Here is a 53,889-nt window from a genome sequence, read left to right as displayed (position 1 = left end):
CGCATCAGCCGGTCCGCCAGCTCGCGGTAGTCCCGCAGGGCCAGGCGGAGTTGCTCGGTGTCCGTGCTCGGCGCGTCCGCGTCCCCGCCGGCCTCGTGCCACGAGGTGCGCAGGGTCCGGCGGCGGTGCGCCACGGCGTCCGCGAAGCGGGCGGCGATCTCCTCCAGGACCCGGTCGGCCTCCTCCACGGAGGCCCGCGGCGCGTCGACGAACCCGGCCAGGGCGTGGTGCAGCCGCTGCCCGAGCCGGTCGGACTCCCCGGGCGGCAGAAGCGAGCGGGCGCCCGCCGAACTGCCCGACGGCGCGCCTGCCGCACCGGCCACCGGAGCCGCTCCGGCGGTGACACCGGACTCGGTCGCCGTACCGGACTCGGCCGCCGCGCCGGGCTCGGCCGCCGTGCCGGGCTCGGGGGTCGTACCGGGCTCGGGGGTCGTACCGGGCTCGGGGGTCGCGCGGAGACCGGCGGTGGTGGCGGGCTCGGCCTTTGTGCCAGGTCCGGCCGGGGTGCCAGCTCCGGCCGGGGTGCCGGGTCGGACCGTTGTGCCGGGTCCGGTGGGCGCGCCGGGCTCGGCCGCCGTGCCGGGCTCGGGGGCCGTGCCGGGCTCGGGGGCCGTGCCGGGCTCGGGGGCCGTGCCGGGCTCGGGGGTCGCGCGGAGACCGGCGGTGGTGGCGGGCTCGGCTGCCGTGCCGGGCTCGGCTGCCGTGACGGGTTCGGTGGGGGTGCTGCGGTTGCCTGTCGCGTCGGGCATTGCTCAGCTCTCCTTCGGCCGGCGCTTGCCGAGCGACCACGTGTGGGGCGCGCGGGCGGCGGGTGCGGGCGAGCCGTCGGCTTCGGTACCGGCCCGCTGCCGACCGCCGTCGTGGCGGTCCTGCCGTACCAGGGCCTCGAACAGCGCGCGGGCCTCGACGACGGCCTCGCGCATCTCCTCCGTGCCCGCACCGCCGTCCCGCGCGTCGTCCACGCGCGCGTGGGTCACGCGGTGCACGCGGCGGTAGCCCTCGACGTGGTGGGCGTGGTGCACGGACAGCGCCGTGAGCTGCTCCTCGTACTGGCCGCCGTCCGGGAAGCCCCGGGCGCCGGCGAGTTCCGCGAGCAGCCGGTCCGCCTCGCCGACCGCCTCGCGCGGGGAGTCGACGAAACGCTCCTGGGCCGCGGCCCAGCGCGCCTCGAAACGCTCGCGCTCGGCGGGTTCGAGGGGCCGCGTGTGCAACGACCCGTGCCGCCGCACCCGTTCGGCCAGTTCGCGTTCGGCCGCCTTGGTGTCGCCGTCGTGCCGGGCCACGGCCAGGTCGTACTCGGGCCCGAAGCGCCGCTTCAGGCTTCCGCCGTGCTGGGGGCCCCGTGCGCGCAGGGCAAGGACAGCCGCGACGACGAGCACGGCCGCCACGATCACGATCAAAGCGATGATCACGCCTGTGGACATGAGTGCCTTCCGGGTTTTCGGCCTGCCGGCTCTCCCAACGGGCCGGTTCGCGGTTCGGGTTGCCCCGCAGTCCGCGCTCAAACGGCGCTCGGCGTGCACCAAAGGCGCACCGGTGGGAAAATACGCTTGCCCGGGACACCGGCCCCCGGCCGACAATGCGGGGCATGACCTGGACCGTCGACCCGGAACCGTACGACTCCCCCGTCGCCGCCGCCCTCTGGCGCGCGTACTACACGGAGGTGAGCGACCGCTGGTACCAACTGCACGAGGGGCGCACCACCGACGCGGCCGAGCTGGAGCGGGAGATCGCCGCCTACCCCGGTGCCGACCTCGTACCGCCCCGTGGACGCCTGCTGGTCGCCCGCTACGGCGGTGAACCGGCCGGCACCTCGGGCGTCCGGCTGCTGGACGACACCACCGCCGAGCTGACCCGGGTGTTCCTGTACGGCCCGATGCGCGGCCGGGGCGGCGCCGCGCTGCTCGTACGGGCCGCCGAGGACGCGGCACGGGCGCTCGGGGCGGTGCGCATGGTCCTGGACACGCGGGGCGACCTCGTCGAGGCCCGCGCCCTGTACGCGCGCCTCGGCTACACCGAGACCGAGGCGTACAACGAGGGTCCGTACGCCGAGCACTGGTTCGCCAAGCGGCTGCGCTCCGGCCGCGACTCCTGACGGCGGCGCTCAGCCCGCCCGCGCGGGCGCACGCCCCTCGTGCGGACGCTCCCGCTCCGAGCCGCACAGTTCCCCGGTCAGCTCCCGCACCAGCCGCACCAGGTCGGTCGGGCGGTCCGGGCCCCACCAGTCGCCGAGCAGCTCGGCGAGCGAGTCCTCACGGGCCAGCGCCAGCTTTTCGGCGACCTCGCGGCCCCGGCGGGTGAGGACCAGGTCGGGGCCCTCGCGGACGGCGAGGTGCCGCTCCTCCACCTGCCGGGCCGCCGCCATGACGGTGGCCAGCGGGACCGGGCTGCGCTCCGCGAGCTGGGCCGGCTCGACCCGCCCGTGCTTCCTGACCCGCAGCAGCATCCAGCTGGACGCGGGCAGCAGGTCGTAGCCCGCCCGCGCGGTGATCCGGCGGTAGATCTCCCGGCGGCCCTCCCGGGTGCCGAGCACCGACAGGGCGCGGCACACCTCGTCGTGCGAGGAGCGCTCCACCGGGTTGCTGGCCAGGGTCTGGGTGGCGTCCGGCGCCGTGACCGAGCCGCGCAGCCGGTCCTCCTTGAGGAACCAGGCCAGCAGGAAGGCGAGCAGGGCGACGGGGGCGGCGTACAGGAAGACGTCGGTGATGGAGGAGGCGTAGGCGTGGATCGCCTCGGGACGCAGCGCGGGCGGCAGGGCGCCGATGCCGCGCGGGTCGGCCTTGAGGGTGTCCACGGAGACGCCGGGCGGCAGGGCGGCGCCCCGGAAGGCGTCCGTGAGCTGGTCGCCGAGGCGGCTCGCGAAGATCGTGCCGAAGATGGCCACGCCGAACGACGCGCCGATGGACCGGAAGAAGGTCGCGCCGGAGGTGGCGACGCCCAGGTCCTCGTAGGGGACGGCGTTCTGCACGATGAGGACGAGGACCTGCATGACCAGGCCGAGGCCCAGGCCGAAGACGAAGAAGTACGCGCTCACCTCGCCGGTGGCGCTGCGCTCGTCGAGCTGGTGCAGCAGGAGCAGGCCGAGGGTGGTGACGGCGGTGCCCGCGACGGGGAACACCTTCCAGCGGCCGGTACGGCTGACGATCTGCCCGGAGACGGTCGACGACAGCAGCAGGCCGAACACCATCGGCAGCATGTACACACCGGACACGGTGGGGGAGACACCGCGTACGACCTGCAAGAACGTCGGCAGGTACGTCATCGCGCCGAACATCGCGAAGCCGATGACGAAGCTGATGACGGCGGACAGCGTGAAGGTGCGGACGCGGAAGAGCTTGAGCGGCAGGACCGGCTCGGCCGCCCTGCGTTCCACGGCCACGAAGAGCACGGCCAGGACCACCGCCAGCACCGCGAGCCCGATGATCTGCGGGGAGCTCCAGGCCCAGGTCGTGCCGCCGAGCGAGGCCACGAGGACCAGGCAGGTGGCGACGGAGGCGATGAGCAGGGTGCCGAGGTAGTCGATGACGTGCCGGGCGGCGCGGCGCGGGATGTGCAGGACCGCGGCGATCACGGCGAGCGCGACGATACCGATGGGCAGGTTGATGTAGAAGACCCAGCGCCAGCTGAGGTGCTCGGTGAAGACCCCGCCGAGCAGCGGCCCGAGCACGCTGGTCGCGCCGAAGACGGCGCCGAACAGCCCTTGGTAGCGGCCTCGTTCACGGGGCGGCACCAGGTCGCCGACGATCGCCATCGAGAGCACCATCAACCCGCCGCCGCCCAGGCCCTGGAGGGCGCGGAAGGCGATCAGCTGGCCCATGCCCTGCGCGATGCCGCACAGCGCGGAACCGACCAGGAAGATCCCGATCGCCAGCTGGAACAGCTTCTTGCGCCCGTACTGGTCACCGAGCTTGCCCCACAGCGGCGTCGCGGCGGTCGCCGCCAGGAGGTAGGCGGTGACCACCCAGGACAGGTGCTCGAGGCCGCCCAGATCGCTGACGATGGTCGGCAGCGCCGTCGACACGATGGTCTGGTCGAGTGCGGCGAGCAGCATGCCGAGGAGCAGGGCTCCGATGGAGACGAGTACGCCGCTGGAGACCTGCTCCCGCTCCCCCGGTGCGGCGGGTTGCGCCGGGTCCGGCTCCGACTCCGTCGCCTCGCGTACGTCTCCGGCCATCCCGACCTCCACAGGTGTCACGGTCCATCCTGGTCGGTGTGACCAGTTATGGCCGTTTCAGTCCTTCTGGAAGCCGGTATTCCGGGGGCGTGTGCGCCGAAGTATGGAGAAGATCTGCATAATCTCTGGAGTTCGCGAGGGGAGTCGCGAGGTCGCGAGGGGAGGGACGAACGCGTGGAGCAGCAGAAGGAGCCGTCGCAGGACCGGCCGGCGGGGGCCGCCTGCCCGGAGTGCGGCACACCCAGGGCGGCGGACAACACCCCGTCCTGCGCCTGCGGAACCAGGGCGTCCGACGCCCTGCGCGACGCACGCACGGCCCAGGCGGCAGCGGCGGAGGACTTCGACCCGCTGCGCATACGGCCGTACGTCGAGCTGGACGGGGCCGGGGAGCCCTCCGGTGCGCCCGAGGGGTCCGGTGCGCCCGGTGCGCCCGAGGGGTCCGAGGCGTCCGGTGAGCGCCCCGTCGCGCCCGCGTCCGACCCGGACGCGACCATGACGCTGCGCGCGGTCGATGTCGGTGCCGGTTCGCTCGACGGGGGCGCGAAGGCGACGCCCGCGCTGCCGACGCCCCTCGCCCCGTCGGCCGGCTCGCCCAGCGCGCACGACCTGCGCCTGTTCGAGGCCTCCGCCACCGCGCCCCTCCCGCAGGTCTCACAGACGGGCCCGGGCACGGAGGGCACGGGTGGCGGTGGCGGTGATGGTGGCGGCGCCGGACGGCCCGCACGCAGGCGCCGCAAGGGCGTACTGCTGAGCGCGGCCGGAGCGGTCGTGGTCGTGGTCGGCGCGGCGGGATTCGCGAGCGGGCTGTTCTCGTACGACACCCCGTCGCGGGACGGGGCGCTGCCGGACGAGGTCCGGGCGAGCGTGCCGGACCCGTCGACCGGCGAGGCGTCACCGAGCGCCGGACCGAGCACGACCGCCGCCTCGCCGACGCCCTCCGCGTCCTCTTCCCCGTCCGAGTCCGCGTCCCCGTCGGCCGAACCGAGTGCTTCGGCCTCGCCGTCCCCGTCGGCGTCGAGCGCCTCGCCCACGGCGTCCCGGTCGGCCGAACCGACGCAGAGCACGACCGCACCGGCGGACGAGGCCTCGCAGGAGTCCGGGGAGGACGACCACGAGGCCGTCAGTGGTCGCACGCTGCGCCATGGCGACCGGGGCCCGGAGGTCGTAGAACTCCAGCAGCGCCTGGCCGGGTTGGACCCGAGGATGTACTGGGGCGACATCAACGGCAACTTCAACCGCCAGGTCGAGGACGCGGTCCGCCAGTACCAGTGGTACCGCGGCCTCTACTCCGACGGGATCGGCGTCTACGGCCCGGAGACCCGCCGCAGGCTGGAGTCGGAGCCGCCCCGGCGCTGAGATGGGCCCCCGGTGCCCGTCAGCCGATGTGCAGCCGCAGCCCGCCGTCCGCGTCGGCCTCGACACGCACCCGCGTCAGGTCCTCGACGACCACGTCCGGCCCGTGGAACCCGGCGCGCGGTCCGACCCCGACGACCCGCATCCCGGCGGCGCGCCCGGCCGCGACACCGGCGCCGGAGTCCTCGAAGACGATGCAGTCGGCGGGGGCGATGCCCAGTTCGGCGGCGCCCTTGAGGAAGCCCTCCGGGTCGGGCTTGCTCGCGCCGACCGACTCGGCGGTGACCCGCACGTCCGGCTGCGCGAGCCCGGCGGCGGCCATCCGCGCGGTGGACAGGGCCACGTCCGCCGAGGTCACCAGGGCGTGCGGCAGCCCGCGCAGCGAGGCGAGGAACTCCGCGGCGCCGGGGATCGCGACGACGCCCTCGGTGTCGGCGGTCTCCTCGGCGAGCATGCGCGCGTTGTCGGCGTGGTTGTGCTCCATGGGCCGGTCCGGCAGCAGCAGCGCCATCGAGGCGTAGCCCTGCCGTCCGTGGACGACCTTCATGACCTCGTCGCCGTCCAGCCCGTGCCGGTCGGCCCAGCGCCGCCAGACACGGTCCACGGCGGCGTCCGAGTTGACGAGGGTGCCGTCCATGTCGAGCAGCAGGGCACGGGCGGGCAGAACGGTGGTGGCGGTGGCCGTCATCGGCAGACTCCAAGGGGCGGGGAGGAAACAAGGCGGCCCCGCCCGCCGGTCAGGGAGAACGGGCGGGAACCACTTTGTTCATCCACGGTACAAAATAGACCGGGTTCGCGCCACCGGCACGCGCCGCCCGCAGACACCACCGGCCGCTCAGCCGGCGATCGCCTCCCACAGGCTCCACACGCCGAGACCCAGCATGAGCACGGCCGCGATCTTCGTGATCAGCCCCAGCGGCACCCGCTTCATCAGGGCCTTTCCACCGACGATGCCGAGCCCGGCCACCGCCCACAGCGCGAGCACCGCACCGAGGCCGACGGAGAGCGGATCGTCGTAACGGGCCGCGAGGTTGGCCGTCATGATCTGCGTCAGATCGCCGAACTCGGCGACCAGGATGAGCATGAAGCCCGCCCCGGCGACCTTCCAGAAGGACTGGTCCTGCGGCTTGCGGACCTCCTCGTCCTCGTCGTCCTTCTTCATCAGCAGCACGGCGGCACCGCCCAGGAACAGCACACCGGTGATCGCGTGCACGAGCTGCTGGGGCAGCAGGGTCAGCACGCTGCCGGCCGCGACCGCGAGCACGACGTGCAGCAGGAAGGCGGCGGCGACGCCCGCGAAGACGTACGAGGCGCGGTAGCGGGTGCCGAGGACGAGGCCGGCGAGGGCGGTCTTGTCCGGCAGTTCGGCGAGGAAGACGACACCGAAGACGAGCGCCGTCACGGTCAGGCTGATCAAGATTCCTCAATCGGTCGGGGCCACCCCACCGAGAGTGCTGATTACGCGGAATTCACGACCTCCGCGACGCGCGACACCTCGGCACGGCAGCACACGGATCCACCCCTGCCGTACGGCACGGGCGTGCACTGCTTGCCGAAGGTCTCGCTGGCCTGCCTCGCGTGCGAGGCCTGCCTCCGGGCGCCGGCTCAGGCGGGCTGAGCAGTATGTCGACGGTCCGGCGAAGAGCTACTCCCCTTCTGCGCCGTCCATAGTACGCGACCCCCCGGCCGGAACCGAGGGCCGAAGGTCCCGCCCCGAACTCTTGTCACGAGTCTCGTCGCACTCCTGGACGCGCCATGCACACGTCACTAACTTCTAACCGACCGCACACCTGTGCGCCATGCGGCGTCGCGAGCATTCCCCTGCCCGCGTCCCAACACCCCCACACCTCAAGGGAGTTCGCATGCCGAAGTTCTACGCGCGTCGACGGCTCGGTTTCCTCGCCGCGTTCACCGGGCTCATAGCCTCCGCCGGGCTCCTCAACGGCCCGGCCGCCTCCGCCGCCCTCCCCACCCCGGTCAGCGCCGCCACCGCCCGCACCTACCTCGCCTCCCTCACGGTGGCCACCGAGGACCGGACCGGCTACGACCGCGACCTCTTCCCGCACTGGATCACCCAGTCCGGCACCTGCAACACCCGCGAGACGATCCTCAAGCGCGACGGCACGAACGTCGTCACCGACTCCTCCTGCGCCGCCACCAGCGGCAGTTGGTACTCCCCCTACGACGGCGCCACCTGGTCCGCCTCCTCCGACGTCGACATCGACCACCTCGTGCCGCTCGCCGAGGCCTGGGACTCCGGCGCCGACTCCTGGACCACCTCGCGGCGGCAGTCCTTCGCCAACGACCTGACCCGGCCCCAGCTCCTCGCGGTCACCGACAACGTCAACCAGTCCAAGGGCGACCAGGACCCGGCCACCTGGATGCCCTCGCGCAGCGCCTACCGCTGCACGTACGTGCGCGCCTGGGTGCAGGTGAAGTACTACTACGACCTCTCGGTCGACTCGGCGGAGAAGTCCGCCCTGCAGGGCTACCTCGCCAACTGCTGACGCCCCGTACACCGTCCGTTCGGCGCGGAACCTCCCCGCCGGCCTCCGTCGTTCCGTACCGTACGGGGCGACGGAGGAGAGGATCATCATGGCGGAACTGCGCCTGGGCCCATTGCTGAGGTACACCGACGGTGCGTGCGCGACCGTCTGGGTCGAGACGGACCGCCCCTGCACGGCCGAGGTGCGCTGCGCCGACGGCGCCCGGGGCACGGCCCGCAGCTTCCAAATCGCGGACCACCACTACGCCCTGGTCCCGGTCGGCGGCCTGACCCCCGGCACGGCGACGGAGTACGAGGTGCTCCTCGACGGCACGGGCGTGTGGCCGCCGCCGGACTCCCGCTTCCCGCCCCCGGTGATCGCCACGCCCGGGGACGACGACGGCATGCGCGTCGCCTTCGGCTCCTGCCGCTGGGCGGCGCCGCCCAGCGGGGGCAAGGGCAGGGTGGGTCCCGACGCCCTGGACACCCTCTCCGCCCGCGTCGCGGCCGATCCCGCAGGCGCCCGCCCGGACGTGCTGCTGCTGCTCGGCGACCAGGTGTACGCCGACGAGATCTCCGACGCCACGCGCGACTGGATCGCCGGCCGCCGGGACGTGCAGGCGGGCCCCGGCGACCAGGTCGCCGACTACGAGGAGTACACCCACCTCTACTACGAGTCCTGGCTCGACCCCGAGGTGCGCTGGCTGCTGTCCACCGTGCCGAGCTGCATGATCTTCGACGACCACGACGTCATCGACGACTGGAACACCTCCGCCGCCTGGCTCGCCGACATGCGGGCCACCGACTGGTGGCAGGAGCGGGTGCTGAGCGGGCTGATGTCGTACTGGGTGTACCAGCAGCTGGGCAACCTCTCCCCGGACGAGCTGGCCGCCGACCCGCTCTACACGGCCGTCCGCGAGGCGTCCGACGGCACCGAGGCCCTGCGGGAGTTCGCCGCCCGGGCCGACGCCGATCCGGCCTCCGTCCGCTGGAGCTACCGGCGCGACTTCGGGCGCACGCGACTGCTGATGGTCGACTCACGCGCGGCCCGCGTCCTGGACGAGGACCGCCGCACGATGCTCGACCCGGGCGAGGCCGCCTGGCTGCGCGAGCAGGTCATGGAGGGACGGGGCGACGGCGACAGCGACAGCGACAGCGACAGCGACAGCGACGGTGCTTACGACCACCTGTTGATCGGTACCTCCCTGCCCTGGCTGCTGCCCCACCTGGTGCACGACGTGGAGGCGTGGAACGCCGCGATGTGCGGCGGCGAGCGGGGCCCCCGCTGGGCACGGATCGGGGAACGGATACGGCGCGGCGCCGACCTGGAGCACTGGTCCGCGTTCCCCTCGTCCTTCGACGCCCTCGGCGACCTGATCGCCGATGCCGGTACCGGGCCGGGGGCGCCCGCGACGGTGAGCGTGCTGTCGGGCGACGTCCACCACGCCTACGTGGCCGAGCCGTCGTGGCCGGGGCGTACGCCCGACGCGCGGATAGCCCAGCTGACCTGCTCCCCCGTCCACAACTCGGTGCCGCTCTCGATCCGCCTCGGCTTCCGCTTCGGCTGGAGCGCTCCGGCGCGGGCCCTCGGGCGGCGCATCGCCCGGCACGGACGCTGCGCGCCCCCGGCGGTGGGCTGGCGCAGGACCGGCGGGCCCTGGTTCGGCAACCAGATCATGACGCTGACCCTGCGGGGGCGGTCGGCCCGGCTGCGCCTGGAACAGGCCCGCGCGAACCGGGACGGGACGAACGTCCTGCGGACGGTCACGGACCGGGAGTTGACGTAGCCGTACGGAGCTGTACGGCGTTGTTCCGGCATGAGTCGGCGAGGGCGCGGCGGGGTATGAATTGAGTCACTTCGGCGGGCCGCGCCGCGGGTGTGGGAGCGCTCCCACCTGGATCGGCGGCGGCGTCGAGCAGGTGACTGCACGTCAGGTTATGGCGGAATGTTGAACTTGCAAGTACTCATTAGGCTCACCTAACGTGGGCAGCCCACTCGGTTCCGTCCCCCACCGGCCCGCCCCGGCCGGCCAACCGAAGGAGCACCCCCGCATGCCCGCACGCCTCAACAGCACCAGCGCCCAGCCGTACGTTCTCGGCCTGTTCCGCATAGTCGTCGGCCTGCTCTTCGCCTGCCACGGCGCCGCCTCCCTCTTCGGCGTCCTCGGCGGCGCCGCGATGACGGGCGGCACGATCGACGCGGGCACCTGGCCGGGCTGGTACGCGGCCGTGATCCAACTGGTCGGCGGCGGCCTCGTCCTGCTGGGCCTCGGCACCCGCCCGGCAGCGGTCATCTGCTCCGGCTCGATGGCCTACGCCTACTTCAAGGTGCACCAGCCGAACGCCCTGTGGCCCATGGAGAACGGCGGCGAGGCCCCCGCCATGTTCTGTTGGGCCTTCCTGCTGCTCGCCTTCACCGGTTCCGGCGCCTTCGGCCTGGACCGTCTCCTCGCCCGGCGCGTGTCCGAGCGGGACGAGTCCGCCCCCGAGCGGCAGACGCCGGTCGCCGCCTGAGCGGACCGCCGCGGGCCCCCTCCTCCGTGTGAACGCCCTGCGTCGATCACACAAGCCCCCTGTGAACCCTCTGTCACACCCCGGGCGTACGCTGTATGGCTGTCATTGGCCGCTCCTGCCGTCCCCGCGTCTCGCGGCATGGCCCGGCCCACGGGGGAGTACCGGGGAGTTGTCGTGGTCGAAGGTCTGGGAAGTATCGGGTCGCTGGTCAGCAGCCCATGGATTTACGTGCTGGTGGGCGCCTCGGTGCTCCTCGACATCTTCCTTCCGGTGCTGCCGAGCGGGGTCCTGGTGATCACTGCGGCGACGGCGGCGGCCGCGGGTTCGGGAGCGGCGGCTGCCGGACGGGTCCCGCAGGACGTCCCCGACATCCTCGTCCTCACGCTCTGCGCGGCGACCGCGTCCGTCGTCGGCGACCTGGCCGTCTACCGCCTCGCCTGGCGCGGCGGGGCACGGCTGGACCGCGCGATCGCCCGTTCCCGGCGGCTGACCACCGCGCAGGAACGTCTCGGCGGCGCCCTGGCCCGCGGCGGCGGTGCCCTCGTCGTCCTGGCCCGTTTCGCCCCGGCCGGCCGCTCGGTCGTCTCACTCGTCGCGGGCGCGGCCCATCGCCGGGTCCGGGAGTTCCTCCCCTGGTCGGCCCTGGCCGGCCTGGCCTGGGCCGCGTACAGCGTCGCCCTCGGTTACTTCGGCGGCCAGTGGCTGGGCGCCACCTGGCTGGCGACGGGAGTGTCGCTGGTGGCGCTCTTCGGCGCGGGCGCGGGCGCGGCATACCTGATGCGCCGCCAGCCACGTACGACGGAGGCCTCGTAGCGACGGAGGCTCGTAGCTGCGTGAACCTCGACAGAGAGGCTCTCGAAGCAGCGAGGTTCTCGTAGCGCCGGAGGCCGCGTGACGCCGGAGGCCGCGTGGGTGCCGGAAGCCGCGTGGGCGCCGGAGGCCGCGTGGCGCCGGGCATCGACCGACTAACTCACGAGGGCGCCACGAGTCGGCGTCAGGAGGCCTTTCGCGCTCCGGCGCCTCCCCGTATCTCCAGGTCGGCCAGCAGCTCGGCCGTGGCCTCGGTGACGGCCTCGACGGCGCGGTCGAAGACCTCCTGGTTGTGCGCGGCGGGCGCACGGAATCCGGAGACCTTGCGTACGTACTGAAGGGCGGCGGCCCTGATCTCGTCCTCGGTGGCCTCCTCGGCCAGCACGGGCGGACGCAGGGTCTTGATGCTGCGGCACATGACGTCAGTCTCCCCTCTCGAGATCCACCCGCCAGTCGTTCGACCGGATCCAGTGGCCCTTCGGATACTCGAAGTCGACCTGCCCGAGGAGCGTGAACCCGGCCCCTCGGCAGACCGCGTTGGAGGCGGCGTGGTCGACGCCCGGGAAGGCGTGCAGATACCGGTGGGTCCCGGTGGCGCGGGCGGCCTCCCGCACCGCGCGGGCCGCCCGCACGGCCAGCCCCCGTCCCTGGAACTCCGGCAGCACGCCCCACCCGGTCTCCCACACCTCGGCGTCCCGCCAGGTCCGCTGCCAGTACCCGACGGAGCCGACGGTCTCACCGCCGTCCGTCAGCGTCACCCGGTACATCTGCCCGGGTCCCGGCTCCACGTACCGCCGGTGCCGGGCCAGGAGCCGCTCCTCGCTCTCCGGGCCGCCGAGGTGTGCGGTCATCTCCGGGCTGTTGGTCCTGCGCAGCAGCCACAGGTCCCCCTCCGCCCAGGGGACCAGGCACACCCGCTCCCCGCCCGGCGCGATCCGCTCGTCCATGCCGTCCATGTCTTTCACGGTAGGGCAGACGTCTGACAGTCGGGCCGGGCCGCGGGGCCACCCTTTCGCATGAACCACCGAAGGGAACGCGCGCCTCAAAATCGAACAGGCGTATCATTGAGGCGTGGCTACGACCTATGATTTCCCCAGTGATCTCCTCGCCGGTCAGGAGGAACTGCATCAGGTCCGGGCCGAGCTGTCGGCCCTGCTCAAGAGACTTCCCTGGTCCGTCGAACCACTCGACGGCTTCAGCGACGACAACGGCTGGCGCAAGGTCGAACGCCCGGCCTCCCCCGGCTGGTCGGCGGACGAGCAGGCCGAGGTCGAGAAGCTCCGGCAGCGCGAGCGCGAGCTGGCCGTGTTCGTCAGCACCCATCGCTACTGGTCCGAGACGACCGGCCCCGACCAGGTGAGCGCCCGGTCGGAGCTGAAACACGCGCATGAGGGCCCGCACGCGTAAGGCCCCCGGAAGATCTCCGGGGGCCTTGGCGCCGACGACGGCGTCGGTCCTGGTGGGCGCGGACGGTTTCGAACCGCCGACATCCTGCTTGTAAGGCAGGCGCTCTACCCCTGAGCTACGCACCCAGGACGAGTCGACAGCCTACATGGCCCGGGGCGCTGCCCGGCAAACGCGTTCCCGCCGTGCTCAGACGGGGTCGGGGGGGTTAACCCCACCCTCGATCCGGTAGCGGCCCGGATCCCGGCGCGAGCGCCCGCTCCGTACGGTCGAAGAGCCTCACCGAGAAGGCCTCCGCCGGCGCGGAAGGCCCCCGGGTGCGGCACCTCGTCGTCCGTTCCAGGGGGAGACCGTCATGCCCGCCCGTACCGTTCCCGTCCGCGCGTTCGCCGCCGTCGGCGCCGTCGCCGTCCTCGTCGCGGGCCTCAGCGCCTGCGCCTCCGCCTCGGACGACAACGACCCCGAGCACCGGTCGTTCGCCCTCCAGGGCCGTACGCTCACCGTCGACTCCGACGACTCCGCCCTGGAGATCGTCGCCTCGGACGACCACGCGTCCGGGAAGATCCAGGTCACGCGGTGGTTCTCCGGGTCGGTCGCCATCGGCTCGGACCCCGAGGTGACCTGGAAGATGGACGGCGACCGGCTGGTGCTGCGGATGCACTGCTCCGGCGTCGTCGCCGACTGCGCGGCCAAGCACCGCATCGAGGTGCCGCGCGGCATCGCCGTCAAGGTGAAGGAAGGGGACGGCAGCGTGCGGGCCAGCGGCTTCGAGGACGCGCTGAACATCCGTACCGGCGACGGCTCCGTGCACGTCACCGACTCCTCCGGGCCGCTGGAAGTGCGGACCGACGACGGTTCCGTACGTGCCGCGGTCTCCTCCCGCCAGGTGCGGACGCACACCCGCGACGGCTCGGTCCGGCTGGACCTCGACACCGTCCCGGACCAGGTGGAGTCCCGCACCGACGACGGCTCCGCGACGATCTCGCTGCCCCGGGCCACGTACAAGGTGTCCACCGACACCGACGACGGCGCGGTCGACGTGTCCGTGCCCACCGACGACGCCGGCACGCACGTGGTCGACGCCCGGTCCGTCGACGGCAGAATCACCGTGCGAACCGCGAACTGACCGGCCCGTGTGTTCGTCCCTAACGGGTGGGAGAATGAACCCGGGCAGGACGGACGACACGGGAGAGTGATGTGACGGCGACGCCATCGCAGCCGTACTCGCCGATGGTGGCGCGCGCCCAGCGCCTGCCGCACCGCTTCCGCCGGCGCCGGGCCGGCGCGGTCACCGGCACGCTCACCCTGATGGGTCTGCCCCTGCTCGCGGTGTTGGCGCTCCCCGCGGCGTTCGCCGGGGGCGGTACGCGGCGCTGGTTCGGCGGGCGGGCCGAGAGCCAGCGGGCGGAGGCCCAGACCGCGAAGGACGACGCGGCCGCCGCGTTCTACGAACTGGACACCGCCCAGCGGGACCTGCGGATCTCGATAGAGACGATCGCGGCCGTCGACTCCTCCCCCGCCGCCCGGCGTGCGGTCACCGACTTCGATGCCCTGGGCCGGCGCATCGACGAGGTCAGCCACCAGTACATCAGCGCCGTCGACGCCCACGACCTGGACCGGGACGACCTGGAGGCGTCCGCCGCCTCCCGCGCCCGCACGGAACTGACCGCCGCCAAGACCGAGCTCGGCCGGGTCAAACAGGAACTCGACCGCTTCGCCGAGAGCCTCGGCCCCCTGCTCGGCAAGGCGGAGACCCAGTTGGCCCGGCTGGCGCCCGCCGTCGAACGGGCCCGGCAGGCCCTGCTCGCCGCCTCCAACGCCCTGGACGCCGCTCGCGGCTCCGGTCTGAAGGCGGACGACCTTGCCACCCGTCTCGCCACCCTCGGTCCGGAACTGACCCGGCTGAACCAGGGCGCGGGACAGCACGGGGTGCCCCAGACCCTGGAGCGGGCCGAACGGGTCACCCGTGAGGCCGAGGCGGTCCGCGCCGAGGCGGAACGACTGCCCGAGCGCGCCGCCGAGATCGGCCACCGCCTGGTCTCCCTGCGCACCCGCGCCCAGGCGCTGACCACCCGCACCGAACAGGTCGAGCCGGTGCTGAGCGAGCTGCGGCGCCGGTTCACCGCCGCCTGCTGGCAGGACCTCCAGCACGTGCCGGACCAGGCCACCGAATCGGTCCGGCAGGCCGAGCGGAAACTGGCCGAGGCGCAGGCCGCCCGCGACGACCAGCGCTGGCCCGACGCCACCGCCCTGCTGTCGACGGTACGAGCGCTGCTGAACTCGACCGACGAGGCCGTATCGGCGGCCGGCGACCGGCTGCGGCAGCTGAACGCCGTGCAGAAGGACCCGCAGCAGGAGATCGAGCGCACCCGCTTCGCGATCCGCGACGCCCAGCGCCTGGCCATGGCCGGTCGCAACACCCCCGAGCCCCGTCACGCGCGTCCCCTGGACGAGGCCGTGGCCCGGCTGGAACGGGCGATCACCACGCTGGAGGGGCGGCACCCCGACTACTGGCACTTCCTGACGGAGACGGAAGCGGTCCGGCAGACGGTGGCCGATGTGGTCGCCCAGATCCGCGAGGAGCGCGGGGCCGGTCACTGATCACCGGGATCGGCCGACCGGGACCTGTGGGCGGCCGTGCCGGTTAATCTGTGCCCATGCCTCGCTACGAGTACCGCTGCCGCAGCTGCGGCGACACCTTCGAACTGAGCCGTCCCATGGCCGAGTCCTCCGCTCCCGCCGCCTGCCCGGCGGGCCACGACGACACGGTGAAGCTGCTGTCGACGGTCGCGGTCGGCGGCTCGGCCTCCGCACCGGCGCCGTCGCCGGGCGGCGGTGGCGGTGGCGGTGGGGGTTGCTGCGGCGGCGGCTGCTGCGGCTGAGCCCGGCGCCCTTCCGCTCCTGCCGGACCGCCCCCGGCCCGTGTCAGCTGCCCAGGTAGCGCAGCACCGCGAGCACCCTGCGTGAATAGCCCTCCCCTCCGGTCAGCTCGAGTTTGTCGAAGATCGCGTTGGTGTGCTTCTCCACCGCGCTCTGCGAGATGTGCAGCCGATGCGCGATCGCCGCGTTGGTGTGGCCCTGCGCCATCTCGGCCAGCACGTCCCGCTCCCGCACGGTCAGTCGGGCGAGCAGGTCGGTGTGCGTCGTCCGGCCGAGCAGCTGACGGACGACCTCCGGGTCGAACGCGGCGCGTCCGGCGGCCACCCGCTCCAGCGCGTCGAGGAACTCGTCGACCTGGACCACCCGGTCCTTGAGCAGGTATCCGACTCCTTCCGTCTCCCCGGTGAGCAGCTCGGTCGCGTACCGCTTCTCGACGTACTGCGAGAGCACCAGCACTCCGACCCCTGGCCACCGTCCGCGTATCTCCAGGGCCGCGCGCAGGCCCTCGTCCGTGTGCGTGGGCGGCATCCGCACGTCGGCGACGACCACGTCCGGCTGGTCCTCGGCGACCGCCTTCAGCAGCAGCTCGGCGTTGCCGACAGCCGCGAGGACCTCGTGGCCCTCCTCCGCCAGCAGCCGCACCAGCCCCTCCCTCAGCAGGGTCGAGTCCTCGGCGAGGATCACCCGCATGGCAGCTCCGCGGCGACGAGGGTCGGCCCGCCGGGCGGGCTGACCACGCTGAGGCTGCCGTCGAGGGCGGCGACGCGCCGGGCGAGCCCGAACAGTCCGCTGCCCGCGGCGTTCGCCCCGCCGCAGCCGTCGTCCCGCACGCTCACGTACATCCGTTTCTCCTCCGCTCTGACAGCGACGCTTATACGGTTCGGCGCCGCGTGCTTGACCGCGTTCGTGACCGCCTCGCAGACCACGAAGTACGCGACGGTCGCCACGGCCTGCTCGGGCTCCTCGGCCAGGTCGTACTCCACCCCCACCGGTACGGACGCCCGCTCGGCGACCGTCTCCAGGGCCGCGCGCAGCCCCGCCTCGTCCAGCGTGGTCGGGTAGATCCGCCAGGCCACCTCGCGCAGCTCGTCCAGCGCGCGGCGGCTCTCGTCGTGGGCCTGGCCCAGCAGACGGTCCCGGCGGCCGGCGTCCTGGCTGCGGCGGGCCCGGCCGAGCAGCATGCCGAGGGCGACGAGGCGCTGCTGCACACCGTCGTGCAGGTCGCGCTCGATGCGGCGCCGTTCGTCGTTCACCGCGTCGACCACGGCGGCGCGGCTGGCGGACAGCTCGGCGATCCGCCGCTCCAGCTCCTCCTGGTGGCGCGGGCCGAGGAAGTGCCGGGCCAGCTGCCCCTCCAGTCCCACCACACCGAATATTCCCTGCACGGTGAGGAACACGAGGAAGAAGCCGCCCAGACTGCCGAGGACCAGCGAACCGGGGTTGCGTATGCCGTCCAGCAGGAGCCAGCCGTACAGCCCGAAGGTGCCGTACGCCAGGCCGATGGCGGCCGTCAGCATCACGACCCCGCCCAGGACGCCCAGGGCCCAGTGGCAGGCGACGTACCGCAGCGCCCGCACGTCCTCGTACGCGGGCGTGACGCGCAGGTCGAGCCACATCCGCAGCCGGCCCCGCTCCAGCTCCGCCAGAATCCGCGCGCCCGCGAGGACCGGGCGCAGTACGGCACGGCGGCCCTTCGGCCAGGCGGCCACCGGCAGCAGGGCCACACCGGCCAGCAGGGCGAAGAGCAGCTCGACGGCGGCCGCGGCGGTCCCCAGGATGAGGCCCGCCCCGCACCGCACTACACGTCGCGCCATGACTCGCATGATCGCGAGGCTAGTCGGGCGCGGTGGGCGGGCACACTGCGGAAAACCGCAATTCCCGCCTGCGGTACACCGCAATCGATCATGCGGTCTTCCTCAGGGTCTCTTCAGCCGCGATTTTCTAGCGTGGTCGTCATGACAGCCATCGCAGCGCAGCCGGCCGTGGACAGCGGTGCGGCACCGCAGTGGATCAACGACCTCATGGACGCCCTCGGCGCCCCCGGTGCCGGTCTCGCCATCGCTCTGGAGAATCTCTTTCCTCCGCTGCCGAGCGAGGTGATCCTGCCGCTGGCCGGGTTCGCGGCGAGCTCCGGCCGGATGAGCCTGATCGCCGTCCTGCTGTGGACGACGGCGGGTTCGGTGATCGGCGCGCTCGCCCTGTACGGGATCGGTGCCCTGCTCGGCCGGGACCGCACGGTGGCGATAGCGGGGAAGCTGCCGCTGGTGAAGGTGTCCGACATAGAGAAGACGGAGGCGTGGTTCCTCCGGCACGGGACCAAGGCGGTGTTCTTCGGCCGGATGATCCCCATCTTCCGCAGCCTGATCTCCGTGCCGGCGGGTGTGGAGCGGATGCGGCTGCCCGTCTTCCTCGCCCTGACGACGCTGGGCAGCGCGATCTGGAACACCGTGTTCGTCCTCGCGGGCTACGCACTGGGGGACAACTGGTCGGAGGTCTCGGGCATCGCCTCCACCTATTCGAAGGTGATCCTCGCGGCGGCCGCCCTGGCACTGCTGGTCTTCGTCGTCATGCGGCTGCTGCGGCCGGGCGCCGGTCACCGTCGGCGGGGCCGCGGCGACGACGGGCGGCCGGACATACGGCCGCCGGCCGACGACGACCGCCCCGGCACCGGGGGCGGTGCCGGGGACGGAGAGGGCGGGTTCAGCGAGTCGGACGCACCGCGCGCAGGAACTCGCGGAGGATCCGCTCACCGGCCAGGACGCCGCGCTCGGGCAAGGCGCTGATCGTCGGAGCCGTCCAGCCGGAGTCGGCCAGTTCGCCGTGGCCCGGGCGCCAGCCGCGGTCGGCGGCCAGGAGCAGGTCGGCGTCGAGGAGCGAGTCTCCGGCGGCGAGGGTGAGTTCGGCGCCGGTGCGGCGGGCGACCTCGTGCACGGCGGCGCTCTTGGTGAGCGGCTTGGGCACGGCGTAGATCTTGCGGCCCTGGAGGGACACGGTCCAGCCGCGGTTCTCGGCCCACACGGCGAGTTCCTTCACCCAGTCCTGGGGCAGCAGGTCGCGTTCGACGACCAGGTAGGCGAAGAGGTCCTCGGCGACCCGGTGCTTGCGCACCCACAGCGGGTCGGCGGTGTTCGCCAGGTGGTCGCGGACCTCGGCGAGCGAGGCGCATTCGTCGGCCAGCCGTGCGGTCACTCGGGCGTGCCAGCCGGGGTCGGAGACGCCGTCCACCAGCAGGTGGCCGCCGTTGGCACAGATCGCGTACTTCGGCGCGGGGCCCGGGAGGTTGATCCGCTGGTACTGCTTGCGGGTCCGGGTGGTGGTCGGGACGAAGAGGGCCGAGTCGCCGAGGTCGGTCAGCAGTTGGGCGGCCGTCTCGGTCAGGTAGGAGAGGGGTCTGCTCTCGTAGACCTCCACGCACAGCAGGCGGGGTGCCCTCAGGTCGGGCATGGTCAGGCCGAGGGCGGCCGCGGAGTAGATGAGTGTGCGGTCGAGGTCGCTGGCGACGAGTACGGGCATCAGAGCGTCACCGCCTTGCCGTCGGCGCCGGTGGCGCCCCGCGTGTACTGGGGGTGGATCAGCCCGACACAGGTGTACGGGAGGTCGGCGACCTCCTCCACGGGCACGCCCCGCTGTTCGGCCAGCAGGCGGACGTGGTCCAGGTCGGCGCCGGCTCCGGCGCGGGCCAGCACCTTCCACGGGACGCGGCGCAGCATCACCCGCGTGGTCTCGCCGACGCCGGGCTTGACGAGGTTCACGTCGTGGATGCCGTACTCCTCGCTGATGCGCTCGACGGCGGCCCAGCCCTCCCAGGTGGGGGTGCGGTCGGCGGAGAGGAGGTCCTTCACCTGGGCGTCGACCGTGTCCGTGACGTCGGAGAAGCGGGCGGCGACGGCGTCGAGGAAGTCCGGTGACAGGTCGGCTGCGGCGAGTTCGCGGTAGAACTTCGCGCCGTGGAAGTCGTGCGGGCCGACCAGGTCGGCGCGGAGCACGGTGCGGGATATCAGGCCGGAGACGGTGGAGTTGAGGCAGGCGGAGGGGATGAGGAAGTCGTCACGGGTGCCGTAGGTGCGTACGCAGGAGCCGGGATCGGCCAGTACGGCGATCTCCGGGTCGAAGCCGGTGATGCCGTCGGTGGCCTCGAATTCGCGCAGGGCGGCGGCGAGTTCGCGGGTGATGGCGCCCTTGCCGGTCCAGCCGTCGACGAAGACGACGTCGGCGGGGTCGTGGTGGTCGGCCAGCCAGCGCAGCGCGTTGGCGTCGATGCCGCGGCCCCGGACGATCGACACGGCGTAGTGGGGGAGGTCGAGACCATGACGGAACTGCGCCCAGCGGCGCATCAGAACGCCGACCGGGGTGCCCGCGCGGGCGAGGGAGACCAGGACGGGGCGGGGCGACCGTTCCGCGAGCACGATCTCGGTGACGGCGCCGACGGCGCGCGCCAACCGGGCCGCGGACGTCTCGAGCGCCGCGTGGAACAGGTCCTGGTACTGCTCGCTGGGCTGGTACTCCACGGGCAGCGACTCGGCGTAGTGCGCGCCGCCGCTCTGGATCGCTTCCTCGCGCTCCTCGGTCGGCGCCTCCAGCGTCACCTCCGAGAGGTCCTGGAGCAGCCAGCCGACCTCGTCGGGCGCGTACGAGGAGAAGTCGGGGCCGCGCAGGGGCTCGGGCAGCATGGAGGGCCTTTCGGGGTCGTGCGGGGGGCTCGGGACGTACGACGGGACGACCGCGAGCAGCACGCGGGGGACGTGGGCGGCGAGCCGGGCCGGCAAGCCGTCCGGGGCGTGCAGCGCGGGGGTGTCGGCGGCCGAGTCGACGACGGCGACGACGGCGTCGAAGCCGCCGCCCGCGACGTTGTAGGCGTAGCGCTCGCCGGGGCCGTCGGCCGGGTCGTCGTGCGCGGGGAAGACCAGGCGGGTGCGGATGGCGTAGCCGGGGTCGTCGACGGCGAGGACGGGAGAGCGGGTGGTGGTGGAGTAGCGCACGTCGAGGTCGCCGCCGACGCTCTGTTCCAGCGCGTGTGCCAGGCGGAGGGGGGCGTACATGAGCTCCTCGAAGCCGAGCACGAGCACGCGTCGGGCACCGGCGGGGAGCGCCTCGGCGATCCGTGCCGCCATGGCGGGCAGGGCGGCCTCCAGCCGGTCCCGGTGGGCGGCGGTGAATCCGTGCCGTCCGCCGTCGGGCACGTCGTGCGGCCAGCGCAGCCGGACGCGCTCGACGGATCCGGACGGTGGCGCGGCCGGAGCGGGGCCGGTCGGCTGCGTGGCCGTCGCCTCGTGCCGGGCGACCAGTTCCTGCCCCTTCTCCAGCACGCCCGGCGGCAGCCGGACCGTGCCGGAGGCGGTGGTCACCAGGTCCACGCGGGCACCGATCTCCCGGGCGAAGTCGTCCAGCCGGCCGGCGTCCGCGGGCGAGCGCATGTCGACCAGGGCGACCACGACGTACCGCTTGCGGGGATAGCGCTCGTGCAGGGCGCGGACGGTGTTGAGCACCGTGTTGCCGGTGGAGAACTCGTCGTCGACGAGGACCAGCGGGCCGTCTCCGGCGAGCAGCGCCGGGTCCTCGGGCAGCAGGAGGTGGGAGGTCGCGTGCGAGTGGGACTCCTCGAAGCCGCCCGCCCGGGCGACTCCGGCGACCGGACGGCGGGTGGAGTGCAGGTAGGGCGCGGGGCCCAGGCCGTCGGCGACGGAGTGGCCGAGTCCGGTGGCGGTCTCCGCGTAGCCGAGGACGACCGCGCGTGCGGCCTCCTCGGCGCCGAGCAGGTCGCGGACGCGTCGGCCGAGGGCGACGCCGTGGCCGTAGACGACGGCGGGCGACTGCGGGACGTGCTTGCCGAGCACGTTGGAGACGAGCAGGTGCGCCCGCTTGGGGTTGCGGCGCAGGGCGAGCCCCAGCAGGCCGGTCAGCGCCTCGTCGCCGGTGAGTCCGACGCCGAGCCGCTCGGCGACCCAGCTGCCGGACCAGACTCCGGCGTGCCCCTCGGCGTGCTCTCCGGCGTGCTGGTCGGCGTGCCCCTCGGCGTGCGCCCGCTCCGTCATGTACTCGTGCCTCCCGTTGTCCGCCGCGGCGTGGGCCCGGCGTCGGTTGTGGATCGCTTGCGTCCGGTCGCCCGGCGGTCAGTCGGAGAGTCCGGCGGCGAGCAGCTCCACGAAGCCGATGTCCTCGTTCGCCACGCCGAAGATCTCGGCGCGCAGCAGGGTCCGCTCGGCCCAGGCGCGGTGCGGCTTCACCTCGTTCATCTTGTTCGTGTAGGCCGACCTCATCACGCCTCCGCCGCAGCGTTCGGGCCGCAGGATGTCCTGGGCGTCGCTGAACTCCTCGTGGCTGACCACGGACAGCGCGTGCACGGGGAGCACGTGCGAGGGATGGATGCAGGTCTTGCCCAGCAGGCCGTTGGCCCGGTCCAGGGAGATCTCGCGCAGCAGACCGTCCATGGAGTGCTCGATGAGCTTCTGGCGCAGTTCGACGGCCTGGCCCTCCAGGAAGGGGCTCTGGCGCAGTTGCGGTTTGAACATCCTCTCCTGGACGCGGAAGTACTCCCACACGGGCCCGGTCACCGTGAATCCGGTGCCGTCGGCGCGGGCGAGCATGTTGACCACGTCGGCGATCACGGAGGCCACGATCTGGACGTCGTAGGCCGTCATGTCGGGGCCCCGGCGCAGCCCGTAGGAGGAGCAGAAGTCGGTCACGCCGAGCCGCAGGGCCAGCACGCGGTCGCGGTACTTGTCGACCGCACGGAAGATGCCCTCCAGCGTCTGGACCCGGGACTCCCGGTACAGCAGGTCGGGGGACTCGAGCACGGGCATGGCGAAGAGCCTGCGGCCACTGGTGGTCTCGGCGGCGGCGAGCGCCTCCAGGAAGGGCATGCCGCGTTCCTCGGTGAACTTCGGCAGCACGAACCCGGACAGCAGCCGCACGGCGGGGCCGAGACGCCGTACGAGGTCGGGTATCTGCTCGGGGGTGCGGACCCGGACGAACAGCAGGGGAACGTCGTCGCCGGAACGTTCCGCCAGGTCCGTGAGCTGACGGACGAGGTTCGCCTCGCCGACGGGGACGTCGGCGTCGTCGATCGAGTCCTCCAGGCACAGCACCATCGACACCAGTCCGCGCGCGCTCTGTTTCAGGATGTCGTCGGCGAGGCTGGGCCGGGTGGCCGGACTGTAGAGCGTGGCGCCCAGGGCCGCGGACAGCAGCCGGGCCGGGGAGTCCGCCGTGAAGGAGCAGGGCTCCTGATGAAAGAGACGCTTCCGCACATCAGGGGCTATCTGTCCGAAATGACGCATTTAAACTCCCCCGGGTGTCTGGGCGACCTGGAATCGTCGAAAGGTGGCCGGTAATAGTACGTAGGTATTGATGTCGGAGGTTCCCACCGGGCATGAATTCCAGGTAACCCGGCCATGTCGGCGACGGCGACCCGAGGCGGGCGGACACAAGCCGAGTACCCGCCCCCGCGTTGTCGTGACCAGGACCGAGAGGGCAGGATGACGACATGACGCACGCGATGCTGAAGGGGTCGAACGTCCCGCTGCAAGCCACCACGGTACGCGCCGTGCTGCGCTGGACTCCCGGGCAGGGGGTTCCCGACGTCGACGCCTCCGCGCTGCTGCTGGGGCCGGACGACCGCGTGCGTTCCGACGAGGACTTCGTCTTCTACAACCAGCCACGGCACCCCTCCGGCCAGGTCTGGCGGCTCGGCAAGAAGCGGGTCGCCGAGGGCCTGACGGACACGATCCAGACGGACCTCTCCGGCGTCGAGCCCTCGGTGGGCCGGATCCTGCTGGTCGCGTCGGCGGACGGCGTGACCTTCGACCGCGTCCGGTCGCTGCGCATCCTGCTGCACGACGCCGCGGCCGACGCGGAACCGCTGGCGTACTTCGACGTCACACCGGAGACCGGCCAGGAGACGGCGCTGATCTGCGGCGAGCTGTACCGGCGCGGGGACGGCTGGAAGTTCCGGGCGCTGGGCGAGGGCTACTCCAACGGGCTCAAGGGCCTGGCGACCGACTTCGGCATCTCGGTGGACGAGTCGGAGGGGGCGGAGGACCCCATCTCGGCCCCCCGGCCCGACGCCGCGCCGACGGCCCCCGCAGCCCCTTCCGCCGCCTCCCCGTCCGCCCCCTCGCAGGCCACGCCCGACCAGCCGACACCCGCCCAGTCCACCCCCGCTCCGCCGGTGGTCGGCCCCGACCACCCGACGGCCGTGCAGCCGCTCCCGGGCCCTTCGCGCCCCCTGCCGCCCGAGCAGCCCACCGGCGTGCCGACACAGCCCGCGTACGGCTATCCGCAGCAGCCGGTGACGGCCCAGCCCGCCTACGGCTACCCCCAGCCGGACGCCGGCCGGCCCGGGTACGGGTATCCGCAGGCGCCCGCCGCGGCCGGGGTCACGGGAGCGCAGTCCGGCTACGGCTATCCGCAGCCGGTCACCGGGGCGCCCGATCCGGACTTCCGGCTGCCCCCGCAGGGCCCGCAGTTCGTCGGCCGGTAGCCTGCACGGACGGCGGCCGGTGGCCGGGGCTCAGCGCTCCGCCTTGCTCTTGTGCCCCCGGCCCCATTGCAGACCCCAGCCGTACAGCCGGTCCAGCTCGCCCTGGAAGCCGTAGACGAACTTCACCTCGCGGCGGACGAGGATCTCGTCCTTGACGTTCTCGATCATCACCACGGCACAGGACCGGGCCTGCGGATGCCGCTCGTCGAGGCCTATCTCGATGCGGGGCCCGTTGCTCGGGTAGAGCGTGACGACGGCGTGCGTCCGGTCGAAGGCCGGGGTCTGGTCGTAGATGTAGGCGAAGAGCAGCAGGCGCTTGATCGCGTCCTTGTGGTCGAGGTTGACGTAGAGCGTCTCGCCGGAGGCCGAGCCGAAGCGGTCGTCGCCGCTGAGCTTGACGTACGGCGGGGCGTTGACGTCGCCCAGGAAGCCGCCGAGCGGCTGGACCACCCCGCGGGTGCCGTCCTTGAGTTCGTAGAGGCAGCCGAGGTCGAGGTCGACGTTGACCATGCTCTGGCTGTGGCCGACCACCTCGGGCGGCTTGAGCGCCTTGAAGGGGTGCCGCAGCAGGCTCTCCCGCTGGACGCCCGAGATGTCGGAGGTCCGCATCCGCCAGGAGAGGTTGACGCGGAGGTTGCCGGTGGCCGCGCCCTGCTTGGTCAGGGAGACCTGACTGTGCCGTTTGGTCAGCTGTATGGAGTTGGTCGCCGCGCTGCCCGAGTCGAACTCGGACTCGCGGCCGCGCCACAGCCCGTCCAGGAAGCCCATCCCGCCCCACCTTCGCGTCACCGCCGACGGGGCGGCCCCGAGGAGTCGTCCTCGTCGGCCGCCCCGCTCAGAGCGTTCCTCGTCCGGGCCGGGTTCACACCAGGGGTGTGGGCGCACCGGGGGCGCGCCCGGGCCCGGGAGCCAAGGGTTTCACACCCCGGAGGAGACCTCCGCCTTCTCCTGGTCGCCGTCGCCCCCGGCCGCCGCCAGTGCGCGGTTGCGGCGCACCGAGGAGAAGAAGGACCAGCCGATCAGGGCGACGCCGACGAGGCCGGTGATGATCTCGTGGATCTCGTACTGGATGGTGACCAGCAGGATCACGGCGAGGGCGCCGATGGCGTAGTGGGCGCCGTGCTCCAGGTAGACGTAGTCGTCGAGGGTGCCCTGGCGGACCAGGTAGACCGTGAGCGACCGGACGTACATGGCGCCGATGCCCAGGCCGAGGGCCATCAGGACGATGTCGTTGGTGATGGCGAAGGCGCCGATGACGCCGTCGAAGGAGAAGGACGCGTCCAGGACCTCCAGGTAGAGGAACATGAAGAACGCCGCCTTGCCCGCCAGCTTGACGGCCGACTTGGGCTTGCCGGTGCGCTCGGCCTCTTCCTCGGCCTCGTGCTCCCGTTCCTCCTCCTCTTCGAGTTTGTCCTCGAAGTAGCCGGAGAGACCGCCGACGATCATGTAGGTGATCAGGCCCGCGATGCCCGCGAGCAGGACCGTCTCCGCCTTGTCGGCATGGGCGCCGCCGTGCTGGTGGGCGTGGGCGCCGAAGGTGATCGCGGAGACCAGCAGCACGATCAGGGCGATGCAGACCGACAGCATGTCGACCTTGCCCAGCTTGGCCAGCGGACGCTCCAGCCAGGCCAGCCACTTGATGTCCCGGTCCTCGAAGATGAAGTCGAGGAAGATCATGAGGAGGAACATGCCACCGAAGGCGGCGATCGACGGATGGGCGTCCGTCACCAGCTCCTGATAGCGGTCCTTGTCGGTGAGCGCGAGGTCGACGGCCTCGATCGGCCCGAGCGACGCGCTGATCGCCACGATCACGACCGGGAAGACCAGGCGCATGCCGAACACGGCGATCAGGATGCCGATGGTGAGGAAGATCTTCTGCCAGAAGGCATTCATCTTCTTCAGGATCCCGGCGTTGACCACCGCGTTGTCGAAGGACAGCGAGATCTCCATGATGGAGAGGATCGCCACGATGCCGAAGGCGGTCCACCCCCCGTAGAAGACCGCCGCGACCAGGCCGAGCGCGGTGACCGCGAACGACCAGCCGAAGGTTTTCAGAAGCACTGGCTACCCAATCGTGTGTGTACGGGGCTCCCCCGCGCCGTACTCGGCTTTACGAAACGTTGACTCCGAAGTCTAGAGCGATGCCGCGAAGCCCCGACGCGTACCCCTGCCCCACTGCACGGAACTTCCACTCGCCCTGGTAGCGGTAGAGCTCGCCGAAGATCATCGCGGTCTCCGTGGAGGCGTCCTCGCTGAGGTCGTAGCGGGCCAGCTCCTGGCCGTCCGCCTGGTTGACGACCCGGATGAAGGCGTTGCTGACCTGGCCGAAGGTCTGGCCGCGCTCGTCGGCCATGTGGATCGAGACCGGGAAAACGATCTTGTCGCAGTGGGCCGGCACCTTGGAGAGGTCGACCAGCAGCGACTCGTCGTCGCCGTCGCCCTCGCCGGTGAGGTTGTCGCCGGTGTGCTCGATCGAGCCGTCCGGGCTCTTGAGCTGGTTGTAGAAGACGAACCACTCGTCGCCGAGCACCCGGCCGCTGCTGCACACGAGTGCGCTGGCGTCGAGGTCGAAGGGTGCTCCGGTGGTGGAACGCGCGTCCCAGCCGAGCCCGACCAGTACCTGCGTGAGGTTCGGTGCGGCCTTGGACAGGGAGACGTTGCCGCCCTTGGCAAGCGTGACGCCCATGGTGATGGTCCCTCCCCGGGTGATGGTTCCTGGTTTCCTGCGCGTCCGGCGCCGCACGTAAACCGTGCGGCGCCGGACGTGTCGAAACAGTCGCTCAGACGTTCACGCCGAAGTCCTGGGCGATGCCGCGCAGGCCGGAGGCGTAGCCCTGGCCGATGGCGCGGAACTTCCACTCCGCGCCGTGGCGGTAGAGCTCGCCGAAGACCATGGCGGTCTCCGTGGAGGCGTCCTCGCTCAGGTCGTAGCGGGCGATCTCGGCCTCGCCGGCCTGGTTGACGACGCGGATGAACGCGTTGCGCACCTGGCCGAAGGACTGCTGGCGGTTCTCGGCGTCGTAGATCGAGACCGGGAAGACGATCTTCTCGATGTCGGCCGGGACCGTGGCGAGGTTGATCTTGATCTGCTCGTCGTCGCCCTCGCCCTCACCGGTGATGTTGTCGCCGGTGTGCTCGACCGATCCGTCCGGGCTCTTCAGGTTGTTGAAGAAGATGAAGTGCGCGTCGCTGGCGACCTTGCCGCCGCTGTTCAGCAGCAGTGCGCTGGCGTCGAGGTCGAAGTCGGTGCCGGTCGTGGTGCGGATGTCCCACCCCAGACCGACGATGACCGCGGTCAGGCCGGGGGCCTCCTTGGTCAGCGAAACGTTGCCGCCCTTGCTGAGGCTGACTCCCACGAGTCCTCCATTGGTGTCCAGGGGCGGGGTGCCCCGTAGTGCGTGGATATCGGATCAACGAGTTGATCCTAGTGACGGGTTCCCGCGCCCCGCAGTCCCCGGAGCCGACAAATCACGTGGTGTCGGCCCGGCGGACGCCGGTCACAGGGCGTCGAGCGCCTTCACGTACTCGGCGAGATCACGGGCGTCCGGCAGACCGTTGACCACGGTCCAGCGCACGACGCCCTCCTGGTCGATCACGAAGGTGCCGCGGACGGCGCAACCCTTGTCCTCGTCGAAGACGCCGTAGGCGCGCGAGACGTTGCCGTGCGGCCAGAAGTCGGACAGCAGCGGGTACTCCAGGCCCTCCTGCTCGGCGAAGACGCGCAGGGTGTGGATGGAGTCGTTGGAGACGGCGAGCACCTCGGTGTCGCGGTCGGCGAACTGCGGCAGGTTGTCGCGCACCTCGCACAGCTCGCCGGTGCACACACCGGTGAAGGCGAAGGGGTAGAACAGCAGCACGACGTTCTTCCGGCCGCGGAACTCGGACAGCCGGACGGTCGCGCCGTGGTTGTCCTTGAGCTCGAAGTCGGGGGCCTTGTCGCCGACCTGGATCGCCATGTCCCGTTCGTCCCTTCCGTAGGAAGATCTCCGCGAGAAGATCTCCGCGGGTGATTCGCTGGAAACACCCTACGCAGGGACGGTCGCGGACCCGCGGACGGGCCGACAGCCGTCGGCCGCCGACCCGCCCGGAGTCCGGAATGTCACGGAGCCCGGCCGGGCTACCGCTTGGACTTGGCGGCCTTGGGCGTCGCCAGCCGGCTGCCGCTCCAGTCCTTGCCGACGCTGACGCTCTTGGACGCCGTCAGTCCGGCGGTCGTCGAGGCTTCCGAGATGTCACTGGCCTCGACGTACCCGTCACGGCCGGTCTTCGGCGTGAGAAGGAGGATCGACCCGCCCTCTTCGATGTACGTGGTGGCATCCACCAGCGCATCCGTCAGGTCGCCGTCGTCGTCACGGAACCACAGCACGACGGCATCGGCCACGTCCTCGTAGTCCTCGTCCACCAGCTCGCCCTCGACGGCGCCCTCAATGGCCTCGCGGAGCTCCTGGTCGACGTCGTCGTCGTAGCCGATCTCCTGGACCACCTGCCCGGGCTGGAAACCCAGCCTGGCGGCAGGGTTCGTCCGCTCCTCCGCGTGGTCCGCGGTCGCGCTCACGGGTTGCCTCCTGATCATGTTTCGGTAGATGTCTTCAGCCACGCGCGTGCGCGAGGCTTGGCCGTAGTCCACACGGGCGGGACGGATCGCGCAAGTACCCGGCGTCTGGGACCGCCGAAACGGTGACGATCCCGGCCGTGTCGCCGCAACTCCAGCCATGCCGTCCAGCCCGAAGGTGACGTACACCACACCTATCTGCCCCGTTTGCGTATTTGGGAACCAAGTGTGGGTACGAGACTCGAATGAACGTGCCCCCGATCCTCATGGGAGAACCGGTTACCCCACGGTACAGATGACGATTGCCCCCGCGAGGTACACGATGGGGAACCGGCGGGGGAACCGGCGCAGAAACCCGGGAAGAACCCGGAGAGAAACCGGAGAGAACCCGGGAAGAAACCCGGAAAGACGGCCCTCTGACAGCGAAGGAACAGCGTGGCTTCCGCATCCGATCGCAGTGATCGCAGTCCGATCATCATTGGCGGCCTTCCCAGTCAGGTTCCTGACTTCGACCCCGAGGAAACCCAGGAGTGGCTGGACTCGCTAGACGCCGCCGTCGACGAGCGCGGCCGGGAACGGGCCCGCTATCTGATGCTGCGGCTGATCGAGCGGGCCCGCGAGAAGCGCGTGGCCGTGCCCGAGATGCGCAGCACGGACTACGTCAACACCATCCCGACCAAGAGCGAGCCGTTCTTCCCCGGCAACGAGGAGATCGAACGCAAGATCCTCAACGCCACCCGCTGGAACGCGGCGGTGATGGTCTCGCGCGCGCAACGGCCCGGGATCGGCGTCGGCGGTCACATCGCGACCTTCGCCTCCTCCGCCTCCCTGTACGACGTGGGCTTCAACCACTTCTTCCGGGGCAAGGACGAGGGCGACGGCGGCGACCAGGTCTTCTTCCAGGGGCACGCCTCGCCGGGCATCTACGCGCGCGCGTACCTGCTCGACCGGCTCAGCGAGGAGCACCTCGACGGCTTCCGCCAGGAGAAGTCCAAGGCGCCGCACGCGCTGTCCTCGTACCCGCACCCGCGGTCGATGCCGGACTTCTGGGAGTTCCCGACGGTCTCGATGGGCCTCGGCCCGATCGGCGCGATCTTCCAGGCGCGGATGAACCGCTACATGCACGCGCGCGAGATCGCCGACACCTCCAAGTCGCACGTGTGGGCCTTCCTCGGCGACGGCGAGATGGACGAGCCGGAGTCGCTGGGCCAGCTGTCCATCGCCGCCCGGGAGGGCCTGGACAACCTGACCTTCGTGGTCAACTGCAACCTCCAGCGCCTCGACGGCCCGGTACGCGGCAACGGCAAGATCATCCAGGAGCTGGAGTCGGTCTTCCGGGGCGCCGGCTGGAACGTGATCAAGCTGGTCTGGGACCGCACCTGGGACCCGCTGCTGGCCCAGGACCGCGACGGCGTGCTGGTCAACCGCATGAACACGACGCCGGACGGCCAGTTCCAGACGTACGCCACCGAGTCCGGCGCCTACATCCGCGACCACTTCTTCGGCGACGACCACCGGCTGCGCGCGATGGTCGAGAACATGACCGACGACCAGATCCTGCACCTGGGCCGCGGCGGTCACGACCACCGCAAGATCTACGCGGCGTACAAGGCGGCGCTCGAGCACAAGGGCCAGCCGACGGTCATCCTGGCCAAGACGATCAAGGGCTGGACGCTGGGCCCGAACTTCGAGGGCCGCAACGCCACGCACCAGATGAAGAAGCTGACGGTCGACGACCTCAAGCGCTTCCGCGACCGGCTGCACCTGCCGATCTCCGACAAGGAGCTGGAGTCCGGCCCGCCGCCGTACTACCACCCGGGCCGGGACACCGAGGAGATGCAGTACATGCACGACCGGCGCCTGGGCTGCGGCGGGTACGTGCCGACCCGGGTGGTGCGGTCGAAACCGCTCGCACTGCCGGACGACAAGACGTACGCGACCGTGAAGAAGGGGTCGGGTCAGCAGTCCATCGCGACGACGATGGCCTTTGTGCGCCTGCTCAAGGACCTCATGCGGGACAAGGAGCTCGGCAAGCGGTTCGTACTGATCGCGCCGGACGAGTACCGCACGTTCGGCATGGACTCGTTCTTCCCGAGTGCGAAGATCTACAACCCGCTCGGGCAGCAGTACGAGTCCGTGGACCGCGATCTGCTGCTCGCCTACAAGGAGGCGCCGAACGGGCAGATGCTGCACGACGGCATCTCCGAGGCGGGCTGCACGGCCTCGCTGATCGCGGCGGGCTCGGCGTACGCCACGCACGGCGAACCGCTCATCCCGGTGTACGTCTTCTACTCGATGTTCGGTTTCCAGCGCACCGGTGACCAGTTCTGGCAGATGGGTGACCAGTTGGCGCGCGGTTTCGTGCTGGGCGCGACCGCGGGCCGTACGACGCTGACCGGAGAGGGTCTCCAGCACGCGGACGGACACTCGCAGCTGCTGGCCTCGACCAACCCGGCGTGCGTGGCGTACGACCCCGCCTTCGGGTTCGAGATCGCGCACATCGTCAAGGACGGGCTGCGCCGGATGTACGGCGGCGACGAACAGCACCCGCACGGCGAGGACGTCTTCTACTACCTCACCGTCTACAACGAGCCCATCCGGCACCCGGCCGAGCCCGAGAACGTGGACGTCGAGGGCATCCTCAAGGGCATCCACCGCTTCAGCGAGGGCACCGGCGGCTCGATCCCGGCGCAGATCATGGCGTCCGGAGTCGCGGTGCCCTGGGCCGTGGAGGCGCAGCGGATCCTCGCCGAGGAGTGGAACGTGCGCGCCGACGTCTGGTCGGCGACCTCCTGGAACGAGCTGCGGCGCGAGGCCGTGGCCTGCGAGGAGCACAACCTGCTGCATCCGGAGGAGGAGCAGCAGGTGCCCTGGGTGACGCGGAAGCTGGCGGGGGCTCAGGGGCCGTTCGTGGCGGTGTCCGACTGGATGCGGTCGGTGCCGGACCAGATCGCGCGGTGGGTGCCGGGGACGTACCAGTCGCTGGGCGCGGACGGGTTCGGCTTCGCGGACACCCGGGGTGCGGCGCGGCGGTTCTTCCACATCGACGCGGAGTCGATCGTGGTGGGCGTGCTGAGCGAGCTGGCCCGGGAGGGGAAGGTCGACCGGTCGGTGCTGAAGCAGGCGATCGACCGGTACCGGCTGCTCGACGTGGCCGCGGCCGACCCGGGGGTGGCCGGCGGGGACGCGTAGGGCGTACCCCGGCCGGCGCGGCACATGGCCCACCCCCGACCGTAACGGGCGGGGGTGGGAACATCCGGGCGAAGGGTGACGCCGGGGGCCGAGCACGATCCCCGGCACCAAGAGGCCGGTGACCGCGCAGACGACTCCGGCGACTGCGAGCGTCGCGCGATCCTGCCCGGTCCATGACCACGTCCGGCCACGTGAGCGGGGGCACCTGCGCGACCCCTGTCCAAGACTCGCCGTCAACGCCCTGAACTCCTTGTGGAGTTCGAGTACCCCGGCGCGGAGTGTCATGCCTGCTTCGAACGCGCTGCCTGCGCGCCGCCCCCCTCCGGCAGCGCGCCGCAGCCGCACGCCCTCCGTGCCCTGCGGAGGACGTGACCCACTGTGACCTGCGAGGTCTGGTGGAGGGGAGGGTTCGCGGCCCCTGTCACCCTGATGGACGAAACGGGGGACGGGGCCGACGAACTCGGCGGGCCGGATCAGATGTGACCCACGCCCGCGCCCGACTCCGCGTTCTCGCCGCGCTTGGTCAGGAAGGCGACGAACACCGCCACGACCGCGACCCCGGCGGCGACCAGCGACGCCAGGCTCATGCCGGAGATGAAGGTGTCGTGGGCGACGTCCGCGATCTTCCCGGCGACCTCGGCGGGGGTGCCCGGCGCCACCGGCGGGACACCGACCCGGACCGCCTCGGAGGCGCCGTCCGCCTGCTCCGGCGTCAGCTCGGGCAGGCCCGCGTCCGCCCAGTTGCCCGGGAGGTCGCTGTCGACCTTGGAGGCCATCACGGCGCCCAGCACGGCCGTGCCGAGGCTGCCGCCGATCTGCATCGCCGCCTGCTGGAGACCGCCGGCCACGCCCGAGAGCTCCATCGGCGCGTTGCCGACGATGACCTCGGTGGCGCCGACCATGACGGGCGCCAGGCCGAGGCCGAGCAGGGCGAACCAGATCGACATCAGACCGCTGCCGGTGTCCGTCTCCAGGGTGGAGATGCCGAACATGGCGACGGCGGTGCACACCATGCCGCCGGCCAGTGGGATGCGCGGGCCGACCTTGGTGATCATCGCGCCGGCCAGCGGCGAGGCGACGATCATCATGCCGGTGAGCGGCAGCAGGTGCAGACCGGCGTCGACGGGGCTCATGCCGTGGACGTTCTGGAGGTAGAAGGTGACGAAGAACAGGCCGCCCATGAAGGCGATGGCCATCAGGACCATCAGGACCACACCGGCCGACAGCGCGACCGAGCGGAACATCGCCAGCGGGATCAGCGGCTCCTTCACCTTGGTCTCCCACACGGAGAACAGGACGAAGCCCACCACCGCCCCACCGATGTACAGCCAGGTCTGGCCGGAGCCCCAGCCCCACTCGGGGGCCTTGATCAGCGCCCAGACGAGGGCGAACATCGAGGCCGACAGCAGCACGATGCCGAGGATGTCGAAGGAGCGCGGCGCGTTCTCGGCCCGGTGGTCCAGCAGGATCATCACGCCGAGCACGACGGCGACGATGCCCACCGGCACGTTGATGAAGAACACGGACTGCCAGTTGACGTGCTCGACCAGCACGCCGCCGAGGATCGGGCCGCCCGCGGTGGAGGCACCGATGACCATGCCCCAGATGCCGATGGCCATGTTGAGCTTCTCGGCCGGGAAGGTGGCCCGCAGCAGGCCGAGCGCGGCCGGCATCAGCAGCGCGCCGAACAGGCCCTGGAAGACACGGAAGACGATGACCGCGGCGATGCTGCCGGAGAGTCCGATGGCGCCGGAGGAGGCCGCGAAGCCCGCCACGCCGATGAGGAAGGTCTGCCGGTGGCCGAAGCGGTCACCGAGCTTGCCCGCGGTGATCAGGGCGACCGCGAGCGCGAGGAAGTAGGCGTTGGTGATCCACTGGACGTCCGCGAGGCTGGCGTCCAGGTCGTCCTGGATGGCCGGGTTGGCGATCGCCACGATGGTGCCGTCCAGGGCCACCATCATGACCCCGACCGCGACGGTGACGAGGGTGACCCACGGATGGCCGCGCCATCCCTTGGCGGGCGGTGAATCCGCCGGTGCTCCGTCACCCGGCCCCGGCTTGCCGAGCGTGGTCTGACTAGTCATACCGCTGAGGCTAATGACAGCCTCTGACAGTTGACAAACCAATTCACGAGTCAGTAACTGACAGGACATCCCCCATCTAGCCTGAACTGGGGAAACCGTACGAAGGAGAGAACTTTTGAAGGTGGCCGGCACGTCGGCGCCCCCGGAGACCGCCCCGGCGGTCTCCCGTCCCGGCCTGCGCGAACTGAAGAAACAGCGCACCCGGGACCTGCTGCTGCGCTCCGCCCTCGCACTGTTCACCGAGCGCGGTTACGAGGAGACGACCGTCGACGACATCGCCGAGGCCGCCGACGTCTCGCAGCGCACCTTCTTCAGGTACTTCGCCTCCAAGGAGGACGCGGCGTTCTTCGTGGCACGGCTCGCGGAGTCGCACTTCGTCGAGGCCGTGCTCGCCCGCCCGCCCGAGGAGGCGCCCCTGGACGCGCTGCGCCTGGCGCTCGCGGAGAGCTGGAGCACCATCGGCGAGGCCGTCGAACAGCTGATCCCGCTCGAGCTGCACATGCGCTTCTACCGGGTGATCGAGTCGACGCCCGCGCTGCTCGCCGCCCACCTGCGACGCGCGACGGAGCTGGAGGAGGAGATCGCCCGGGTCGTCGCCGTCCGCGAGGGCCTCGACGTCGACACCGACCCGCGGCCCCGCGTGGTCGTGGCGGTCTTCGGCGCGGTGATGCGGGTCACCGAGCGGATCTGGTCGGCGCGCGACGACGCGAGCCTGGCGGCGCTGCGGGACCTGACGGCCGATTACCTCGACCAGGTGGCGCCCGCGCTCACCGGGAACTGGCGCCGCGCCGAAACGTGATCCGTGTCACTGGATTCACGCGAGACCGGCCCGTTCTCCTAGTGTGTCCTCCCAGTGACTTCCTTCGACACCTCCCCACAGCTGAACGTCTGGCGCGTACTGCTCGCCCTGGCCGTGGTGTTCGTGATGCTGGCGACCACCGGCTGGACCGCCCTGCGCGACCAGCGGGGCCCCACCGCCCTCGAAGCATCCGTCACGGCCTGGGAGCACGGCCGGATCGACGGACGGCGGCTGCCCGACGCCCAGGCGGCACCCGCCCGGCTGGCCCGCTTCTTCGCCTCGCTCACCGCATGGCAGCGCACCAGCCTGGCCCACCGGTATCCCCTGGCCGTCGGCAACATGAACGGCGCCCCCGCCCAGCTGCGCTACCTCGCCAACCGCTCCGCGCTGGAGAAGGCGCGGTCGGTGGAGCGGGAGCGCACGCACGACAAGCGGCTGTCCCCGGCCGGGCAGCGCGAGGCCGGCAGACGGATGCACAACTACGAGGCGCTGCTCGACCCCGGCCGGCACATCCTCGCCTTCGACCCGGCGGGCTCGGGCAGGGTCGCCGAGGTCTTCGGGAACCTGGACCGCGCCGAGCGCGTGTCCGTCGTCGTGCCCGGCGTGGACACCGAACTGCTCACCTTCCAGCGCACCGACCGCAAGAAGTACGCGGCGCCCGTCGGCATGGCCAGGTCGCTGTACGCGGCCGAGCGCGCGGCGAGCCCCGGCACCGGCACGGCCGTGATCGCCTGGGCCGACTACACCTCGCCCAGCGGCCTCGGCATGGAGGCGGCCACCGCGAACCGCGCCGCGCACGGGGCCGTACGGCTGAACGCGCTGCTGCGGGCGCTGCCCGGCAAGGCCCCCGTCTCCCTCTTCTGCCACAGCTACGGCTCGGTGGTGTGCGGCCTCGCCGCCGACACGCTCCCCGCGCGGGTGACCGACATAGCGGTGGCAGGCAGTCCCGGCATGCGCGCCGAGAACGCCTCCCACCTGGACACCTCCGCCTGCGTGTGGGCGATGCGGGACGCCGACGACTGGATCCAGGACGTGCCGTACCTGGAGGTCGGCGGTCTCGGGCACGGCGCCGATCCGGTGTCCGCCGGATTCGGGGCGCGGGTGCTGTCCGCGCGGGACGCGCAGGGCCACAGCGGCTACTTCGTGCCGGGCACGGACAGCCTGCGGAACTTCGCGGGGATCGGGGTTGGCGCATACCGCACGGTCGCCTGCGCCGACGAAGACGACACATGCCGGGCGGGTTTGTCCGTGGCTACGGCGGCCGGACGCGCGTAGAGGCGCAGAAACTCCGGTTTGCACGGGGAGGGGACGGGAAGGCTCGTGCCGCATACGATGAGCCGCATGGGTGACGTACTGGCCGGATTTCATGCCGCCTGGGAGTTCGAGTCCGACTCCGTGCTCATCCGCTACGAACGGGGGATTCGAACACCCAAGCTGTTCCAGGCCCTGGGGGAACGCCGGGTGCCCCTGGAGGCGATCGAGGGTGTGACGCTCACGCCCGGCAGGCGCGGCACCGTCGTGCTGCGCGTCGAACCGCGCGCGGGCGCCGATCCCCTGATCGAGGCGGCGGCCGGACAGCTGAAGGAGGGCGGCGACCCCTACCGGCTGGTGCTGCCCGCCGAACGGGAGACGCTCGCGGAGTACTACGCCGACGAGCTGCGGGCGCTGCTGAGCGACTCCGGCAAGACCGAGCGCTACCTGGTGGCCCCGCCCGAGGCGCCGCTGCACTTCAAGGCGTACGACGGGAAGGCGTCCTTCGACGGGAAGGCCGTGTCCTTCCGGTGGTCCTGGACGGGCGCGTCCTCGGCGAAGTGGAAGGCCGGCGACCAGAGCTTCCCGGTCGCCGACCTGGGCGGGGTGGAGTGGCGCTCCCCCGAGATGTTCGAGGGGTACCTGCGGCTGCTGCCGCGCGACGCCGACGCTTCGGCGGCCGGCGCGGCCGCGGGGGCCGCGCCGGCCGTCCCCCAGGCCGACCAGGATCCGGCGGCGGTCGTGTTCGGGCTGGGGTACGGGCCGGTGCACGAGTCGCTGCCGTTCGCGGCGGCGGTGCTGGCGGCGGTGCGGGAACGGGGCGCCGGGGCGCCCGTGCCGGTATCCGTGCCCGCGCCCCGGCGGGACCCTGCCGACATCGCCGAGCGGATCCGGCACCTCGGGGAGCTGCATCAGCAGGGGCTGGTGACGGACGAGGAGTTCTCCTCGAAGAAGGCGGAGTTGCTGGCGGAGCTTTAGCGTCTGCCGGGTTCTGTTTCGTTTTCGGCTGACCGTCGTGGTGGGTTGCTCGCGCAGTTCCCCGCGCCCCTTCAGGGCGCCTCTCTACTCCCGTCCGGCGGAAGCGAACGTCATGTCCGCGTAGCGGTCCCCCGCGACCTTCTCCGCGATCGGCTCCAGCTGGGACAGCTCGGCCTCCGTCAGGACGAGCCGGGTCGCCGCCGTGTTCTCCGCCACCCGTGCCGGCTTCCGGGTGCCCGGGATCGGGATCACCGGCAGGCCGTGGACCTGGGCCCGGTGCTGGACCCAGGCCAGGGCGATCTGGCCGAGGGTGGCGTCGTGGGCCTCGGCGAGGGCGCGGACCGGGGTGAGGAGGGCCGCGTTGGCCGCCGCGTTGTCGCCGGTGAAGCGGGGCTGCTGGCGGCGGAAGTCACCGTCGGTGAGGTCCTGCTCGGCGTTGGCGAAGGAGCCGGTGAGGAAGCCCCGGCCGAGCGGCGAGTACGGGACGAGGGTCACGCCCAGTTCGCGGGCGGCCAGTACCACGCCCGCCTCGATGTCCCGGCTGAAGAGCGACCACTCCGACTGCACGGCGGCGATGGGGTGCACCGTCTGCGCGGCCCGCAGCTCGTCCCCCGTGACCTCGCTCAGCCCGAGCTGCTTGACCTTGCCCTCGCGGACGAGGTCGGCCATGACGGCGACGGTCTCCTCGATCGGCACGTTCACGTCGCGCCGGTGCATGTAGTAGAGGTCGATCACGTCGAGGTCCAAGCGGCGCAGGCTCGCCTCGACGGCCTCGCGGATGTACGGCGCGTCGTTGCGGATGATCCTCTTGGTCGGCTCGTCCGGCGGGATCGTCAGGGCGAACTTGGTCGCGACGACGACCTCGTCGCGGTGGGCCTTGAAGAACGGCGCGAGGAACCGCTCGTTCTCGCCGGCGCCGTACGCGTCGGCGGTGTCGTAGAGCGTCACGCCCAGCTCCAGCGCCCGTTCCAGGGTGGCGCGGGAGGCCTCGGCGTCCGAGGGGCCGTATCCGAAGCTCATGCCCATGCAGCCGAGGCCCTGGGCGCCCACCTCCGGACCGCCCGTGCCGAGCCGTGCCGTCGGGATCCTGCTGTCGGTCATCGGTTCCTCTCCCCTTCACGGGCACGTCCGGCGTCCCCGTAGAAACTGATCTTGCGGTCGAGTACGGCGACGGTGTCCTGGAGTTCGGCGATCCGCGTCAGCACGTCGCGCCGGGTGGACTCCAGCAGTTCCCGCCGGTCGAGGTAGGTGCTCTCGCCCTCGCGCACCATCTCGGCGTACCGCACCATGTCGGCGACCGGCATGCCCGTCATCCGCAGCTTGCCGACGAAGTCGAGCCAGTCCAGGTCGCGGTTGCTGTAGCGGCGCTGCCCGGTGTGCGAGCGGTCGATGTGGGACATCAGGCCGATCCGCTCGTACCAGCGCAGTGTGTGGGCCGTCAGGCCGGTGAACGCGACGACCTCGCTGATGGTGTAGCGGTCCTGCCCGTCGGGGCGCGGGTGACGCGGGGGCGGGGCGGAGCAGATGTCCGTTCCGCCGGCGTTGCTGGTGGCGTTGCTGGTGGCGTTCGGCACGAGAGTCCCGGCCGTGGTCTGCATCACCGTCATGACCGTAACGCTATGACCTTCGAGTGCACTCCAGGCAAGCGGCACCGGTGAGAATCCGGCGGTGGGGAACCGGCGGTGGGAAATGCGCAGGACACACGCCCCGGCCGGTCACTAACGTGCGGGCATGAGTCTCGTACGCCGTGCCGTGGCCGAGGACGTGGGGGAAGTACTCCGTCTGCGTCAGGTGATGATCGATTCGCTGGGCCGGGCGCCGGCGCCCACCGACTGGCGCGCCGAGTCCCTGCCGACCCTGCGGGCGAGGCTCGCCGACCCGGACGGGGCGTTCGCGGCGTTCGTCGTCGAGCACCCGGAGCGGCCCGGGGCGCTGGCGGCGCTGGTGGCCGGCACGCTGGAGTACCGGATCGGGAGGGCCGGCAATCCGCACGGGCTGATCGGCTACGTCTTCAGTGTGGCGACGGACCCGGCGGCCAGGCGCCGGGGGTACGCCCGCGCCTGTATGGAGGAGCTGCTCCAGTGGTTCCGCGAGCGGGGCGCCGGGCACGTCATGCTGACCGCCTCCGCGGACGCCGAGCCCCTGTACGCGTCGATGGGCTTCACCCGGGACCCGGACCCCTCGATGCGGCTGTACCTGTGAGCCGCTTAGGCTCGGTGCCATGTCCCTGAAGAGCCTCGCGTCGATCGAGAACTGGCCGGTCCCCACCGCCGCGGCGGGCGTCGTACGGGCCGACGGCACCGTCCTCGGCACCCACGGCCCGGCCGCGCACCGCTTCCCGCTCGCCTCGGTCACCAAGCCGCTGGCGGCGTACGCGGCGCTGGTGGCGTACGAGGAGGGCGCGATCGAGCTGGACGAGCCCGCCGGTCCGCCCGGGGCGACGGTCCGCCACCTGCTCGCCCACACCTCGGGCCTGGCCTTCGACGAGCACCGGGTGACGGCCCCGCCCGGGGACCGCCGGCTGTACTCCAACGCCGGTTTCGAGCAGCTCGGCGACCACATCGCGAAGGCGGCGGACATGCCGTTCGCCGAGTACGCGCGGCAGGCGGTGCTGGAGCCGCTGGGCATGACGTCCACCTCACTGGCGGGCTCCCCCGCGAAGGACGGCGTGTCCACGGTGGACGACCTGCTCCGCTTCGCCGCCGAGGTCCAGGCGCCGCGTCTGCTGGACCCGCGGACGGTCGCCGAGGCGATGACGGTCCAGTACCCGGGCACGAAGGGCGTGCTGCCGGGCTACGGCCACCAGAACCCCAACGACTGGGGCCTCGGCTTCGAGATCCGCGACGGCAAGTCCCCGCACTGGACGGGCGCCGCCTCCTCCCCGCGCACCTTCGGCCACTTCGGCCAGTCCGGCACGTTCCTGTGGATCGACCCGGACGCCGCCCTGTCCTGCGTGTCCCTCACCGACCGCCCCTTCGGCCCCTGGGCGGTCGAGGCGTGGCCGCCCTTCACTGACGGGGTGCTGGCGGAGGCACGGGGCGCCTAGCCCCGGACCCCCGGGCCCATCTCCCACACCAGCACCTCCGCGTCCGTCACCGCCACCGCGTCCACCCCCTCCGCGTCCGTGACGCGGGCCGCGTCCCCCGCAGCCAGCACCTCCCCGCCCAGCGTCACCTCGCCCCGCACCACATGGACGTACACGTACGCCCCGTCCGGCACCGCCGTCCGTTCCCCCGGGATCAGGCGGCGTACGTGGAGCATCGCGCCGGCCTCGGGGACGGCGTACGGGGTGGAGTCGGCGATGCCTCGGACGATCTCGTAGGCGGGGTCGCCGCCGGGGTCGTGCGGGGCCAGCCACATCTGGACGAAGGTGAGGGGGACGGCGGCGTCGTTGCGCTCGACGTGCCGGACGCCGCCCGCCGCGCTGAGGCGTTGCACGTCCCCGGCGCGGACCACCGTCTCGTGGCCGGCGCTGTCGCGGTGGGTCAGTTCGCCCGCCACGACCCAGGTGACGATCTCGGTGTGGCTGTGCGGGTGCTCGTCGAAACCCGCGCCGGGCGCGAGGCGCTCCTCGTTGCAGGCCAGCAGGGCCCCGAAGCGCAGGTTGCCGGGGTCGTAGTGGGGGCCGAAGGAGAAGGCGTGGCGGGAGGTGATCCCGGCTGCCGGATCACCGCCCGGGTAGCGCTCGTCGGCGCGGCGTACGTCCATCACGTCGTTCACGGTAGCCCCGGCGGCACACCCGCCCGGCCCGATAAGGCAGTCTTGTCCCCGTGCCCGAACCCGAAACCGGTAAGCCCGACGCCCCCGCCCAGCCCGCCCACCCGCATACCGCGACCCTGAAGCGGCTGGAGCAGTCCTCCGGTTCGCTCGCCGCGCAGGCCATCGCACGCATGGACGAGACGCTGCCGTGGTACCGGGCCATGCCACCGGAGAACCGTTCGTGGATCGGGCTGGTCGCCCAGGCCGGCATCGCCGCGTTCACCGAGTGGTTCCGGCAGCCGGACGCGCCCCAGGCCATCTCCACCGACGTCTTCGGGACCGCCCCGCGCGAGCTGACCCGGGCGATCACGCTGCGGCAGACCGTGGAGATGGTGCGGACGACGATCGAGGTGATGGAGTCCGCGATCGACGAGGTGGCAGCTCCCGGCGACGAGTCGGTGCTGCGCGAGGCGCTGCTCGTGTACGCCCGGGAGATCGCCTTCGCGACCGCCCAGGTGTACGCGCAGGCCGCCGAGGCACGCGGTGCCTGGGACGCGCGCCTGGAGTCGCTGGTGGTGAACGCCGTGCTCAGCGGCGAGGCCGACGAAGGGGCCGTGTCCCGGGCCGCCGCCCTCGGGTGGAACTCGCCCGAGCATGTCTGTGTCGTCCTCGGCACCGCTCCCGACGGGGACTCCGAGCTGACCGTGGAGGCCATCCGGCGGGCGGCCCGGCACGCCAAGCTCCAGGTACTGACCGGGGTGCTCGGGGACCGGCTCGTGGTGATCGCCGGGGGCCGCAACGACCCGCTGGCGGTGGCGAAGTCGCTGATCGGGCCGTTCGCGCAGGGCCCGGTCGTCGCCGGGCCCGTGGTGCCGGACCTGCTGGCCGCGACCCGGTCCGCGCAGGCCGCCGCGGCCGGGCTGAAGGCGTGCACCGCCTGGCAGGACGCGCCGCGTCCGGTGCTCGCCGACGACCTCCTGCCGGAGCGTGCGATCGCCTCCGACCCCTCGGCCCGTGAGCAACTGGTGGAGGAGATCTACAGACCGTTGGAGGAAGCGGGTGCGGCGCTTCTTGAGACGCTCAGCGTCTATCTCGAACAGGCGAGCAGTCTGGAGGGCGCCGCCCGGATGCTCTTCGTTCACCCGAACACCGTGCGCTACCGGCTCCGACGTGTGACTGACGTCACCGGATGGTCACCCTCTGATGTACGGTCTGCGTTCACACTGCGGATCGCGCTCATCCTGGGGCGTCTGGCCGACGGAGATCCGCAACTCTAAGATTTTGTGCAGGGTCCACAAAACCCGCTCCTGTTCTTCGTCCCTGTCCCCACGGGCGGTCGTGGCCGTCCTCAAGAGAGAGTGTGAGAGTGCTCGTACTCGTCGCTCCCGGCCAGGGCGCCCAGACGCCCGGCTTTCTGACTGACTGGCTCGCCCTCCCCGGTGCCGCTGACCGCGTCGCCGCATGGTCGGACGCCATCGGACTCGATCTCGCCCACTTCGGCACCAAGGCCGACGCGGACGAGATCCGAGACACGTCCGTGGCCCAGCCGCTGCTGGTCGCCGCCGGAATCCTCTCCGCCGCGGCACTCGGTACGTACACATATGCCGCTGACGCGACGGGTGCCGAGATCGCGCCCGGCGCGGTCGCGGGTCACAGCGTCGGCGAGATCACCGCCGCCGTCTTCGCGGGCGTCCTCGACGACACCGCCGCGCTGTCCCTCGTACGCCGCCGCGGCCTGGCCATGGCCGAGGCCGCCGCGGTCACCGAGACCGGCATGTCGGCGCTGCTCGGGGGCGACCCCGAGGTGAGCGTCGCGCACCTGGAGAGGCTCGGCCTGACCCCGGCGAACGTGAACGGCGCCGGTCAGATCGTGGCGGCGGGCACCATGGAGCAGCTGGCCGCGCTGAACGAGGACAAGCCCGAGGGGGTCCGCAAGGTCGTCCCGCTGAAGGTGGCCGGCGCGTTCCACACCCGCCACATGGCTCCCGCGGTGGACAAGCTCGCCGAGGCCGCCAAGGCGCTGACGCCGGCCGACCCGAAGGTGACGTACGTCTCCAACAAGGACGGGCGGGCCGTCGCCTCCGGCACCGAGGTGCTGGACCGGCTGGTCGGCCAGGTCGCCAACCCGGTGCGCTGGGATTTGTGCATGGAGACGTTCAAGGAGCTGGGCGTCACCGCGATCATCGAGGTGTGTCCGGGCGGCACGCTGACCGGGCTGGCCAAGCGGGCGCTGCCCGGCGTGAAGACGCTGGCCCTGAAGACCCCCGACAACCTCGACGCGGCCCGCGAGCTCGTCGCCGAGCACACCCAGGCCTGACAAGGAGCGCGAGAGCATGTCGAAGATCAAGCCCAGCAAGGGCGCCCCGTACGCGCGCATCCTCGGCGTCGGCGGATACCGTCCGACCCGGGTGGTGCCGAACGAGGTGATCCTCGAGACGATCGACTCGTCCGACGAGTGGATCCGCTCGCGCTCCGGCATCGAGACCCGGCACTGGGCGGGTCCCGAGGAGACCGTCGCGGCGATGTCGGTGGAGGCGTCCGGCAAGGCGCTCGCCGACGCCGGGATCGACGCCGCGCGGATCGGTGCCGTGGTCGTCTCGACCGTGTCGCACTTCAGCCAGACCCCGGCGATCGCCACCGAGATCGCCGACCGCCTCGGCACGGACAAGGCCGCGGCCTTCGACATCTCGGCCGGCTGTGCGGGCTTCGGCTACGGGCTGACCCTGGCCAAGGGCATGGTCGTCGAAGGTTCGGCAGAGTATGTGCTGGTCATCGGCGTGGAGCGGCTGTCCGACCTGACCGACCTGGAGGACCGGGCCACGGCCTTCCTGTTCGGCGACGGCGCCGGCGCGGTCGTGGTCGGCCCGTCCCAGGAGCCGGCGATCGGCCCGACGGTCTGGGGCTCGGAGGGCGACAAGGCCGAAACGATCAAGCAGACGGTCTCCTGGGACCGCTTCAGGATCGGCGACGTCTCCGACCTGCCTCTCGACTCCGAGGGCAACGTCAAGTTTCCTGCGATCACGCAGGAGGGCCAGGCGGTGTTCCGCTGGGCCGTGTTCGAGATGGCGAAGGTCGCGCAGCAGGCGCTGGACGCGGCCGGAATCAGCCCGGACGACCTGGACGTCTTCATCCCGCACCAGGCCAACGTGCGGATCATCGACTCGATGGTGAAGACACTGAAGCTGCCGGAGCACGTCACGGTCGCCCGTGACATCCGCACCACCGGCAACACCTCGGCCGCCTCGATTCCGCTCGCGATGGAGCGGCTCCTGGCGACCGGCGACGCGAAGAGCGGCGACACCGCGCTCGTCATCGGCTTCGGGGCGGGTCTCGTCTACGCCGCGACGGTCGTTACCCTCCCCTAGGCACTCCGTGCCGGATCACCCCGGTCCGGAACGGAGAGCAGCACCGCCCGCCGCCGACGCGGCGGGCCGCCACACCCTCTGGACAACAAAGAAGGAGCGCCATCATGGCCGCCACTCAGGAAGAGATCGTCGCCGGTCTCGCGGAGATCGTGAACGAGATCGCCGGCATCCCGGTTGAGGACGTCAAGCTGGACAAGTCCTTCACCGACGACCTGGACGTCGACTCGCTGTCCATGGTCGAGGTCGTCGTCGCCGCCGAAGAGCGCTTCGACGTCAAGATCCCGGACGACGACGTCAAGAACCTCAAGACGGTCGGCGACGCGACGAAGTACATCCTCGACCACCAGGCCTGATCCGCCGATACTCGGGCATGGCCCGGGTAACGGGCAGATCCGGGCAGACTGCCCCGCCGCCCGGCGGTGGCGCCGTACGAATCCGTATCCCGTTGGAGAAAGAATTCCCGTGAGCTCGACCAATCGCACCGTGGTCGTCACCGGTATCGGCGCAACCACACCGCTGGGTGGCGACGCAGCCTCGACCTGGGAGGGTCTGGTCGCCGGCAGGTCCGGCGTCAGGCCCCTGGAGCAGGAGTGGGCCGCCGACCAGGCGGTCCGCATCGCAGCGCCGGCCGCCGTCGACCCCTCCGAGGTCATCCCGCGGCCGCAGGCCCGCCGCCTGGACCGCTCGGCGCAGTTCGCGCTGATCGCGGCGCAGGAGGCCTGGAAGGACGCCGGGTACGCCGGCAAGGCGGGCGAGAGCCCCGCCGAGGACGGCGCGGCCCACGTCGACCCCGACCGGCTCGGTGCGGTCATCGCCTCCGGCATCGGCGGCGTGACCACGCTGCTCGACCAGTACGACGTGCTGAAGGAGAAGGGCGTCCGCCGCGTCTCCCCGCACACCGTCCCCATGCTGATGCCGAACGGCCCCTCGGCCAACGTCGGCCTGGCCGTGGGCGCCCGCGCGGGCGTGCACACCCCGGTCTCCGCCTGCGCCTCGGGCGCCGAGGCCATCGGCTACGCCATCGAGATGATCCGCACCGGCCGCGCCGACGTCGTCGTCGCGGGTGGCACGGAGGCGGCGATCCACCCGCTGCCCATCGCCGCGTTCGGCAACATGATGGCGATGTCCAAGAACAACGACGACCCGCAGGGTGCCTCCCGCCCCTTCGACACGGGCCGCGACGGCTTCATCCTCGGTGAGGGCGCCGGCGTCCTGGTCCTGGAGTCCGCCGAGCACGCCGCCGCGCGCGGTGCCCGCGTCTACGCGGAGGCGGTCGGCCAGGGCATCTCCGCCGACAGCCACGACATCGTGCAGCCGGAGCCGGAGGGCCGCGGCATCTCCGCCGCCCTGCAGAACCTGCTGGACGGCAACGACCTGGACCCGGCCGAGATCGTGCACGTCAACGCGCACGCCACCTCGACGCCGGCCGGTGACATCGCCGAGCTGAAGGCGCTGCGCAAGGTCCTGGGCGACGACGTCGACCACATGGCGGTCTCCGGCACCAAGTCGATGACCGGTCACCTCCTCGGTGGCGCGGGCGGCGTGGAGTCCGTGGCGACCGTGCTCGCGCTGTACCACCGGGTGGCACCGCCGACCATCAACGTCGAGAACCTCGACCCGGAGGCCGAGGCCAACGCGGACATCGTCCGCGGCGAGGCCCGCAAGCTGCCGGTCGAGGGCCGTATCGCCGCGCTGAACGACTCGTTCGGCTTCGGCGGGCACAACGTGGTGCTCGCGTTCCGGTCGGTCTGAGCGACCGCCGTACGTACGTGAAGGGCCCCCACCGGCCGGTGGGGGCCCTTCACGCGCGTGTTCCCTCCGCGTGTGCGGACGGGCGGGGCGTCACACCACCTGGTGCAGCCAGCGGACCGGGGCGCCCTCGCCGGCGTGGCGGAAGGGCTCCAGTTCGTCGTCCCAGGGCTTGCCGAGGAGTTTGGCGATGTCCGACTCGAGGTCGGTCTCGCCGCGCTGGGAGCGCACCAGGGCGGCGCGCAGCCGGTCCTCGGGGATCATGATGTCGCCGTGGATGCCGGTGACGGCGTGGAAGATGCCGAGGTCGGGGGTGCAGCTGTAGCGCTCGCCCTCGGCGTTCGCGGAGGGCTCGGCGGTGACCTCGAAGCGGAGCAGCTGCCAGCCGCGCAGCGCGGAGGCGAGCTTGGAGGCGATGCCGGCCTGCCCCTGCCAGGAGAACTCCGAGCGCCAGGTGCCGGGCGCGGCGGGCTGCCGGATCCAGTCCAGGCCGACGCGCGTGCCGAGCACCCCGGCGACGGCCCACTCGACGTGCGGGCAGAGCGCGCGCGGCGCGGAGTGCACGTACAGGACTCCACGTGTCGTCACCGGAACCTCCGGGCTGAGCGGGACATCTCGGAACGGGTGGAACGGCCGTGACCGGGCGGGCCACGTTGATGGCGAGGCTACCGTGCGGCGGGGCAAGGAGTGTGACGTACCGTCGGTCCCGCCGCCGACAAACCTCCGCCGTTCACCCGGCAGGACGCTTGTACGGGTGTGAGCCGTTGCATCGCCGTCCTCGGGAACCCTCGCGCGGTGTCATGGGTTGAGCACGGTGGAGGCACGAGCCGAGGGAGGGGACCGGTATGGGGCGAGGGACGGACCAGCGGACGCGGTACGGCCGTCGCCGGGCGCGTGCCGCGCTCGCCGTCCTGACCGCCGCCGTCCTGGGCGTGGGCGTGGCGGGGTGCGACGCCGCGGGCGGTGACTCCCCCGCTCCCTCCGGCAGCCCGTCGAAGCGGACGAGGAGGGCGCCCGCCTGGGACACGAGTCCGGCGTCCGTCGCCGCCGTGGGCGACTCCATCACGCGCGGCTTCGACGCGTGTGCGGTCCTGTCGGACTGCCCGGAGGTGTCGTGGGCGACCGGCAGCAGCGCGAAGGTCGACTCGCTGGCCGTACGGCTGCTGGGGAAGGCGGACGCGGCCGAGCACAGCTGGAACTACGCGGTCACCGGGGCCCGGATGGCGGATCTGACCGCTCAGGTGACGCGGGCGGCGCAGCGCGGGCCGCAGCTGGTGGCGGTGATGGCCGGGGCGAACGACGCGTGCCGGTCCACGACCTCGGCGATGACGCCGGTGGCGGACTTCCGGGCGCAGTTCGAGGAGGCGATGGCCACCCTGCGCAAGAAGCTTCCCAAGGCGCAGGTGTACGTGTCGAGCATCCCGGACCTCAAGCGGCTCTGGTCCCAGGGCCGCACCAACCCGCTGGGCAAGCAGGTGTGGAAGCTCGGCCTGTGCCCGTCGATGCTGGACGACGCGGACTCCCTGGACTCGGCGGCGACCCTGCGGCGCAACACGGTGCGCGACCGGGTGGAGGACTACAACGAGGTGCTGCGGGAGGTCTGCGCGAAGGACCGGCGGTGCCGCACCGACGACGGCGCGGTGCACGAGTTCCCATTCGGCACGGACCAGTTGAGCCACTGGGACTGGTTCCATCCGAGTGTGGACGGTCAGGCCCGGCTGGCGGAGATCGCCTACCGCGCGGTCACCGCGAAGAGTCCCTGACCCGGCCGCTGACCTGGGCGTGTCCTAGAGTTTCGGACATGAGCGAACTCTTCGGCACACTTTCCGACGGCACCCCGGTACACCGCTGGACCCTGGAGCGGGCCGGCGTACGGGTACGGGTCCTGTCGTACGGCGGGATCGTGCAGTCGGCCGAGGTTCCGGACCGGGACGGGAACACCGCCGACGTGGTACTGGGGTTCGCGGACCTGGACGGCTACGTGGCGCACCCGGATCCCTACTTCGGCGCGCTGGTCGGGCGGTACGCCAACCGGATCGCGGGCGGGCGCTTCCCGCTGGACGGGCGGACGTACGCGGTGGCGCCCAACGAGGGGTCCAACTCGCTGCACGGCGGCGACCGCGGCTTCGACAAGCGGGTGTGGGACGTGCGGGCGGTCACGGAGGGCGTCCGCCTGAGCCGGGTCTCGCCGCACGGCGAGGAGGGTTTCCCCGGGCGCCTGGAGATGTCGGCGACGTACACGCTGGACGAGTCGGGCGCGCTGCACATCGCGTACGAGGCGGTCACGGACGCCCCGACCGTGCTGAACCCGACGAACCACAGCTACTTCAACCTGAGCGGCTCCGGGCACGCGGGCGGGCACGAACTGCGGCTGGCCGCCTCCCGGATCACGCCGGTCGACGCCGGCCTGATCCCGACGGGCGCCCTCGACGACGTGACGGACACGCGCTTCGACTTCCGGCGGGCGCGCAAGGTCGGCTCGGGCTACGACCACAACTTCGTCCTGGACAAGGGCGTGACCGAGGCCGCCGAGGAGGTCGCCGAGCTGTACGACCCGGCGTCGGGGCGGGTGCTCACGGTGGCGACGACCGAGCCGGGGCTGCAGCTGTACACCGCCGACCACCTGGGCGAGCCCTTCGCCCCCGGGGACGGCATCGCGCTGGAGACCCAGCACTTCCCCGACTCCCCGAACCGGCCCGGCTTCCCGAGCACGGTGCTGCGGCCGGGCGAGGTGTTCCGCTCGGAGACGGTGTACGGCTTCTCGGTACGCCGGTAGGTCACCCCGGGGCCGGGGGCTGAGCCCCGGTCCGGCCGTCAGGTCCCGGACCGGGGCTGCTCACGGGGACGGCGCACTCGCGGGCGTCCCGGGTCCGACGGTAATCGCCCGCGGTGATCCAGCGGTCCGCGAACGGGCGTCCGATCAGGAGTTCGTACGAACCCTTCACAAACAGCCACGAGTCGGTCGGTCACGCGCCATGGCGCGTACCCCCTCCGCCACGCGATACTGCCGCCGTTCCGGCAGCACCCCACGGCGACGGAAGGACCTGGACTCCCTTGAGACCCATACGTGTTCGGATCGGCGTACTCGGACTGGCCCTGGTGGCGGGACTCGCCGCCCCCACGACGGCGACGGCGGCACCCCGGGCGGGCGGCGCCGCCCCCGCACCGACCGTGGAGGAGCGGCGGCTCGACGGGGACGTGCCCCGGGAGATCCTGCGGCGTTCCGGATTCGCCGCGGTGGCACCGGCGTTCGCCCGGGGGCTCGGGCGGGCGGACTCCTACCGCGAGGCGCGTGCCGTCGTGGCGCGCGAGGGCTCGGCGCTGTGGCGACGGGCGGTGGACCGGGTGCAGGGGCGCGGGCCGGCCCGCGGGGACCTCAGCCGGGACGACGACCGCCCGCTGTACTGGGCACGGCTCGGGATGACGCGGGAGCTGCGCGCCTGGGAGCCCGGGTTCGGGCTGGGCGAGCGGCAGCGGGCCGCGCTGCTGACGGAGCTGGAGCGCACCTCGCGCGGCCAGGCCGACCTGCGCCTGCCACGCGGCCACCGCGGCGGGCACGGCAAGGGGCTCAAGCGGGTGCTGCTCACCGGCTTCGATCCCTTCACGCTGGACCGGGACATCCGGATCTCCAACCCGTCCGGCGCCGTCGCACTCGCCCTGGACGGCACGGTGATCGACACGCCGGACGGTCCCGCCCGGGTGGAGACGGCCGTGTTCCCGGTGCGCTGGGCGGACTTCGCCGAGGGGGCGGTGGAGCGGGCGCTGCGGCCGTACCTGCCGCGGGTGGACCTGTTCACCACCGTGAGCCAGGGCCGGGTCGGCCGGTTCGACGTGGAGCGGACCAACGGGGCCTGGCGGGGCGGCTTCCCGGACAACGACAACGTCTCCCGCACGGAGACGGTCCCGGTGGCCGACCCGGCCTCGCAGCCGCAGTGGACGACGACCACGCTGCCGTACGCGGCGATCACGGCGGCGGACACCGGTCGCTTCCCGGTGTACGACAACACGAGTGTGACGGAGATCCCGGCGGGAGGCACCGAGGCGGTCGTACGGCCCGACGGGCCCACGCCCGGGTCGACGGCCCGGGAGGGCGGCGGCGGGAACTACCTCTCCAACGAGATCGCCTACCGCGCGACGCTGCTGCGGGACCGGCTCGGGCTGCACGGCACGCTGCCGGGGGGGCACGTGCACACGCCGGTGCTTCAGTTCGGGGCCGGGAACACCGATCCGGCGACGGGGGCGGTCACCGACCCGGAGTTCGTGCGCAACAGGCTGGACATCGTGGCGCAGGCGCGGGCGATCGTGGCCGTGGCGGTCAGTGCCCCGGGGCCCGACCGGGGCTGAGTGAAGGGTCGGCGGTATCGCCGTCGGACGGGTCGTCGGCGCCGTCGCGGGTCTCCTCGCCCAGCAGTTCCCGGGCGAGGAGCGTGGCACCGGCGACGGCGCCCGGCATCAGGAACACGGCGACGAACGGCACCAGGAAGGACACGCCCAGCGGGGTGCCGAAGCCCCAGACCAGCATCCGGCGGGAGCGCAGGAGGGCGAGGCGTTCGCGCAGCTCGACGCCGCGGCGCTGGAGGGCGACGGAGGCCAGCTCCTCGGTGAGGAAGAAGCCGGTGACGAAGAAACCGACCACCGGGACCACGGTCTGGCCGACGACCGGGATGAAGCCGAGCGCGAAGAGCAGCACGCCCCAGAGCACGGCGCGCACGAGGATCCGCAGGCTGTCGCGGCCGGAGATCCACAGCTCGCGCCAGAGCGGCAGGTGGGACTCTGGTGCCGTGCCGTCCGGGGAGACGTCGCGGTCGACGCGTTCGGAGAGGGCCTCGTAGAAGGGCTGGCCGACCAGCAGGGTCACCGCGGTGAAGGTGAGGACGGACAGGAGCAGGGCGAGGGCGAACAGCACGGCGGTGAGGAAGCCGCGGAAGAGTCCGAGCCAGGGACTCGACCAGTCGTCGGCGAAGGGGGTCACCCACGCGACGAAGTCCTCGCCCCACAGCGCGAGCGCGACCAGCACGCCCACGTACAGGACCAGGGTGATCAGGCCCGGGACGAGTCCGAAGCCGTAGCTCCGGCCGTGCCGGGCCACCCAGCGCTGGCCCTTCAGCAGATGACCGAACCCCGCCCCAAGATCACGCATGGGCGGCACTCTACCGGTCGGCACGCCGGCCCGTTCCCGCTCCCGGACCCGGTTTCGGACCCGGTTCCGGTTCCGGTCCCGGTCAGACGAGCGTCACGGTGATGTTGCCGCGGGTCGCCTTGGAGTACGGGCAGACCTGGTGGGCCTTCTCCACCAGCGACCGCGCGGTGGCGGCGTCGACCGTCGGGATCTCGGCGGAGATCTCGACGATGATGCCGAACCCGTCGTCGTTCTTGCCGATCCCGACCTTCGCGGTGACGGTGGAACCGGAGATGTCGGCACCCTCCGCGCGGGCCACGACGCCGAGGGCGCCCTGGAAGCAGGCGCTGTACCCGGCGGCGAACAGCTGCTCCGGGTTGGTACCGGCGCCGTTGCCGCCCATCTCCTTGGGCGGGTTCACGACGACGTCGAGCTTGCCGTCGTCGGTGGCGACCCGGCCGTCGCGGCCGTTCTCGGCGGTGGCGACGGCGGTGTAGAGAACTTCGGACTGCTGGATGGGCATACGGGTGTCTTCCTCCTAGGTCCGCCGTGACTCGCGCCCACGATCACGACGGATTTCGGAAAGACGCTACCGCATGCCGGAATCTCCCGGAAGTCAGAGCTTGACGATCATCTTCCCGGTGTTGTCGCCGCGCAGGACGCCGAGGAACGCCTCCAGGTTGTTCTCGATGCCCTCGACGACGGTCTCGCGGTACTTCAGCTCGCCGGTGCGGACCCAGGGGCCGACCTCCTCGACGAACTTCGGCTGGAGGTCGTAGTGGTCGCCGACCAGGAAGCCCTCGATGCGGCCGCGGGTCTGGATGAGGCGGGCGAGGTTCTTCGGGCCGGGCGCGGGCTCGGTGTTGTTGTAGACGGAGATCGCACCGCAGATGGCGATGCGGCCGTTCAGGTTGAGGGAGCCGATGGCGGCCTCCAGGTGGTCGCCGCCGACGTTGTCGAAGTAGACGTCGACGCCGTCCGGGGCGGCGGCCCGCAGCTGCTGGCTCACCGGGCCGTTCTTGTAGTTGAAGGCGGCGTCGAAGCCGTACTCGTCGAGGAGCAGCTTGACCTTCTCGTCCGAGCCGGCCGAGCCGATGACCCGCGAGGCGCCCTTGAGCCTGGCGATCTGCCCCACCTGACTGCCGACGGCACCCGCGGCGCCCGAGACGAAGACGGAGTCGCCCTCCTTGAAGGAGGCGGTGCGCAGCAGTCCGGCGTAGGCGGTGAGCCCCGTCATGCCGAGCACGCCCAGGTACGTCGACAGGGGTGCCGCGTCCGGGTCCACCTTGACGGCGTTCTTCGCGTCCAGGGCGGCGTACTCGCGCCAGCCGAAGGAGTGCAGGACGTGGTCGCCGACGGCGATGCCCTCGGCGTTGGAGGCGACGACCTCGCCGACCGCGCCGCCCAGCATGGGCTTGTCCAGCTCGTAGGGGGCGGCGTAGGACTTGGCGGCGCTCATGCGGCCGCGCATGTACGGGTCGACGGAGACGTACAGGTTGCGCACCAGCACCTGCCCGGCGCCCGGGGTGGGGACCTCCGCCTCGACGAGCGCGAAGTCCTCGGGCTTCGGCCAGCCGACCGGGCGGGTGACCAGGTGCCATGCGCGGTTGACGGCGGGGAGGGCGGGGGAGTCGGTCATGGGGCACCTTTCCTGAGGCTTGCTCGGACTCGGTCGGGACCTGCTCGACCTGCTTGCCGAGAATGTTTCATGCTCTGAAACAACCATGCGGCTGAACATTTCAGCTTGTCAAACAAATGGGTACCCTGGTTTCCATGGCCACACCACGCGACACGACCCGCCGACCCGACGCTCTCACCCTTGAAGTCGTCGAACTGATCGGCGAGGTCGTCGCCCGCTTCCACGCGGACTACGAGGAGGCGGCGGCGGAGCGCGCCCTGACCGGGGCGCAGGCCAAGCTGCTGAGCCTGCTGTCGCTGGAGCCGCTGCCGATGCGGAAGCTGGCCCACAAGCTGAAGTGCGAGCCGTCGAACGTCACGGGGATCGTGGACCGGCTGGAGGCACGGGGCCTGGTCGAGCGGCGACCCGACCCCGGCGACCGACGGGTGAAGGTCGCGGCGGCGACGGAGGAGGGGCGCCGGGTGGCCCGGGGACTGCGGGAGTCACTGCGATTCGCGCGGGAACCGCTGGCGGGACTCTCGGAGGCGGAGCGGGTGGCGCTGCGGGACGCGCTGCGCCTGATGGTCGGAGAGGGCTCGCCGGAGGACTGACCCCCCTCACCTCATGTCGAACTCGTACTGCAACTCGCAGAGATGCCCGGCCTTCACCATGACCGTCACCTCGACCCGGGTCGCCCACGTCACCGTGGAGGTCGTCCACCCTCCTTCAGCACGCCTGCATCCCCGAGGGCCAGCCGGACCTCGTGCGCGAAGCCGACGGCGTCTTCGAGTCCGAACGCCGTGCGTTGCAGCACGAAACCATGCAGGAGCGCCATGACTACCCGCGATCCGCGCTCGGGGTCGAGCTCGGCCGGCACGGTGCCCGCCGACTGACCGGCGCGCAGCGCGTCCGCCACGCGCCCGCGGACCCGCTCGAAGCCTGCGTTGGCGCGCTGCCGCAGCCCGTCGTTGCGCAGGAGTTCGGCCCACGACTGGACGGCGCAGCGCAGGAGCTCGTCGACCGGAACGGTGTTGCCGGCCCCGTCCACCGCCTCGTCACCGCTCACCGAGGCCGTCGCCGCCTCGACCAGATCGGCGGCGGTGACGCCCTCGGCCGCCTCGACGACGCGCCCGATCGGATCGAAGATCAGCCGGAACGCCTCCCCGGCGATCTCCAGGATCAGTTCGTCCTTGCCGGTGAAGTAGCGGTACGGGGCGCCGACCGCCACGCCCGCTTCGGCGGCGATGTCGGGCATCGAGGTCTGATGGAAACCGTCGCGGGCGAAGCAGCGCCGCGCCGCGGCGATGATCTGCGCACGGTTCGCCTCCCGGCGAGCAGGGGTGATGCGGGGCACGGGCGGACCCTCCTTCAAACGTGAACGACC

The 53,889-nt window shown here is 71.9% G+C and carries 54 protein-coding genes, 1 tRNA gene and 1 pseudogene (1 of these 56 only partly in view); 27 read left to right on the top strand and 29 right to left on the bottom strand.

Features of this window, described 5'->3' with window-relative positions:
- Together ACZ7MF_RS25775 and ACZ7MF_RS25770 are read right to left on the bottom strand one after the other, a co-directional pair.
- On the bottom strand, positions 1-749 hold the 5' portion of the coding sequence (locus ACZ7MF_RS25775; RefSeq protein WP_471480081.1) for a hypothetical protein. 7 nt of this gene lie to the left of the window's left edge; 749 of the gene's 756 nt are visible here — the first part of the coding sequence; the start codon lies at positions 747-749; the stop codon falls past the left edge of the window.
- Positions 750-752: 3 nt separating this feature from the next.
- A complete protein-coding gene (locus tag ACZ7MF_RS25770) occupies positions 753-1,424 on the bottom strand; it encodes a hypothetical protein (RefSeq protein WP_471480080.1) in 672 nt (223 codons plus the stop codon).
- Positions 1,425-1,588: 164 nt separating this feature from the next.
- Between ACZ7MF_RS25770 and ACZ7MF_RS25765 the strand changes: the two genes are divergently transcribed.
- Positions 1,589-2,095: a GNAT family N-acetyltransferase gene (locus ACZ7MF_RS25765; RefSeq protein ID WP_471480078.1), complete on the top strand. Its 507-nt coding sequence runs from the start codon at positions 1,589-1,591 to the stop codon at positions 2,093-2,095.
- A 9-nt stretch (positions 2,096-2,104) separates the two neighbouring features.
- Here ACZ7MF_RS25765 and ACZ7MF_RS25760 read toward each other — a convergent pair whose 3' ends face one another.
- Positions 2,105-4,174, bottom strand: a complete 2,070-nt coding sequence (locus ACZ7MF_RS25760; RefSeq protein ID WP_471480128.1) for an MDR family MFS transporter — start codon at positions 4,172-4,174, stop codon at positions 2,105-2,107.
- 174 nt (positions 4,175-4,348) lie between these two features.
- Between ACZ7MF_RS25760 and ACZ7MF_RS25755 the strand changes: the two genes are divergently transcribed.
- Positions 4,349-5,530 carry a peptidoglycan-binding domain-containing protein gene (locus ACZ7MF_RS25755; RefSeq protein ID WP_471480076.1) on the top strand — a complete coding sequence of 394 codons (1,182 nt, stop codon included), beginning with the start codon at positions 4,349-4,351 and terminating at the stop codon, positions 5,528-5,530.
- A 19-nt stretch (positions 5,531-5,549) separates the two neighbouring features.
- Here the strand turns inward: ACZ7MF_RS25755 and ACZ7MF_RS25750 are convergent, their stop codons facing one another.
- Positions 5,550-6,215: an HAD-IA family hydrolase gene (locus ACZ7MF_RS25750; protein ID WP_471480074.1), complete on the bottom strand. Its 666-nt coding sequence runs from the start codon at positions 6,213-6,215 to the stop codon at positions 5,550-5,552.
- Between the two features lie 147 nt (positions 6,216-6,362).
- Positions 6,363-6,944 carry a TMEM165/GDT1 family protein gene (locus tag ACZ7MF_RS25745; protein ID WP_109031628.1) on the bottom strand — a complete coding sequence of 194 codons (582 nt, stop codon included), beginning with the start codon at positions 6,942-6,944 and terminating at the stop codon, positions 6,363-6,365.
- A gap of 445 nt (positions 6,945-7,389) precedes the next feature.
- Between ACZ7MF_RS25745 and ACZ7MF_RS25740 the strand changes: the two genes are divergently transcribed.
- The 4 genes from ACZ7MF_RS25740 (at position 7,390) to ACZ7MF_RS25725 (ending at position 11,339) form a co-directional block, all read left to right on the top strand.
- Complete coding sequence (locus ACZ7MF_RS25740) at positions 7,390-8,034, top strand: HNH endonuclease family protein (RefSeq protein ID WP_003976456.1); 645 nt, start codon at positions 7,390-7,392, stop codon at positions 8,032-8,034.
- Between the two features lie 88 nt (positions 8,035-8,122).
- A complete protein-coding gene (locus tag ACZ7MF_RS25735; protein ID WP_471480072.1) occupies positions 8,123-9,799 on the top strand; it encodes an alkaline phosphatase D family protein in 1,677 nt (558 codons plus the stop codon).
- Between the two features lie 265 nt (positions 9,800-10,064).
- Entirely contained in the window at positions 10,065-10,526 is a 462-nt protein-coding gene (locus ACZ7MF_RS25730) for a DoxX family protein (RefSeq protein ID WP_356858830.1), read from the top strand.
- A 174-nt stretch (positions 10,527-10,700) separates the two neighbouring features.
- Positions 10,701-11,339: a DedA family protein gene (locus tag ACZ7MF_RS25725; protein ID WP_356858832.1), complete on the top strand. Its 639-nt coding sequence runs from the start codon at positions 10,701-10,703 to the stop codon at positions 11,337-11,339.
- A 181-nt stretch (positions 11,340-11,520) separates the two neighbouring features.
- Here the strand turns inward: ACZ7MF_RS25725 and ACZ7MF_RS25720 are convergent, their stop codons facing one another.
- Positions 11,521-11,754 (bottom strand): DUF2277 domain-containing protein, encoded by a 234-nt coding sequence (locus ACZ7MF_RS25720; protein WP_471480069.1) that lies wholly within the window; start codon positions 11,752-11,754, stop codon positions 11,521-11,523.
- Positions 11,755-11,758: 4 nt separating this feature from the next.
- Positions 11,759-12,292 carry a GNAT family N-acetyltransferase gene (locus tag ACZ7MF_RS25715; protein ID WP_471480067.1) on the bottom strand — a complete coding sequence of 178 codons (534 nt, stop codon included), beginning with the start codon at positions 12,290-12,292 and terminating at the stop codon, positions 11,759-11,761.
- 115 nt (positions 12,293-12,407) lie between these two features.
- Between ACZ7MF_RS25715 and ACZ7MF_RS25710 the strand changes: the two genes are divergently transcribed.
- Positions 12,408-12,743, top strand: coding sequence for a hypothetical protein (locus ACZ7MF_RS25710; RefSeq protein WP_356858838.1), 336 nt, complete (start codon positions 12,408-12,410; stop codon positions 12,741-12,743).
- Positions 12,744-12,793: 50 nt separating this feature from the next.
- Here the strand turns inward: ACZ7MF_RS25710 and ACZ7MF_RS25705 are convergent.
- Positions 12,794-12,868, bottom strand: a tRNA-Val gene (locus ACZ7MF_RS25705).
- Positions 12,869-13,095: 227 nt separating this feature from the next.
- Between ACZ7MF_RS25705 and ACZ7MF_RS25700 the strand changes: the two genes are divergently transcribed.
- The 3 genes from ACZ7MF_RS25700 (at position 13,096) to ACZ7MF_RS25690 (ending at position 15,622) form a co-directional block, all read left to right on the top strand.
- Positions 13,096-13,866, top strand: a complete 771-nt coding sequence (locus tag ACZ7MF_RS25700) for a DUF4097 family beta strand repeat-containing protein (RefSeq protein WP_471480065.1) — start codon at positions 13,096-13,098, stop codon at positions 13,864-13,866.
- A 71-nt stretch (positions 13,867-13,937) separates the two neighbouring features.
- Positions 13,938-15,341 carry a coiled-coil domain-containing protein gene (locus tag ACZ7MF_RS25695; RefSeq protein WP_471480063.1) on the top strand — a complete coding sequence of 468 codons (1,404 nt, stop codon included), beginning with the start codon at positions 13,938-13,940 and terminating at the stop codon, positions 15,339-15,341.
- 56 nt (positions 15,342-15,397) lie between these two features.
- Complete coding sequence (locus ACZ7MF_RS25690; protein WP_356858844.1) at positions 15,398-15,622, top strand: FmdB family zinc ribbon protein; 225 nt, start codon at positions 15,398-15,400, stop codon at positions 15,620-15,622.
- 43 nt (positions 15,623-15,665) lie between these two features.
- Here the strand turns inward: ACZ7MF_RS25690 and ACZ7MF_RS25685 are convergent, their stop codons facing one another.
- A complete protein-coding gene (locus tag ACZ7MF_RS25685; protein ID WP_356858846.1) occupies positions 15,666-16,310 on the bottom strand; it encodes a response regulator transcription factor in 645 nt (214 codons plus the stop codon).
- Entirely contained in the window at positions 16,301-17,443 is a 1,143-nt protein-coding gene (locus ACZ7MF_RS25680) for a sensor histidine kinase (protein WP_471480061.1), read from the bottom strand. The genes ACZ7MF_RS25685 and ACZ7MF_RS25680 overlap by 10 nt, the downstream gene beginning before the upstream one ends.
- Before the next feature lie 132 nt (positions 17,444-17,575).
- Between ACZ7MF_RS25680 and ACZ7MF_RS25675 the strand changes: the two genes are divergently transcribed.
- Complete coding sequence (locus tag ACZ7MF_RS25675; RefSeq protein WP_471480059.1) at positions 17,576-18,403, top strand: DedA family protein; 828 nt, start codon at positions 17,576-17,578, stop codon at positions 18,401-18,403.
- On the opposite strand, the gene ACZ7MF_RS25670 is transcribed toward ACZ7MF_RS25675, so the two are convergent.
- The 3 genes from ACZ7MF_RS25670 to ACZ7MF_RS25660 all read right to left on the bottom strand — a co-directional run bounded on the left by ACZ7MF_RS25670 (position 18,321) and on the right by ACZ7MF_RS25660 (position 22,897).
- Positions 18,321-19,133 (bottom strand): HAD family hydrolase, encoded by an 813-nt coding sequence (locus tag ACZ7MF_RS25670; RefSeq protein WP_471480057.1) that lies wholly within the window; start codon positions 19,131-19,133, stop codon positions 18,321-18,323. The two genes, ACZ7MF_RS25675 and ACZ7MF_RS25670, sit on opposite strands and share 83 nt — an antisense overlap.
- Positions 19,133-21,652, bottom strand: a complete 2,520-nt coding sequence (locus tag ACZ7MF_RS25665) for a phosphoribosyltransferase (protein WP_471480055.1) — start codon at positions 21,650-21,652, stop codon at positions 19,133-19,135. Before ACZ7MF_RS25665 ends, ACZ7MF_RS25670 begins: the two co-directional genes overlap by 1 nt.
- Positions 21,653-21,730: 78 nt before the next feature.
- Positions 21,731-22,897 carry an HpcH/HpaI aldolase/citrate lyase family protein gene (locus ACZ7MF_RS25660; RefSeq protein WP_471480053.1) on the bottom strand — a complete coding sequence of 389 codons (1,167 nt, stop codon included), beginning with the start codon at positions 22,895-22,897 and terminating at the stop codon, positions 21,731-21,733.
- 206 nt (positions 22,898-23,103) lie between these two features.
- Between ACZ7MF_RS25660 and ACZ7MF_RS25655 the strand changes: the two genes are divergently transcribed.
- Positions 23,104-24,099 (top strand): TerD family protein, encoded by a 996-nt coding sequence (locus ACZ7MF_RS25655; protein ID WP_471480051.1) that lies wholly within the window; start codon positions 23,104-23,106, stop codon positions 24,097-24,099.
- A 30-nt stretch (positions 24,100-24,129) separates the two neighbouring features.
- On the opposite strand, the gene ACZ7MF_RS25650 is transcribed toward ACZ7MF_RS25655, so the two are convergent.
- The 6 genes from ACZ7MF_RS25650 to ACZ7MF_RS25625 all read right to left on the bottom strand — a co-directional run bounded on the left by ACZ7MF_RS25650 (position 24,130) and on the right by ACZ7MF_RS25625 (position 28,654).
- Entirely contained in the window at positions 24,130-24,867 is a 738-nt protein-coding gene (locus ACZ7MF_RS25650; protein ID WP_356858860.1) for a TerD family protein, read from the bottom strand.
- 150 nt (positions 24,868-25,017) lie between these two features.
- The gene (locus ACZ7MF_RS25645) at positions 25,018-26,160 is read right to left on the bottom strand and encodes a DUF475 domain-containing protein (protein WP_356858862.1); all 1,143 of its coding nucleotides are present in this window, start codon (positions 26,158-26,160) and stop codon (positions 25,018-25,020) included.
- A 49-nt stretch (positions 26,161-26,209) separates the two neighbouring features.
- Complete coding sequence (locus tag ACZ7MF_RS25640) at positions 26,210-26,785, bottom strand: TerD family protein (protein ID WP_003976437.1); 576 nt, start codon at positions 26,783-26,785, stop codon at positions 26,210-26,212.
- A gap of 94 nt (positions 26,786-26,879) precedes the next feature.
- On the bottom strand, positions 26,880-27,455 hold the full coding sequence (locus tag ACZ7MF_RS25635) for a calcium homeostasis/redox stress adaptation protein (RefSeq protein WP_003976436.1): 576 nt from the start codon (positions 27,453-27,455) through the stop codon (positions 26,880-26,882).
- A gap of 141 nt (positions 27,456-27,596) precedes the next feature.
- Positions 27,597-28,055 (bottom strand): peroxiredoxin, encoded by a 459-nt coding sequence (locus tag ACZ7MF_RS25630; protein WP_356858866.1) that lies wholly within the window; start codon positions 28,053-28,055, stop codon positions 27,597-27,599.
- 161 nt (positions 28,056-28,216) lie between these two features.
- Positions 28,217-28,654, bottom strand: coding sequence for a DUF3052 domain-containing protein (locus ACZ7MF_RS25625; protein ID WP_007449195.1), 438 nt, complete (start codon positions 28,652-28,654; stop codon positions 28,217-28,219).
- Positions 28,655-29,086: 432 nt separating this feature from the next.
- On the opposite strand from ACZ7MF_RS25625, the gene aceE reads away from it, so the two are divergent.
- Positions 29,087-31,843 (top strand): pyruvate dehydrogenase (acetyl-transferring), homodimeric type, encoded by a 2,757-nt coding sequence (aceE, locus tag ACZ7MF_RS25620; protein ID WP_471480049.1) that lies wholly within the window; start codon positions 29,087-29,089, stop codon positions 31,841-31,843.
- Between the two features lie 84 nt (positions 31,844-31,927).
- Here the strand turns inward: aceE and ACZ7MF_RS25615 are convergent.
- Together ACZ7MF_RS25615 and ACZ7MF_RS25610 are read right to left on the bottom strand one after the other, a co-directional pair.
- Positions 31,928-32,128, bottom strand: a pseudogene (locus ACZ7MF_RS25615) (small hydrophobic protein); the annotation flags it as partial.
- A 188-nt stretch (positions 32,129-32,316) separates the two neighbouring features.
- The gene (locus tag ACZ7MF_RS25610; protein ID WP_471480047.1) at positions 32,317-33,927 is read right to left on the bottom strand and encodes an MFS transporter; all 1,611 of its coding nucleotides are present in this window, start codon (positions 33,925-33,927) and stop codon (positions 32,317-32,319) included.
- A gap of 115 nt (positions 33,928-34,042) precedes the next feature.
- Between ACZ7MF_RS25610 and ACZ7MF_RS25605 the strand changes: the two genes are divergently transcribed.
- The 3 genes from ACZ7MF_RS25605 (at position 34,043) to ACZ7MF_RS25595 (ending at position 36,955) form a co-directional block, all read left to right on the top strand.
- A complete protein-coding gene (locus tag ACZ7MF_RS25605; protein ID WP_471480045.1) occupies positions 34,043-34,726 on the top strand; it encodes a TetR family transcriptional regulator in 684 nt (227 codons plus the stop codon).
- Positions 34,727-34,780: 54 nt separating this feature from the next.
- Positions 34,781-36,001 carry an alpha/beta hydrolase family protein gene (locus ACZ7MF_RS25600; RefSeq protein ID WP_471480044.1) on the top strand — a complete coding sequence of 407 codons (1,221 nt, stop codon included), beginning with the start codon at positions 34,781-34,783 and terminating at the stop codon, positions 35,999-36,001.
- A 66-nt stretch (positions 36,002-36,067) separates the two neighbouring features.
- Positions 36,068-36,955: a DUF4429 domain-containing protein gene (locus ACZ7MF_RS25595; protein WP_471480042.1), complete on the top strand. Its 888-nt coding sequence runs from the start codon at positions 36,068-36,070 to the stop codon at positions 36,953-36,955.
- An 84-nt stretch (positions 36,956-37,039) separates the two neighbouring features.
- Here ACZ7MF_RS25595 and ACZ7MF_RS25590 read toward each other — a convergent pair whose 3' ends face one another.
- Both ACZ7MF_RS25590 and ACZ7MF_RS25585 read right to left on the bottom strand, forming a co-directional pair.
- Positions 37,040-38,056, bottom strand: a complete 1,017-nt coding sequence (locus ACZ7MF_RS25590) for an aldo/keto reductase (RefSeq protein ID WP_471480041.1) — start codon at positions 38,054-38,056, stop codon at positions 37,040-37,042.
- Positions 38,053-38,562, bottom strand: a complete 510-nt coding sequence (locus tag ACZ7MF_RS25585) for a MerR family transcriptional regulator (RefSeq protein WP_471480039.1) — start codon at positions 38,560-38,562, stop codon at positions 38,053-38,055. Before ACZ7MF_RS25585 ends, ACZ7MF_RS25590 begins: the two co-directional genes overlap by 4 nt.
- A gap of 124 nt (positions 38,563-38,686) precedes the next feature.
- On the opposite strand from ACZ7MF_RS25585, the gene ACZ7MF_RS25580 reads away from it, so the two are divergent.
- A complete protein-coding gene (locus tag ACZ7MF_RS25580; RefSeq protein ID WP_471480037.1) occupies positions 38,687-39,157 on the top strand; it encodes a GNAT family N-acetyltransferase in 471 nt (156 codons plus the stop codon).
- Positions 39,158-39,176: 19 nt separating this feature from the next.
- Positions 39,177-40,001: a serine hydrolase domain-containing protein gene (locus tag ACZ7MF_RS25575; RefSeq protein ID WP_471480035.1), complete on the top strand. Its 825-nt coding sequence runs from the start codon at positions 39,177-39,179 to the stop codon at positions 39,999-40,001.
- On the opposite strand, the gene ACZ7MF_RS25570 is transcribed toward ACZ7MF_RS25575, so the two are convergent.
- A complete protein-coding gene (locus ACZ7MF_RS25570) occupies positions 39,998-40,663 on the bottom strand; it encodes a pirin family protein (protein ID WP_471480126.1) in 666 nt (221 codons plus the stop codon). The genes ACZ7MF_RS25575 and ACZ7MF_RS25570 overlap by 4 nt on opposite strands.
- Positions 40,664-40,725: 62 nt before the next feature.
- Between ACZ7MF_RS25570 and fasR the strand changes: the two genes are divergently transcribed.
- From fasR to ACZ7MF_RS25545, 5 genes are all read left to right on the top strand, one after another.
- Positions 40,726-41,931, top strand: a complete 1,206-nt coding sequence (gene fasR / locus ACZ7MF_RS25565; RefSeq protein ID WP_030863943.1) for a fatty acid biosynthesis transcriptional regulator FasR — start codon at positions 40,726-40,728, stop codon at positions 41,929-41,931.
- A gap of 89 nt (positions 41,932-42,020) precedes the next feature.
- Positions 42,021-42,971 carry an ACP S-malonyltransferase gene (locus ACZ7MF_RS25560; protein ID WP_471480034.1) on the top strand — a complete coding sequence of 317 codons (951 nt, stop codon included), beginning with the start codon at positions 42,021-42,023 and terminating at the stop codon, positions 42,969-42,971.
- 16 nt (positions 42,972-42,987) lie between these two features.
- Positions 42,988-44,019 carry a beta-ketoacyl-ACP synthase 3 gene (locus tag ACZ7MF_RS25555; RefSeq protein ID WP_471480033.1) on the top strand — a complete coding sequence of 344 codons (1,032 nt, stop codon included), beginning with the start codon at positions 42,988-42,990 and terminating at the stop codon, positions 44,017-44,019.
- Between the two features lie 104 nt (positions 44,020-44,123).
- Positions 44,124-44,372, top strand: a complete 249-nt coding sequence (locus ACZ7MF_RS25550) for an acyl carrier protein (RefSeq protein WP_003976417.1) — start codon at positions 44,124-44,126, stop codon at positions 44,370-44,372.
- A gap of 109 nt (positions 44,373-44,481) precedes the next feature.
- Complete coding sequence (locus ACZ7MF_RS25545) at positions 44,482-45,771, top strand: beta-ketoacyl-[acyl-carrier-protein] synthase family protein (RefSeq protein ID WP_471480031.1); 1,290 nt, start codon at positions 44,482-44,484, stop codon at positions 45,769-45,771.
- A 90-nt stretch (positions 45,772-45,861) separates the two neighbouring features.
- Here ACZ7MF_RS25545 and ACZ7MF_RS25540 read toward each other — a convergent pair whose 3' ends face one another.
- Positions 45,862-46,356: a DUF3145 domain-containing protein gene (locus ACZ7MF_RS25540; protein ID WP_003976415.1), complete on the bottom strand. Its 495-nt coding sequence runs from the start codon at positions 46,354-46,356 to the stop codon at positions 45,862-45,864.
- A 257-nt stretch (positions 46,357-46,613) separates the two neighbouring features.
- Here ACZ7MF_RS25540 and ACZ7MF_RS25535 point away from each other — a divergent pair, with 257 nt between their 5' ends.
- The 3 genes from ACZ7MF_RS25535 to ACZ7MF_RS25525 all read left to right on the top strand — a co-directional run bounded on the left by ACZ7MF_RS25535 (position 46,614) and on the right by ACZ7MF_RS25525 (position 50,112).
- Positions 46,614-47,531 (top strand): SGNH/GDSL hydrolase family protein, encoded by a 918-nt coding sequence (locus tag ACZ7MF_RS25535; RefSeq protein WP_471480030.1) that lies wholly within the window; start codon positions 46,614-46,616, stop codon positions 47,529-47,531.
- A gap of 38 nt (positions 47,532-47,569) precedes the next feature.
- Positions 47,570-48,544: an aldose epimerase family protein gene (locus ACZ7MF_RS25530; protein WP_471480028.1), complete on the top strand. Its 975-nt coding sequence runs from the start codon at positions 47,570-47,572 to the stop codon at positions 48,542-48,544.
- 278 nt (positions 48,545-48,822) lie between these two features.
- The gene (locus ACZ7MF_RS25525; RefSeq protein ID WP_471480027.1) at positions 48,823-50,112 is read left to right on the top strand and encodes a pyroglutamyl-peptidase I; all 1,290 of its coding nucleotides are present in this window, start codon (positions 48,823-48,825) and stop codon (positions 50,110-50,112) included.
- Here the strand turns inward: ACZ7MF_RS25525 and ACZ7MF_RS25520 are convergent.
- The 3 genes from ACZ7MF_RS25520 to ACZ7MF_RS25510 form a co-directional block, all read right to left on the bottom strand.
- A complete protein-coding gene (locus ACZ7MF_RS25520; protein WP_471480026.1) occupies positions 50,084-50,908 on the bottom strand; it encodes an EI24 domain-containing protein in 825 nt (274 codons plus the stop codon). The genes ACZ7MF_RS25525 and ACZ7MF_RS25520 overlap by 29 nt on opposite strands.
- 82 nt (positions 50,909-50,990) lie before the next feature.
- Positions 50,991-51,410, bottom strand: coding sequence for an organic hydroperoxide resistance protein (locus tag ACZ7MF_RS25515; RefSeq protein WP_361014774.1), 420 nt, complete (start codon positions 51,408-51,410; stop codon positions 50,991-50,993).
- A 93-nt stretch (positions 51,411-51,503) separates the two neighbouring features.
- On the bottom strand, positions 51,504-52,526 hold the full coding sequence (locus tag ACZ7MF_RS25510) for an NADP-dependent oxidoreductase (RefSeq protein WP_471480024.1): 1,023 nt from the start codon (positions 52,524-52,526) through the stop codon (positions 51,504-51,506).
- Between the two features lie 134 nt (positions 52,527-52,660).
- Here ACZ7MF_RS25510 and ACZ7MF_RS25505 point away from each other — a divergent pair, with 134 nt between their 5' ends.
- Complete coding sequence (locus ACZ7MF_RS25505; protein ID WP_471480023.1) at positions 52,661-53,116, top strand: MarR family winged helix-turn-helix transcriptional regulator; 456 nt, start codon at positions 52,661-52,663, stop codon at positions 53,114-53,116.
- Positions 53,117-53,205: 89 nt separating this feature from the next.
- Here the strand turns inward: ACZ7MF_RS25505 and ACZ7MF_RS25500 are convergent, their stop codons facing one another.
- Positions 53,206-53,859, bottom strand: coding sequence for a TetR/AcrR family transcriptional regulator (locus tag ACZ7MF_RS25500; RefSeq protein ID WP_471480022.1), 654 nt, complete (start codon positions 53,857-53,859; stop codon positions 53,206-53,208).
- Positions 53,860-53,889: the final 30 nt, after the last annotated feature.

Source organism: Streptomyces sp. NPDC111628, from assembly GCF_055635195.1.
The sequence above is the reverse complement of the archived record's forward strand: the minus strand, read 5'-3'. Positions and strand labels throughout refer to the sequence as shown.

Excerpts from the sequence above, each read along its gene's own strand:
- ACZ7MF_RS25730 (WP_356858830.1), top strand. The coding sequence starts at position 10,065 with ATGCCCGCACGCCTCAACAGCACCAGCGCCCAGCCGTACGTTCTCGGC.
- ACZ7MF_RS25595 (WP_471480042.1), top strand. The coding sequence starts at position 36,068 with ATGGGTGACGTACTGGCCGGATTTCATGCCGCCTGGGAGTTCGAGTCC.
- ACZ7MF_RS25570 (WP_471480126.1), bottom strand. The coding sequence starts at position 40,663 with ATGGACGTACGCCGCGCCGACGAGCGCTACCCGGGCGGTGATCCGGCA.
- ACZ7MF_RS25700 (WP_471480065.1), top strand. The coding sequence starts at position 13,096 with ATGCCCGCCCGTACCGTTCCCGTCCGCGCGTTCGCCGCCGTCGGCGCC.
- ACZ7MF_RS25640 (WP_003976437.1), bottom strand. The coding sequence starts at position 26,785 with ATGGGCGTCACGCTTGCCAAGGGCGGCAACGTCTCCCTGTCCAAGGCC.
- ACZ7MF_RS25575 (WP_471480035.1), top strand. The coding sequence starts at position 39,177 with ATGTCCCTGAAGAGCCTCGCGTCGATCGAGAACTGGCCGGTCCCCACC.
- ACZ7MF_RS25515 (WP_361014774.1), bottom strand. The coding sequence starts at position 51,410 with ATGCCCATCCAGCAGTCCGAAGTTCTCTACACCGCCGTCGCCACCGCC.
- ACZ7MF_RS25680 (WP_471480061.1), bottom strand. The coding sequence starts at position 17,443 with ATGCGAGTCATGGCGCGACGTGTAGTGCGGTGCGGGGCGGGCCTCATC.
- ACZ7MF_RS25650 (WP_356858860.1), bottom strand. The coding sequence starts at position 24,867 with ATGGGCTTCCTGGACGGGCTGTGGCGCGGCCGCGAGTCCGAGTTCGAC.
- ACZ7MF_RS25735 (WP_471480072.1), top strand. The coding sequence starts at position 8,123 with ATGGCGGAACTGCGCCTGGGCCCATTGCTGAGGTACACCGACGGTGCG.
- ACZ7MF_RS25520 (WP_471480026.1), bottom strand. The coding sequence starts at position 50,908 with ATGCGTGATCTTGGGGCGGGGTTCGGTCATCTGCTGAAGGGCCAGCGC.
- ACZ7MF_RS25770 (WP_471480080.1), bottom strand. The coding sequence starts at position 1,424 with ATGTCCACAGGCGTGATCATCGCTTTGATCGTGATCGTGGCGGCCGTG.
- ACZ7MF_RS25555 (WP_471480033.1), top strand. The coding sequence starts at position 42,988 with ATGTCGAAGATCAAGCCCAGCAAGGGCGCCCCGTACGCGCGCATCCTC.
- ACZ7MF_RS25750 (WP_471480074.1), bottom strand. The coding sequence starts at position 6,215 with ATGACGGCCACCGCCACCACCGTTCTGCCCGCCCGTGCCCTGCTGCTC.
- ACZ7MF_RS25610 (WP_471480047.1), bottom strand. The coding sequence starts at position 33,927 with ATGACTAGTCAGACCACGCTCGGCAAGCCGGGGCCGGGTGACGGAGCA.
- ACZ7MF_RS25690 (WP_356858844.1), top strand. The coding sequence starts at position 15,398 with ATGCCTCGCTACGAGTACCGCTGCCGCAGCTGCGGCGACACCTTCGAA.
- ACZ7MF_RS25675 (WP_471480059.1), top strand. The coding sequence starts at position 17,576 with ATGACAGCCATCGCAGCGCAGCCGGCCGTGGACAGCGGTGCGGCACCG.
- ACZ7MF_RS25505 (WP_471480023.1), top strand. The coding sequence starts at position 52,661 with ATGGCCACACCACGCGACACGACCCGCCGACCCGACGCTCTCACCCTT.
- ACZ7MF_RS25665 (WP_471480055.1), bottom strand. The coding sequence starts at position 21,652 with ATGACGGAGCGGGCGCACGCCGAGGGGCACGCCGACCAGCACGCCGGA.
- ACZ7MF_RS25670 (WP_471480057.1), bottom strand. The coding sequence starts at position 19,133 with ATGCCCGTACTCGTCGCCAGCGACCTCGACCGCACACTCATCTACTCC.
- ACZ7MF_RS25510 (WP_471480024.1), bottom strand. The coding sequence starts at position 52,526 with ATGACCGACTCCCCCGCCCTCCCCGCCGTCAACCGCGCATGGCACCTG.
- ACZ7MF_RS25585 (WP_471480039.1), bottom strand. The coding sequence starts at position 38,562 with ATGACGGTGATGCAGACCACGGCCGGGACTCTCGTGCCGAACGCCACC.
- ACZ7MF_RS25535 (WP_471480030.1), top strand. The coding sequence starts at position 46,614 with ATGGGGCGAGGGACGGACCAGCGGACGCGGTACGGCCGTCGCCGGGCG.
- ACZ7MF_RS25630 (WP_356858866.1), bottom strand. The coding sequence starts at position 28,055 with ATGGCGATCCAGGTCGGCGACAAGGCCCCCGACTTCGAGCTCAAGGAC.
- ACZ7MF_RS25655 (WP_471480051.1), top strand. The coding sequence starts at position 23,104 with ATGACGCACGCGATGCTGAAGGGGTCGAACGTCCCGCTGCAAGCCACC.
- ACZ7MF_RS25580 (WP_471480037.1), top strand. The coding sequence starts at position 38,687 with ATGAGTCTCGTACGCCGTGCCGTGGCCGAGGACGTGGGGGAAGTACTC.
- ACZ7MF_RS25590 (WP_471480041.1), bottom strand. The coding sequence starts at position 38,056 with ATGACCGACAGCAGGATCCCGACGGCACGGCTCGGCACGGGCGGTCCG.
- ACZ7MF_RS25740 (WP_003976456.1), top strand. The coding sequence starts at position 7,390 with ATGCCGAAGTTCTACGCGCGTCGACGGCTCGGTTTCCTCGCCGCGTTC.
- ACZ7MF_RS25765 (WP_471480078.1), top strand. The coding sequence starts at position 1,589 with ATGACCTGGACCGTCGACCCGGAACCGTACGACTCCCCCGTCGCCGCC.
- ACZ7MF_RS25715 (WP_471480067.1), bottom strand. The coding sequence starts at position 12,292 with ATGGACGGCATGGACGAGCGGATCGCGCCGGGCGGGGAGCGGGTGTGC.
- ACZ7MF_RS25530 (WP_471480028.1), top strand. The coding sequence starts at position 47,570 with ATGAGCGAACTCTTCGGCACACTTTCCGACGGCACCCCGGTACACCGC.
- ACZ7MF_RS25720 (WP_471480069.1), bottom strand. The coding sequence starts at position 11,754 with ATGTGCCGCAGCATCAAGACCCTGCGTCCGCCCGTGCTGGCCGAGGAG.
- ACZ7MF_RS25660 (WP_471480053.1), bottom strand. The coding sequence starts at position 22,897 with ATGCGTCATTTCGGACAGATAGCCCCTGATGTGCGGAAGCGTCTCTTT.
- ACZ7MF_RS25550 (WP_003976417.1), top strand. The coding sequence starts at position 44,124 with ATGGCCGCCACTCAGGAAGAGATCGTCGCCGGTCTCGCGGAGATCGTG.
- ACZ7MF_RS25685 (WP_356858846.1), bottom strand. The coding sequence starts at position 16,310 with ATGCGGGTGATCCTCGCCGAGGACTCGACCCTGCTGAGGGAGGGGCTG.
- ACZ7MF_RS25760 (WP_471480128.1), bottom strand. The coding sequence starts at position 4,174 with ATGGCCGGAGACGTACGCGAGGCGACGGAGTCGGAGCCGGACCCGGCG.